The sequence below is a fragment of the Agromyces sp. GXS1127 genome, assembly GCF_050565425.1.
Classification (GTDB): Bacteria; Actinomycetota; Actinomycetes; order Actinomycetales; family Microbacteriaceae; genus Agromyces.
The window spans coordinates 56,042-113,322 of the sequence record NZ_JBOCIG010000005.1 but is presented as its reverse complement, the minus strand read 5'-3'; the positions used below and the strand labels follow the sequence as shown (position 1 = coordinate 113,322).

Here is a 57,281-nt window from a genome sequence, read left to right as displayed (position 1 = left end):
CTGCGCCGGCGCGGAACGAACACCCCCGGGCCGACGGCGAGCCGAAGCGCACCGAATCGGACCCACCCGACGAGCGGCTCGAGCGGCTCGCCCGAGATCCGACGCCGGACCAGCGACGCGAGCTCCGCGTCATCCGATGCGCTCTCCGCGAGGATCGCGGCCTCCTCCTCGGCGAACACGCTCCCCGCCGCGCGAAGCCGAGCGGCGATCCGCTCGAGCGACGCGATCCTGGTGCCCGGCATGAGGACGACCGTACCAACCCGCGCCCGGCGTGGAAACGCCGGTCGGCGGCCCGGAACGAAGGTCCGAGCCGCCGCCGACGGTGCCGAGAAGCCCCGGGCCTCAGTCGCCGCAGAGCCCGCGAGCGATCTCGTTCTTCATCTGCCCGCCGACCGCCCGGACGACCTCGCCGACGCCGTCGAAGCCGAGGGCGCCCTCGGTGTTGAGGGTCTTGTGGATGCCGCCGAAGCAGGCGGCGTCGTTCGGCGCCGCGTTCGCGGGGCCCGCGGCGAGACCGACCGCAGCGAGGCCGACGATGAACCCGGTGGCGAGAATGCGCTTCATTGGACTTCCCCTTCTGTCAGCGGGTGCCTACCACCCGATATCCACTACTTCCGGGATCAGGGCGGGATCGGATGCACCCGGTCGGAGAAGATTCCGACGGACGTCGATGAGCGATGTCGATGACGGGCGACACGGGGAATCGCCGAGGATCGGGAGTGCGATCGGGCCGGCTGGACTGTGGAGCCTAGGAGATTCGAACTCCTGACATCCTGCTTGCAAAGCAGGCGCTCTACCAACTGAGCTAAGGCCCCGTGACGGATGCCCTGGGGCACCCGGTTGTGGAGTTATCGGAGTGGGGATACGAGGACTTGAACCTCGGACCTCTTCGTTATCAGCGAAGCGCTCTAACCGCCTGAGCTATATCCCCGAATTTCGGCCGAAGGACAGACTACCCGAAGGGTTCGGGATCGTGAAATCGAGCCGAGAACGGCCTCAGTTGTTGGTGAAGCCGACCAGGATGCCGCCCGTGATCTTCACGCTGAGGTTGTACAGCACGGCGACGACCGCACCCAGCGCCGTGGTCACGACGAGGTTCAGCAGCGACGCCACGACCGCGAAGCCCATGACGTTGCCGACCGACAGGATCGACCGGAGGTCGGTGCCCGCGCCTGCGACATCCTGCACCAGGCTGTTCAGGTTCTCGAACAGGCCCGTCGACTGCACGATCGTGAACACGAGGAACGTGGCCACGATGTTCACGACCGAGAGGCACACGGCCACCAGGAACGACAGCTTCACCGCCGACCAGAAGTCGATGTACACCAGCCGCAGGCGGACCTGCTTCGCCGGGGGCTTCCGGTTCGACTTGCCGGCCAGCTTCTCAGCGACGCTGCTCATGACGGTCACTCCTCTTCCGCGGTCTCGGCCGCTTCGGGCTCTGCGGCCTCATCCACCAGGTTGCGCTCGGAATTCCTCGCGATCGCGATGATGCGATCGTCCGCGACGAACTTCGCGAACACGACGCCCATCGTGTCCCTGCCCTTGGCGGGGACCTCGGCGACGTCAGAGCGTACCACCTTGCCGCTGGCAAGAACCACGAGGACCTCGTCCTCCCGTGCGACGGTGAGCGCGCCCGCGAGGTCGCCCCGGTCGTCGCTCAGCTTGGCCACCTTGATGCCGAGGCCGCCGCGCTGCTGCTTGCGGTAGTCCTCGATCCGGGTGCGCTTGGCGTAGCCGCCCTCGGTCACCACGAAGACGTAGGTGTTCGCCGCGCTGTGCTTCTGCCCCGAGGCATCCGCCGGCGCATCGGCCCCGTCGTCGCCGTTCGAGTGGGGCACGACGGATGCCGCGAGCAGCTCGTCGCCCGGACGGAAGCCCATGCCCTTCACGCCCGACGTCGAGCGGCCCATGGGCCGGAGCGCCTCGTCGGTCGCCTCGAATCGGAGCGACATGCCCTTCTTCGAGACCAGCAGGATCTCGTCGTGCTGGTCGACCAGCATCGCCGAGACGAGCTCGTCGCCCTCGCGCAGGTTGATCGCGATGACGCCGCGCGAGCGGTTCGTGTCGTACGCGGTCAGCTCGGTCTTCTTGACCAGGCCGTCGCGCGTGGCGAGCACCAGGTAGTCGGCGACGCCGTAGTCGCGGATGTCGAGGATCTCGGCGATCTCCTCGTCGGGCTGCAGTTCGAGGAGGTTCGCGACGTGCTGGCCCTTCGCGTCGCGGCCGGCCTCCTGGATCTCGTACGTCTTCGCGCGGTACACGCGGCCCATGTTCGTGAAGAAGAGGAGCCAGTGGTGCGTCGTCGTCACGAAGAAGTGGTCGACGACGTCGTCGGCGCGCAGCTGCGCACCCTTCACGCCCTTGCCGCCGCGGTGCTGGGACCGGTAGTTGTCGCTGCGCGTGCGCTTGATGTACCCGCCGCGGGTGACGGTGACGACCATCTCCTCCTCGGGGATCAGGTCCTCGACCGACATGTCCCCGTCGAACCCGGGGACGATGTGCGTGCGGCGCTCGTCGCCGAACTTGTCGACGATCTCACGGAGCTCGTCGGCGATGATCGTGCGCTGGCGCGCCGGGGTGGCGAGGATGTCGCGGTAGTCGGCGATCTGGCGCTCGAGCTCGGCCGCCTCGTCCATGATCTTCTGGCGCTCGAGCGCGGCCAGGCGGCGCAGCTGCAGTTCGAGGATGGCGCGGGCCTGGAGCTCGTCGATGTCGAGCAGCTGGATCAGGCCGTCGCGGGCGTCCTCCGCGGTGGCGGAACGCCGGATGAGCGCGATGACCTCGTCGAGCGCGTCGAGCGCCTTCAGGTAGCCGCGCAGGATGTGCATCCGCTCCTCGGCCTTGCGCAGGCGGAACTCGGTGCGGCGGACGATCACGTCGACCTGGTGGTCGACCCAGTGCGAGATGAACCCGTCGATCGAGAGGGTGCGAGGCACGCCGTCGACGATCGCGAGCATGTTGGCGCCGAAGTTGTCCTGCAGCTGCGTGTGCTTGTACAGGTTGTTCAGCACGACCTTGGCGACCGCATCGCGCTTCAGCACGATCACCAGGCGCTGGCCCGTCCGGCCCGACGACTCGTCGCGGATGTCGGCGATGCCGGCGAGCTTGCCGTCCTTCACCAGGTCGGCGATCTTGACCGCGAGGTTGTCGGGGTTGACCTGGTACGGGAGCTCGGTGACGACGAGGCAGGTGCGGCCCTGGATCTCCTCGACGTTCACCACGGCGCGCATCGTGATCGAGCCGCGACCCGTGCGGTAGGCGTCGTGGATGCCCTTGACGCCGAGGATCTGCGCGGCGGTCGGGAAGTCCGGCCCCTTGATGCGCTGGATCAGCGCGTCCTGCAGCTCCTCGCGCGAGGCATCCGGGTTCTCGAGCGCCCACAGGGCGCCGTCGGCGACCTCGCGCAGGTTGTGCGGCGGGATGTTCGTGGCCATGCCGACCGCGATGCCGACCGAGCCGTTGACGAGCAGGTTCGGGAAGCGGCTCGGCAGGACCGTCGGCTCCTGCGTGCGGCCGTCGTAGTTGTCCTGGAAGTCGACGGTCTCTTCCTCGATGTCGCGCACCATCTCCATGGCGAGCGGCGACATCTTGGTCTCGGTGTACCGGTGCGCGGCGGCGCCGTCGTTGCCCGGCGAGCCGAAGTTGCCCTGACCGAGCGCGAGCGGGTACCGCATCGCCCACGGCTGCACGAGGCGCACCAGCGAGTCGTACACGGCGCTGTCGCCGTGCGGATGGAACTGGCCCATGACGTCGCCGATGACGCGCGTGCACTTCGAGAACGCACGGTCGGGACGGTAGCCGCCGTCGTACATCGTGTAGATGACGCGGCGGTGCACGGGCTTCAGGCCGTCGCGGACATCGGGCAGCGCGCGCCCGATGATCACGCTCATCGCGTAGTCGAGGTAGGACCGCTGCATCTCCAGGTGCAGGTCGACCTGGTCGATCCGGCCGTGGACGCCGAAGGCCTCGCCGTTGTCGATCTCGTCCGTCATTCTCGTGGATCTCGTTTCTGCCTGGGTGGGTCTCGATGCGCCGGCCGGAGGGGCCGACTACTCGACCTCGATCGAGTCGCCGCGGATGCGGCTCGTGCGATCAGATGTCGAGGAAACGCACGTCCTTCGCGTTCTTCTGGATGAATGCCCGGCGCGACTCCACGTCATCGCCCATCAGGGTCGAGAAGATCTCGTCGGCCGCCGCGGCGTCGTCCATCGTGACCTGCAGCAGCGTGCGGGTCTCGGGGTTCATCGTGGTGTCCCACAGTTCCTGGTGGTTCATCTCGCCGAGGCCCTTGTAGCGCTGGACGCCGTTCTCCTTGGGCAGGCGGCGGCCCGCGGCCTGGCCGTCGGCGATGACCGCGTCGCGCTCCCGGTCGGAGTACACGTAGTCGTGGTCGGCGTTCGACCACTTGATGCGGTACAGCGGCGGCTGCGCCAGGTAGACGTAGCCCATCTCGATGAGGGGACGCATGTACCGGAACAGCAGCGTGAGCAGCAGCGTCGTGATGTGCTGGCCGTCGACGTCGGCGTCGGCCATGAGCACGATCTTGTGGTACCGGGCCTTCTCGGGGTTGAAGTCCTCGCCGATGCCCGTGCCGAACGCCGTGATCATCGCCTGGATCTCGGCGTTGCCGAGCGCGCGGTCGAGGCGCGCCTTCTCGACGTTCAGGATCTTGCCGCGCAGCGGCAGGATGGCCTGGGTCTCGGGATTGCGGCCGGTCTTCGCCGATCCGCCGGCCGAGTCGCCCTCCACGAGGAAGATCTCGGAGACGGTCGGATCCTTGCTCGTGCAGTCCGAGAGCTTGCCCGGCATGCCGCTCGTCTCGAGGAAGCCCTTCCGTCGCGTCGCCTCGCGCGCCTTGCGCGCCGCGATGCGGGCGGTGGCCGCCTGCTGCGCCTTGCGGATGATGTCGCGCGCCTGATTCGGGTTGCGGTCGAACCAGTCGCCGAGCTGGTCGCCGACCACGCGCTGCACGAACGACTTCGCCTCGGTGTTGCCGAGCTTGGTCTTCGTCTGGCCCTCGAACTGCGGCTCGGAGAGCTTGACCGAGATGACCGCGGTGAGGCCCTCGCGGACGTCGTCGCCGGAGAGGTTGTCGTCCTTCTCCTTCAGGATCCCCTTCTCGCGCGCGTAGCGGTTGACGAGCGTCGTCAGCGCCGCCCGGAACCCCTCCTCGTGCGTGCCGCCCTCGTGCGTGTTGATCGTGTTCGCGTAGGTGTGGACCGATTCGGTGTATGCGGTCGTCCACTGCATCGCGACCTCGAGCGCGATGTGGCGCTCGGTGTCCTCCGCCTCGAACGAGATGACCTCGTCGTTGACGAGCTCGACCTTCTTCGACCGGTTGAGGTACTCGACGTAGTCGACGAGCCCGCGCTCGTAGAGGAAGGTGTCGGTGCGCTGCACCGGGATGGTGATGGCGCCGGTGGTCGGGGTGTCCTCCGGGTCGATCTCGACGTGGCCGGCGCGCATGTCGGTCAGCGTGATGCGAAGCCCCTTGTTGAGGAACGCCATCTGCTGGAAGCGCGTGCGGAGGGTCTCGTAGTCGAACTCGACGGTCTCGAAGATCTCCTCGCTCGGCCAGAATGTGATGATCGTGCCGGTCTCGGTGCTCTCCTCGTCCTGCGAGAGCGGCGCGTCGGGGACGCCGACGCGGTACGACTGCCGCCAGACGTGCCCCTGGCGCTTGACCTCCACCTCGAGCCGGCTCGACAGCGCGTTCACGACGGACGAGCCCACGCCGTGCAGGCCGCCCGACACCGCGTACCCGCCGCCGCCGAACTTGCCGCCCGCGTGCAGCACCGTGAGCACGACCTCGACCGTCGAGCGGCCCTCGGTCTTGTGGATGTCGACCGGGATGCCGCGGCCGTTGTCGACGACGCGGACCCCGCCGTCGGGCAGGATCGTCACGTCGATGTCGTCGGCGAAGCCGGCGAGCGCCTCATCGACCGAGTTGTCGACGATCTCGTACACGAGGTGGTGGAGTCCGCGCGGCCCCGTCGAGCCGATGTACATGCCGGGACGCTTCCGAACCGCTTCGAGGCCCTCGAGAACCTGGATCGCGTCGGCGCCGTATTCAGGCGCGCCCTGGGCCTTCGTCGGTTCCGCTGTCATGGGTGAATCGGGCTCCAAACCGTCGTACTGGCGACCCTTGATCCTATCAACTCCCGGTCGCCCCGAGAATCGCTCCGCGCCGATCTGCGGCGCCGAGAACAGCGAAGTGACCGATTTTGCCGTCTCAGCCGTAGGTGTCGCGCGGACCGCGCCCTGGAACCGATCTGGGACCCTTTTTCCAGGTGGGGGCATCCGGGCCTTGGAACCGGATCGTGTCGACGCCGGCCCGGGGATGCCGCTCGAGGATCGCCCGGATGAGCTCCTCGCGCATCATCCGCAACTGCGTCGCCCACGCCGTCGACTCGCAGCGCACCTGGAGCACGCCGCCCTCGATCGCGATGGGCTCGGAATGGCGGGCGATGTCCTCGCCGGCGATCTCGGGCCATGCCGAGAGGAGCTCCTGCTGGGACAGCGGTCCGGTCCAGCCGAGCTGCGCGGTCAGCGTGTCGATCGCCGACCCGAGCGGCTTCGGGTCGCGGCCCGGCGCGAACGGCTCGCTGCCCTCGACCTCCCGCGTCCGAGTCCGTGCCCGGCCCGGGCGGATGCGGGGCTCGCCGCCGAAGATCTCACGGAAGTGCTGGTACGTGCGTGCGGCCTCAGACACCGGGTGCCTCCGACGGCATTCGTCCGGCGGCGGCGGCGATGACGGATGTCGCGGCACCGGCGGCCGGTTCGTGCTCAGGCTGCTCGGGCGATCCCGGCGCCTCGACGACCTCACCCGCCGCGATCCGGATCACGCGGTGCGAGAGCGGTTCGGGCACGTCCTCGAGGACGGCGGCCGTGATCAGCACCTGCTCGTACCCGCCGACGGCGGCCGCGAGCCGCTCGCGGCGCAGGCGATCGAGCTCGGCGAAGACGTCGTCGAGCACGAGCACCGGATCGCCTGTCGAGGAGTCGCGCCGGAGCAGCTCGGCGGCGGCGAGCCGCAGGGCGAGCGCGAACGACCACGACTCGCCGTGGCTCGCATAGCCCTTCGCCGGCAGGCCGTTCAGCAGGAGCAGCACGTCGTCGCGGTGCGGGCCGGCGAGGGTGACCCCGCGTTCGAGCTCCTTGCGCCGCAGCGCGGCCAGCGCTGCGGCGAACCGCTCCGCCGTGTGGGCGCGGTCGGCGCCCGGCTCGACGGCGGTGCCGCCGTCGCCCGTCGCCGCCGCGGCATCCGTGGGGTCGTCGTCGGGATCGGCGCCGTCGATCGACAGCACGGGCTGCAACTCGGGGCGGTGGTCGTCGTCGACGATCGCGCGGTACGCGGCCGCGAGGGGATCGCGCAGCTCCGAGACGAGTTCGCTGCGACGGTCGATGAGCTCGGCTCCGAGCTCGACGAGCCGCTCGTCCCAGATGTCGAGCGTGGTCAGCTGCGACGCCGCGAGGCCGCGCGCCCGAGCGCTCTTCAGCAGCGAGTTGCGCTGCTTGAGGACGCGGTCGTAGTCGGCCATGACCCCCGCGAGGCGCGGCACGCGCTGGACGAGGAGGCCGTCGAGCATGCGGCGGCGCACCGAGGGCTCGCCCCGGACGATCGCCAGGTCTTCCGGAGCGAAGAGGACCGAGTGCGCGTACCTGGGCAGGTCGCGCGGCTTCGCCGCGCCGCGGTTCACCTGGGCCTTGTTCGCGCCGTGCCGGTTCAGCTGGAGCTCGAGGAGGACCTCGCGGCCGGCGGAGGACAGCAGCGCGCGGACGATCGCCGCGTCGGCGCCGGCACGGATGAGCGCCTGGTCGCCGGCGACGCGATGCGATCCGAGCGTCGCGAGGTAGCCGATGGCCTCGACGAGGTTGGTCTTGCCCTGCCCGTTGCGCCCGACGATCACCGTCGCCCCGGGCTCGAACGTCAGCTCGGCGGAGCGGTAATTGCGGAAATCGGTGAGCGAGAGCCTCGCGACGTGCACGGTGCGGCTCCCTTCTTGCGAACCCCCACGCTACCCGCCGCCGCCGACATCGCCGGGCGCGGCCGGATGATCAGCGCAGCAGCAGGTTCGGCTGGAGCAGGTAGCGGTAGCTGTCGGCGCCGGCCTGCTCGCGCGAGGTCTGGCTCGTGATGAGCACCGGCCCCGGCTTGTTGGGGTTCTCGGTCTTGGTGAACGAGATGCGCACGAACTCGCTCGGCACCGCCTGCAGGCCGTCGAGGAGGAACTGCGGCTTCAACGAAACGACCGTGGCGTCGCCCGTGAGGATCGCGTCGATCGACTCGGACGCCTGGGCCTGCTCGCTGCCGATCGCCTCGAGCGTCAGCCCGTCCTCCGAGAACGAGTACCGCAGCGCGGCCTCGCGCTCGAGTACGAGCGCGACGCGACGGGTCGCCTCGATGAGCTCGGCGGTGTTCATCACCGCGTAGTTCTCGACCGTGTCGGGGAAGAGCCGGCGCACGGGCGGGAAGTTGCCCTTGATGAGCAGGCTCGTGACGGTCTTGCGGTCGGCCGAGAAGGCGATGAGCTCGCGGTCGTCGCGGCTCGTGATCGCGACCGAGATCGTGCCCGAGTGCCCGAAGGTCTTGCCGACCTCCTGGAGCGTGCGCGCGGGGACGAGCGCGGTGGTCGTGGCGTCGCCGTCGCCGGCGACCCCGCCGCCGTCCCAGTCGATCTCGCGGATCGCGACGCGGTAACGGTCGGTGGCGACCAGGCTCAGGTTCGTCTCGCGGACCTCGAGCTGCACGCCGGTGATGACCGGGGTGACGTCGTCGCGGGATGCCGCGACCGCGACCTGCGCGACCGCCGACGCGAACTCCTCGGCGGGGACGACGCCGGTCTGCTCGCCGATCTCGGGGATCGAGGGGTATTCCTCGACGGGCATCGACAGGAGCGTGAAGCTCGCGGACCCGCAGGTGACCGAGATCCGCGACTCCTCGGTCGACACGCGTACGGGCGCGTTCGGCAGGCGGCCGGCGATCTCGGCGAGCAGTCGACCGGACACCAGGACGGTGCCCGGCTCCTCGACGTCGGCCTGGATCTCGGTGCGCGAGGACACCTCGTAGTCGAAGGAGGAGAGGACGAGCCCGTCGCCCTCGGCCTGGATCAGCACCCCGGAGAGGATCGGGAGGGTCGTGCGCTGCGGCAGCAGCTTGACGGCGAACGACACGGCCTCACTGAAGACGTCGCGATTGACCTGGAACTTCACGGTTCTCCCGTCGTGGAGGTGCTGGATGGCTCCCATGCTATCCGGACGCCCGTTTCCGGCGCGGTGATTTCGCGGGTCGGGACGCGGGGCGGCTCGCCTCCGGCGACGGCCGATCCCAGGTTGCCGAACGCCGTGGGTTAATCCAGATATCTCTTAACGGTGTTAACCGGTGTGGAAACTGTGGATGGTGTTCGGAGATCCGCGCGGGCAGTGGGATGCGAGCCCGTCGTGGCTGTGCACGGTGTGTGGAAAGCCGTGTGCGCGGCATCGGCCGTCGGTGATCGCCGTGCGGAGTTGTGCACAGGACGCACCGGCGTCTCAACAGTCGTGGCGCGGTTGCTCGTTAACAATCCACAGATTTTCCACACCTGTGCGGAATCGTGTCGGCGAGCTCTCAGGAACGGTCGTCGGCCGGTCGGAGGGCGCGCCGACGAGCCGCGCGAGCACGCGGCATCCGACCCCCGGACTCAGCGATAGCGGGTGGTTTGCTTGATGCGCGCGGTCAGCTCGGTGACCTGGTTGTAGATCGAGCGGCGCTCCTTCATGAGCTCCGAGATCTTCTTGTTCGCGTACATCACGGTCGTGTGGTCGCGGTTGCCGAACAGCTGGCCGATCTTGGGCAGGCTCAGGCTCGTGAGCTCCCGGCAGAGGTACATCGCGATCTGACGGGCGGTCGCGACCGCCTGCGAGCGGCTCGAGCCGTACAGGTCGTCGACCGTGAGCTTGAAGTAGTCGGCCGTCGCCGTGATGATGTCGACCGGCGCGACGACGTTGTCGGTGTCATCCGTGATGAGGTCCTTCAGGACCGTCTGCACGAGCGGCATGTCGACCGGCGTGCGGTTCAGGCTCGCGAACGCCGTCACGCGGATGAGCGTGCCCTCGAGCTCGCGGATGTTGCTCGAGACCTTCGAGGCCATGTACTCGAGGATGTCGTCGGGCACCTGCAGGTGCTCGTTCTGCGCCTTCTTGCGGAGGATCGCGATGCGCGTCTCGAGGTCGGGCGCCTGGACGTCGGTGATCAGGCCCCACTCGAAGCGGCTGCGCATCCGGTCCTCGAAGCCCGTGAGGTGCTTCGGCGGCACGTCGCTCGTGATCACGACCTGCTTGTTGTGATCGTGCAGCGTGTTGAAGGTGTGGAAGAACGCCTCCTGCGTCTCCGCCTTGCCCTGCAGGAACTGGATGTCGTCGATCAGCAGGATGTCGATGTTGCGGTAGCGCTGCTGGAAGAGCGAGCCGCGGTTGTTCGCGATGGAGTTGATGAAGTCGTTCGTGAACTCCTCGCTCGAGACGTACCGCACGCGGATGCCGGGGTACAGGCTCATCGCGTAGTGGCCGATCGCGTGCAGGAGGTGCGTCTTGCCGAGGCCCGAGTCGCCGTAGATGAAGAGCGGGTTGTACGCCTTCGCCGGCGCCTCGGCCACGGCCACCGCCGCCGCGTGCGCGAACCGGTTGGACTGGCCGATGACGAAGCTGTCGAAGGAGTACTTCGGGTTCAGGCGCGCGTCGCGCGGGCGATCGACGCTGCCGCTGCCGCTGTCGAAGATGGGCTGCGGGCCGACCGGCACGTCGTCGGCTGCGGCGTCGAGGCCCATCGGTCCGCCGGGCACGCCGGTGCCGATCGGCCCCGGGCCGCCGGCCCCGACGGACGGGCCGACGCCCATGGCGCCGTTCGGGACGGGTTCGGCCGGCCGGAGCTCCTCGAGCTCCGGGTTCACCACCACGTAGAACGAGGTGACCGGGGCGGGAGCGTCGATCGCGCTCATCGCCGTCAGGAGCGATACGCGCATCCGCTGGTTCAGCATGCTCGCGGTGAAGTCGTTCGGCACCTCGAGGTAGAAGGTGCCCGCCGCGATGCCCTTCGGCTCGACGAGGTTGAGGAACCCCTGGAGCATCGGCGTGATCGCCTCGTCGTCGGAGAGTCGCCCGAGGACCGTCGCCCACGTCTCGCTGATGGGCTGTTCCGTCATCGCTCCCCGCAATCTGTCGCACCGTTCGGCGGCCGCTCGTCGCTCCCCCGAGCGATTCGGCGGAGCGGCCCGAAGGCGTCTGTTCACAACGTTTCCACCACCTGTGAGCAGACTTGCGAGAACCGCGTGATTCCGCCGCACAGGCTGGGGATAACTGGTGTCACACGCTAGCGAATCGGGCCTGCTCGGACAAATGCCGATTCGAGGATCCGACGCGCCGTCGGCGTGTCGCTCCGCTCGGCAACCTGTGGATCGCGGGAGAATGTCCGTTCCGACGTGCGCTCGGTTTGACCGCGGCATCCGCAGGCCGTAGTTTTAATCAGTTGACCGCAGCCCTTTCGGGCACCGAGTTCTCCCCGCCGGCGCACCTGTGACGCGTCCGTGCGCGGAATTTCCCAGCCGGAGAAGAAGATGAGCAAGCGTACGTTCCAGCCCAACAACCGTCGTCGCGCCAAGAAGCACGGCTTCCGCGCCCGCATGCGCACGCGTGCCGGCCGCGCGATCCTCTCGGCCCGCCGCTCCAAGGGCCGCACCGAGCTCTCCGCGTAAGTTCCTCGGTGCTCGCCAAAGCCAACCGCATCACGAGCGCCGATGACTACCGGTTCATCGTGCGCCGTGGTGCGAAGGTCGCCGGTGCCCACACCGTGAGCTACGTTCGCTCACGTGAGGCGGGTTCCGACGCGCGCTTCGGCTTCATCGTGTCCAAGAAGGTCGGCAGCGCCGTCCGCCGCAACCTGGTTCGCCGGCGGTTGAAGGCGGCCGGCCGCGAATTCGTCGACGGCGGGGTCTCCGCCGTCGACGTCGTCGTACGTGCCCTGCCCACGGCGGCCGGCGCGGGCTATGCCGAGCTCCGCGGCGACCTCGCCGCCGCGCTCGCCGCCCGCGGCAGGCGACGGGGTGGTCCGTCGCGATCGGCTCGATCGGCGGCGGATGTCGCGGAGTCGGACGCCCCGGGGCCGTCGCCGGCCCGAGTGGAAGAACGCTGACGTGAAGAACCTCGCCTGGTTCGTCTGGCTCCTGCCCCGCAATGCGGGCGTCGTGCTCATCCGTGCGTACCGGGCCGTGGTCTCGCCGCTCTACGGCGACGTCTGCCGGTACTACCCCTCGTGCTCGGCCTACGGCCTCGGCGCCGTCCAGCATCGCGGTCTCGTCATCGGCTCGGCGCTGACCGGATGGCGCATCCTGCGATGCAACCCCTGGTCCGCCGGCGGCGTCGACGACGTGCCGCTCCCCCGCGTCCGGCGGTTCCACGTGACGCGCTTCGGCTTCGTCATCCCGGCCGACTGGGCCGGTGCCGGCAGTGGGAGTCGCCGTCCCGAGCAGCGGAGCGGTCGCCGGCGTGTCGGCGTGCCGATCGCCGCGGCCGACGCGCATCCGACGCATGTGCATTCGGCTCACGATCACGCGCAGAACCACGACCATTCCCCGGCCGGCGAGCACACGGCATCCGTTTCGCGCCGCGTCCCGGAACCCGACCTCTCTCCCATCACGTCCCGGAAGGACTGACCCACCCCCATGGACATCTTCAGCATCATCCTGTGGCCCATCAAATGGGCCATCGAGCTGATCCTCGTCGCGTTCCACTCGCTGTTCACGTTCTTCGGGATGGACCCGAACGCGGGCCTCACCTGGGTGCTCGCCATCGTCGGCCTCGTCGTGGTGGTGCGGGCCGCGCTCATCCCGATCTTCGTGCGGCAGATCAAGAGCCAGCGCCGCATGCTCGAGGTCGCGCCGCAGCTCAAGAAGATCCAGGACAAGTACAAGGGCAAGAAGGACCAGTTCTCTCGCGAGGCGATGTCGCGCGAGACCATGGAGCTCTACAAGCGCACGGGCACCAACCCGCTCTCGTCGTGCCTGCCGCTGCTGCTCCAGATGCCGATCTTCTTCGGCCTGTTCTCGGTGCTGAACGACGCGTCGATCCACGCCGAGCGCGGCGGTGTCGGCGCGCTCACGCCCACCCTCGCGGAGTCGTTCTCGAATGCGGAGTTCCTCGGCGCCCCGCTGAATTCGACCTTCATCGGCGAGTGGAACGCGATGATCGCGGGCGACCCGTTCAGCGCCTCCACCATGTTCGTCGCGGTCACGATGATCATCCTGATGACGGCGTCGCAGTTCATCACGCAGCTGCAGATCGTCTCCAAGAACATGTCGCCCGAGACCAAGGCGAGCCCCATGTTCCGCCAGCAGCGCATCCTGCTGTACCTGCTCCCGCTCGTCTTCGCGTTCTCGGGCGTCGCCTTCCCCCTCGGCGTCATGTTCTACTGGCTGGTCTCGAACTTCTGGACCATGGGCCAGCAGTTCATCGTCATCCGCAACATGCCCACGCCGGGCAGCGACGCGGCGAAGGCCCGTGAGGCTCGGCTTGCGCGCAAGGGCAAGCTCGTCGTCGAGACCAAGTCGGAGGGTGAGGATGCCGAGCCGCAGAAGCCCACCACGAAGCAGCGCCAGCAGCCGGTGAGCAAGAACCGCGCGAAGAAGCAGAACAGGAAGTGACCACGATGACCGACGTCCAGCATGACGCCGCCACCCGCTCCCTCGAGCAGCTCGAGGAGGAGGGCGACATCGCGGCCGACTACATCGAGGAGCTCCTCGACATCTGCGACCTCGACGGCGACATCGACATCGATGCCCGGAACGGCCGCGCCTACCTCTCGGTGCACGCCGCTGAGGCGTCGTCCCTGGCAGTGCTCGCTCGCCCGGAGACCGTGACCGCCCTCCAGGAACTCACCCGCCTCGCCGTGCAGACGAAGACCGGCGTGTTCTCACGCCTGATCCTCGACGTCGGGGGTTCCCGCGATGCACGTCGCGACGAGCTCGGCCGCCTCGTGGCGCGTGCCGCGGAGCGCATCGAGGGTGGTGCATCCGAGGCTGCCCTTCCGCCGATGTCCTCGTACGAGCGCAAGCTCGTGCACGACCTCGTGGCCGAGCGTGGTCTGCATTCGGAGTCGCGGGGCGAGGGCTCCGAGCGCCACACCGTCATCACGCGGGTCGGCTGAGCGCAGGCCCGCGTCGCGCCGCTACCGTTTCACGTGAAACATGACTGAGCACACTCCCGAGCACCCGGCCGTGCTGGAACCGGAGCCGGCGGCAGCGACCGTGGTCTTCGGCGACCGTCTCGAGCTCGCGCGTGCGTTCACCCGGAATCTGGCCCGTCACGGCGAAGAGCTGGGCCTGATCGGACCTCTCGAGCTGCCGCGCCTCTGGTCGCGCCACGTCATCAACTCCGGGCTGGTCGCACCGCTGCTGCGCCCCGGTCGCGTGGGAGACGTCGGCTCGGGCGCCGGGCTTCCCGGCCTGGTGCTCGCGATCGCACGACCCGACGTCCGGTTCACCCTCATCGAGCCGATGGAGCGCCGTGTGGCGTGGCTCGAGCGGCAGGTCTCCGAGTTGGCGCTGGAGAACGTGGACGTCGTCCGTGGGAGGGCGGAGGAGGTCAAGCTCACCGGGCGTCTCGACCAGGTGACGGCGCGCGCGGTGAGCGCGCTCCGGACGCTGATCCCGATCACCGCTCCCCTGCTCCGCCCGGGCGGTGAGCTCGTGCTCATGAAGGGCAGCGGGGTCGACGCCGAGATCCGGGCCGCCGAGAAGGCGATCCGTCGGTTCAATCTGGTCGACGTCGAAGTCGTCCTCCTGGGCGAGGGCATCGTCGACGACGTCACGCGAGTCTTCCGGGCGCGCGTGCCGGCGGAGTAGTCGGCCGCTCCTCACCGCGGCGGCGGTGCGTCGAACGGGCGCTGCCCAGCTGCAGCGCGGTCGACCGGACATGCGCCCTGCCGTCTCTCCGGTATCGAGCGTCACGGAGTCCCGGGGTCGCCGTGCTCCCTGCCGCTCTAACGCCCTGCATCATTGCCGATGGGCTCGGGCGGCTGCACTGTCCGTGAAGCGCCCTCAACGGCCTAGTGCCGTGCCGGCGGCCTCGGCTTGTCGAGCGAATGCCACGTCCTCGAGGCGTGCGTACTCGTGGGCCGGCGTCGGTGCAGCCGCGATGGGCACGACCTGGACGGGGCGAACTGGATGGGTGACTCGCGGTGATCGCCCCGTCGGCGATCGAGTCGTCCACGTGGGACTCGCGGTGGACTGGTGCTGCTGCTCGAGGCGAGCGAGTTGCTCCGAACGGGTCGGGCGAGCGCTCGCGCCGGCCCGATCGGCGGGAGAGGCCGTTTCACGTGAAACGGTGCGTTTCCCCGCCACAACCGGCAACTCGGTCGCGAGCGGCGGATGCCGTCCTCCACGGCGATCTCCGCACCACGTCCTTGCCCGGTTGTCGCGCACGACGTCGTCGGAAACAGGTTCCCGTGGCGTGCCGCTTGCGTGTCGGGGTCACCGCTCAGCCTCGCTCAGTAGCGCCTGCACGACTCTGAGCGCCGCCGCCGGCTCTGTGTGCGGACGGTCGCAGTCGAGATGCGGGCTGCGGGGTGCAGACCACACGAGGGTCTGCGCGATGCGGGTTTCACCGGCCGGGGCACTGGGGGCGGACTGCGAAAGACGGTCCGTGTCCCTTCGACCCGATCGGTCCGTGGAAGTGTGGTCTGCGAACCGGTCTCTCGCGTGTCCGTGGTCCCGCGAGCCTGTTCGGGCGACGTCTGGCCAGCGATCGAGGGCCCGAGCGTGCGGGATGCCGGATGGCGCGCGTCCGCAGTGTCCGCCGAGCCGCACGACGCGCTGGGGTGGCCCGCCCCCGACGATGTACTCCCCGTCATGCTGCGACGGGATCATTGGGGGGGGGGGGGGATCGTCTCCCAGCTCAGCCGATGGGATATCGACGAGTCGGACGCCACCCTCGACGAGACTCGTCGTTTCGTGGCCGAGATGATCTCGTGAGCCTGACGGACGGGCGCGCCACCGGGTCGCCGTGGGCGGCGCCGTCGCATCCGGGCCGCCGTCGAGTACGAGCGCCCTGGTCTCCCGCGCCGGGTCTCGGTGTGGCCCCGGCATCGGCCGCCGAACGACCCCACCGACGTTTCACGTGAAACGGCGGCAGCCTTCGACACGCTCAGCCCTCGACGTTTCACGTGAAACACCGGGGCATGCCCGCGCTCGTCTGCGATGCCGGGATCGCTTGCAGCGGACTCCCGGATCGCCGGCGACACCGGAGCCGCGCATCGGATGCGGCGATTAGGCTTGGGTCTCGAAGACGATCGCGGGGTGACCTGGGCGGTCTCGAGCGGGGTAGGGGTGCGCAGATGGCGAATGGCCGGGGCTGGTTCCAACGCAGGAAGCCCCCCGCCGATGCCCCGTCGCCGAAGCCGCCGGAGGCGGAGCCGGAGCTCACGCGCCTCGAGGCGTACGAGGCGCAACGGCGTGAGGGAACGGGCTCCGCGCCGTTCGCGCCATCCGATCGTCCGGACTTCGATTCGCTGCTTCGGCCGTCGGAGCGGACCCCGCGCGCACCGGGGCCCGCGGAACCGACGGCCGAGTCGACGGCCACGCCGGCGGAGCCGCGGCCGTCCCGTGACGTCGCCGACCGTCAGTGGGCGCCGCCCGAAGCGGCGGGGCGAACCCAGCAAACCGAGGCTGTTCCGTCGGCACGTCCGCAGGCAGGACCGGAGCCCGACAGGTCGACCCGGTCCGGCCTCCGCTCCCCCGCCGCGAGCGAGCCGCCGCCTCCGGCCCAGCGCTCCTCGGCCCCAGGCGACCCGGCGGGTGCCGTCGAATCGGCCACTCGCGACCGGACGGGGTCTCCGGCCGCGTCATCCTCGAGGTACGACTGGGACGCGGCGACCGCAGCGGCGCTCTCGGGCGAGACGGCCCCCGATGCGTCTCCGGCCGGCCGGACGCTGCCGCACAGCGATCCCGACAAGCTGCTCGAGGACATCATCCGCGAGATCGTCGGTGACGCGACCGCCGAGACCGTGTCGAGTCTTCATCAGCCTCGCCCGGTGCGGGAGGCCGCACCGCAACCCGCACCGGACGCCACAGGATCCCCGGCTCCGGCCCGAAATCGCGCGAGCCATGAAGAGGAGCGCCACGAGTCGGAGCCCGTGGAGTCCGTGCCGACCACACCCGGAACCGGGACCGGGGTTCCGACATCCGGCGGCGACGATCGCACACCCTCGGCGACCGCGTCCGAACCCGGGCCTCCGAGGGCCCCCGAGGCGGCATCCGCGGCGCCGGAGCCGTATGCTGTCGAGGCGGACGATGCACCGGCGACCGAACCTCGCGTCGATCAGCCCGAGGACGCCGTATCGGCATCCCACCCCTACGCCGCAGCGACGCACACCGTCGCGGCCGACCCGAGCGCGTCGGTTTCACGTGAAACATCGGAATCACACGGAGGAACTCCCCTGGCCGATCAGCTTGCCGACGAGACCCGGCGCCGTCTCGCCCTCGACCAGGCCGTCCTGCCGCTGCCGGAACGCACGCGCGTCTTCACGATCTCGAACCAGAAGGGCGGCGTCGGCAAGACCACCTCGGCCGTCAACCTCGCCGCGGCGCTCGCCCGGGCCGGCGCGCACGTGCTGGTCGTCGACCTGGACCCGCAGGGCAACGCCTCCACCGCGCTCGGGGTCGACCATCGATCCGACCTGCAGAGCGTGTACGAGGTGCTCGTGTCCGATCTCCCCATCGCCGACGTGGTCCAGCCGTCGACCGAGCACGAGAACCTCGACTGCGTTCCCGCGACCATTCACCTCGCGGGCGCCGAGATCGAACTCGTCTCGCTCGTGGCCCGCGAGCAGCGGCTGCGCCGCGCACTCGACGCGCACCTCGCGGCGATGGAGCGTCCGTACGACTACGTGTTCATCGACTGCCCGCCGTCACTCGGCCTGCTGACGATCAATGCCTTCGTCGCGGCGCGCGAGGTGCTCATCCCGATCCAGTGCGAGTACTACGCCCTGGAGGGGCTCTCGCAGCTGCTCAGCAATATCGAGCTCATCGAGCGTCATCTCAACCCCGAGCTGCGCCTCACGACGATCCTCCTCACCATGTACGACTCGCGGACGAACCTCGCGCAGCAGGTCGCGCAGGAGGTCCGCGACCACTTCCCGACCCAGACCCTCGACACGATCATCCCCCGGTCGGTCCGAGTCTCCGAGGCGCCGAGCTACGGGCAGAGCGTCATCAGCTACGACTTCGCCTCCACCGGCTCGCTCTCGTATCGCGAGGCGGCCGCGGAGATCGCGTGGCGCGGAGCGCACGACGCGACCGACACGAAGGAGTCCGACTGATGGCGACCAAGCGGACCGGCCTCGGCCGCGGCATCGGCGCACTCATCCCGACCACCGAGGACTCGACGCCGCGCGCGACCCGCCCGGTCGACGTGTTCTTCCCCGAGAGCGAGGCGCCGAAGGCGGCCGTCACCGCGGTGGAGGATGCCGTCGAGGCGAATCTCGTGACGGTTCCGGGTGCCCACCTCGCCCGCCTCAACCCCGACGACATCGTCCCGAACGCCCAGCAGCCGCGTTCGGTCTTCGACCCGGAGGACCTCGAGGAGCTCGTGCACTCGGTGCGGGAGTTCGGCGTCCTCCAGCCGATCGTCGTCCGCCCCCACCCCGACGAACCGGGGAAGTACGAGCTCGTCATGGGCGAGCGACGTCTGCGGGCGACGAAGGCGGCCGGCCTCGATTCCATTCCGGCGGTCGTCAAGGACACCGCGAACGAGGCGATGCTCCGCGACGCCCTGCTGGAGAACCTGCACCGCTCCCAGCTGAACCCCCTCGAGGAGGCGTCCGCCTACCAGCAGCTGCTCGCGGACTTCGGCATCACCCAGGAGGAGCTCGCCGCGCGGATCGGTCGGTCGCGACCGCAGATCTCGAACACCCTCCGGCTGTTGAAGCTGCCCGAGCCGGTGCAGATGCGCGTCGCGGCCGGGGTGCTGAGCGCGGGGCACGCCCGTGCCATCCTCGCGGCCGGCGACCCGGAGGCCATGCAGCGGCTGGCGGACAAGATCGTGAACGAGGACCTCTCGGTGCGCGCCGCCGAGGCGATCGTGTCGGCGGCGCCGAAGCCGGCGCGCGTGAAGCCCGCGGCAGGCAAGCGCCAGGAGTTCCTCGACGACCTCTCGACTCGACTCGGGGATCGTCTCGACACGCGCGTGAAGATCTCGCTGGGGGCCAGGAAAGGCCAGATCAACATCGATTTCGCGACGGTCCAGGATCTTCGTCGGATCCTGTCGGAACTCGGGGAGAACCTCGAGGGCCTCTGACCCGCACGGGTCGGCATCCGATTCGTGCGGACTGCCCCGGGAGGGATCAGGCGCCGCGGCGAGCGGCCGTGCGGACGAGCCCGTCGTAGACCTCCGCGGCATCCGTGCCCGAGGCCTCGATCGCCAGGGGAACGAGCGAGGTCTCGGTGAGTCCCGGGAGCACGTTCGCCTCGAGGAACCACGGTGTGCCCTCGTCGTCGACGATCAGGTCGACGCGAGAGAGGTCGCGGAGTCCGAGCACGCGGTGGGCGGCGAGTGCCGCCGCGTGCGCGCGTTCCACGTGCTCCTCCGAGAGCCGGCACGGCGAGAAGAACGTCGTCTCCCCCGCGTTGTAGCGCGCCTGGAACGAGTACACGCCGTCGGACGGCACGATCTCGACCGCGGGCAGGGCGCGGGGCGCGCCATCCGTCTCGAGGATCGCGATCGCGAGCTCCGTCCCGAGCAGCCGACGTTCGACGACGGCGACGTCGGCGTACGTGAACGCATCCACCATCGCGCGCGGCAGGTCGGCCGGTGCCTCGACGATCGTGACGCCCTGGGCCGAGCCGCCCGAGCCGGGCTTCACGACGAGGTCGCCGGGCAGCGCCTCGCGTACGACCCGTAGCACGCTCGCGGCACCGAGTTCGCGGAACGCCTCGTGCGAGAGCACGATCGACTCGGGCACCGCTCCCCCGGCCGCGGCGACCAGCGAGTTCGCGACCGGCTTCGACCACGCCCGACGCGCGGCGGCGCCCGTCGATCCGACGGTCGGGATGCCGAGCGCCGCGAGCAGCTCGAGCAGGGTGCCGTCCTCGCCGCTCGAGCCGTGCAGCGCCGGGAACACCACGTCGGGGCGGTGCTCGGAGAGGTACGGGAGGAGCGTGGCATCCGGATCGCGCAGTTCGACGCGGTGACCAGCCTGGGCGAGCGCGTCCGCGACGCGCCGCCCGGAACGCAGCGAGACATCCCGCTCATGCGAGATGCCGCCCGCGAGCACGACGACGGATAGCCCGTTGGAATCGCTCATGATCAGGGGTTCTCCACTACTTCAGGTCGGTGGGCGGGGCCGGCTCGATGCCGGGGCGATCGGGGAGCTGGAGCGTGCCGGTGCCCGCGAACGTGTCGAGCAGGTCGAGCTCGCCGTTGACCACCGTCGCCAGGCGGCGGATGCCGAGGCGGATGGCCTCCGGTGTGGGGTAGCAGAACGACAGTCGCATGGCGTGGCGCCCGCGTCCGTCGGCGAAGAAGGCCGTGCCCGGCGTGTACGCGACGAGCTCGCGCACCGCGCGCGGGAGCATCTGCTTCGAGTCGAGCCGGTCGGGCAGGGTCACCCAGACGTAGAACCCGCCGTTCGGGTTCGTCCACGAGAGCTGCGGCAGGTACTCCCCCAGCGCCTCGATCATCGCGTCCTTGCGTTCGCGGTAGACGCCGCGGAAGGCGTCGATCTGTCCACGCCAGTCGGCCTGCGACAGGTACTCCGAGACGACGAGCTGGCTGAACGACGACGGCGACAGGATCGCCGACTCGGCGGCGAGGATGAGCTTCTCGCGGATGGCGTGCGGCGCGAGCGCCCAGCCGACGCGGAAGCCGGGCGCCAACGTCTTGGAGAACGACCCGAGGTAGACGACCCCCTCCGGGTCCATCGACCTGAGCGCGTCCGGTGCGGGCTCGTCGAAGTGCAGCAGGCCGTACGGGTTGTCCTCGAGCACGAGGATCTCATTGGTGCGGCAGATCTCGAGGATCTCGGGTCGGCGGGCGGCCGAGAGCGTCACGCCGGCGGGGTTGTGGAAGTTCGGGATCGTGTAGAGGAACTTGATCCGGCGACCCTGCCCGCGGAGGTGGGCGATGGTCTCGCGCAGCGCCTCGGGGATGAGACCCTCGTCGTCCATGGCGACGTGCACGACCGACGCCTGGTACGACCGGAACACGCCCATCGCGCCGACGTACGACGGCGCCTCGGCGAGGACCACGTCACCGGGATCGAGGAAGAGCTTGGCGACGAAGTCGAGCGCCTGCTGCGAGCCCGTCGAGGTCACGACGTTGTCGACCGAGGCCCGGATGCCCTCGAGCGACATGACCTCGAGGATGTGCTCCCGCAGCGCGGGGATGCCCTGGCCGGAGCCGTACTGCAGGGCCACCGGCCCCTGCTCGCGCATCGTGCGCTCGAAGGCCGAGGTGATGAGTTCCTGCGGCAGGGCGGAGACGAACGGCATGCCGCCGGCGAGCGAGACCACCTCGGGCCGGGATGCCACGGCGAACAGGGCGCGAACCTCGGAGGCGGCGAAGCCGGCGGCTCGTTCGGCGTAGTTCGCGTACCACGGATCGAGGTTGTTGCCGGCCCGCTGGGGCACTCCGTCAGAGGTCACTGCTGGATTCCGTTCTGCTGAGGCTCTCCATGCTAGCCAGCCGTCAGGGGGCGTCCGAACCGCATGCCGCCTCGTGACGCCGGGCACGACGAAGGCCCGCAACCGCGTGGTGCGGTTACGGGCCCCCTGGATTGCGGCGTTGCGCCGGCGCGCCTGCCGACTCAGCCGATGAACTCGGCGAGGTCCTGCTCGAGGATCGGCTTGGGCTTCGCACCGATCACGGTGCGCACGACCTCGCCGCCCTTGAAGACCTTCATCGCCGGGATGGCGGTGATCTGGTACTTCATCGCGAGCCCGGGGTTCTCGTCGACGTTCAGCTTGACGATGTCGAGCTTGTCGGAGTGCTCGGTCGCGATCTGGTCGAGGATCGGGCTCACGGCGCGACACGGGCCGCACCACTCGGCCCAGAAGTCGACGAGGACGGCCTTGTCGTTCTGGAGGACCTCCTGCTCGAAGGTGGCCTCGGACACTGCACGTGCGGTCATGGAACTCTCCTTAGGTGGAAGCGGTGTTCAGGGGCGCCGCCGACGCGGGTCGCGGTCGGCATCCGCTCCGGATGGATCAGCGCGACGCGTCCGCCAGGTCGACGGCCACGAGGTGGTCGACCTCGGCGGCCTCGGCGGACGCTTCGACGGGCTCGTCGCCCGTGTCCTCGAGCGCGGCGAGGTAGTGCTCGGCGTCGAGGGCGGCGACCGTGCCGGAACCGGCGGCGGTCACGGCCTGGCGGTAGGTGGGGTCGATGACGTCGCCCGCGGCGAACACGCCCGGCACCGACGTGCGCGAGGAGCGGCCGTCGACGGAGATCGTGCCCTCGGCGGTGAGCTCGAGCTTGCCGTGCACGAGGTGCGTGCGCGGGTCGTTGCCGATCGCGACGAACAGGCCGTCGAGGTCGAGCGCGCGGACGTCGCCCGAGACGGTGTCGGTCAGCGTGACACCGGACACGGCGGTGTCGCCGTGGATGGCGGACACCTCGGCATTCCAGACGAACTCGATCTTCGGGTTGTCGAAGGCGCGCTGCTGCATGATCTTCGACGCCTTGAGCTGGTCGCGACGGTGGATGACGTACACCTTGTCGGCGAAGCGCGTGAGGAAGGTGGCCTCCTCCATCGCGGAGTCGCCACCGCCGACCACCGCGATGGTCTTCTCGCGGAAGAAGAACCCGTCGCACGTGGCGCACCACGACAGCCCGTGGCCGGAGAGGCGCTCCTCCTCGGGCAGGCCGAGCTTGCGGTAGGCCGAGCCCGTCGCGAAGATGATCGCCTTCGCCTCGTGCTCACCTCCGTTGCCGAGCTTCACGCGCTTGACCGGGCCCTCGACGTCGAGCTCCACGACGTCGTCGTAGACGACCTCGGTGCCGAATCGCTCGGCCTGGGCCTGCATCTTGCCCATGAGGTCGGGACCCATGATGCCCTCGGGGAAGCCCGGGAAGTTCTCGACCTCGGTCGTGTTCATCAGCTCGCCGCCGATCTCGACCGAGCTGGCGATGAGCAGCGGCTTCAGCTCGGCGCGGGCCGCATAGATCGCGGCGGTGAATCCCGCCGGCCCAGACCCGATGATGATGATGTCGCGCAAACCCGCTCCTGTCGTTCCGTGCGATGCCCGCGGCCTCCTACTCACCGGATGCCACGACATGGTGAACACAGTCTAGGCGGCGCCTATTCCGCGGCTCCGGGCGCTCGCAGGCGGGTCACAGGGTCGCAGAAGGCAGAGCGGATGCCGCGGGCTCGCGCCCCGCGGCATCCGTCGTCATCGGCGTCGGAGCCTGGGCAGCACGGGGCCGGCGAAGCCGCGGAGCTCCGGCGAGCGCAGGAGCCACAGCATGCCGAAGTACAGGACCGCCATGACGACGCCGGTGACGGCCATGACGAGGATCGCTCCCCAGCGGTCGGCGATCGCGAACCCGCCCGGCTCGAACGCCCCGAGCGACCAGACGATCGTGAAGCCCGCGGCCACCGGGACGATGACGGCGGCGATGTCGCGAGCGAGGCTCGCGAGCACGCGCTTCGCGTCGAGGCGCCCGAGCTTCGGGCGGAGCAGCAGCACCGCGAGGCCGAGCTGGACGGCCCCGGAGATCGTGGTCGAGAGGGCGACGCCCACCGCGGTCCACTCGACCGGGAGGAGGAGTGCCGTGAGCGCGAGCGCCGTGAAGACGACGACCTGCACGAGCGTGAACATGAACGGGGTGCGCGTGTCGCCGAGCGCGTAGAAGGTGCGCTGGACGACGAACAGGATGCTGAAGCCGACCAGCCCGATCGCGAACGCGACGATGACGTTGCCGAGCGCCGAGGCGTTGGCCAGGTTGCCCGGCTGGAACACGGCCGCGAACGGGTACGCGACCACGACGAGCACGGCCGCCGCGAGCACGAGGATGAGGGCCACGGCGCGCACCGCGCCCGACAGGTCGTCGCGGACGCGATCGAGGAACCCGTCGCGCGCGTGCTCGCTCATGCGCGTGAAGTACGCGGTCGCGATGGAGACCGTGATGACCGAGTGCGGCAGCATGAAGATCAGCCACGCGCTCTCGATCGCCGCGACCGACGCGCCCTGCTCGGAGGCCGTGGCGGCGACCCGGGTCTGCACGATGCCCGCGAACGTCGTGAGCAGCAGCATCCCGAACGTCCACGCCGCCATCCGGCCGGCCGAACGCAGCCCGACGCCGCGCCAGCGGAAGTCGGGGCGGTAGCGCAGGCCGATGCGGCGCCAGAACCAGAACAGGACGATCGCCTGGGCGGCGATGCCGAGGGTCGCCGAGCCGGCGAGGAGGACGATCATGCCAGGGGTCCAGTCCGACGCGGACCGCGTGCCGTCGGGATCGAAGCCGAAGGCGAGCCCGAACACCACGAGGCCGATGAGCGCGACGACGTTGTTCAGGACCGGGACCCAGGTGAACGGGCCGAAGCTGCGACGGGCGTTGAGCACCTCGCCGAGCAGCGTGTAGAGGCCGTAGAAGAAGATCTGCGGCAGGCACCAGAACGCGAACGCGGTCGCGAGCGCGAGCGTGTCCGGCGGGAAGCTCCCGCCGTAGATCCACGCCAGCACGGGAGCCAGGGCCGTCGCGACGACGGTCGCCGCGAAGATCACGACGAGCGCCAGCGTGACGAGCTTGTTGATGTAGGCGCTCCCGCCGTCGGCGTGCGCGCTCGCCCGCACGATCTGCGGCACGAGCACCGCGGACAGCACGCCGCCGGCGACGATGACGTAGACCGTGTTCGGCAGGCCGTTCGCCACGGCGAACGCGTCGGCGCTGGCCGAGCCGACGACGCCGATCGTGGCGGCGAGCACGATCGCCTTCAGGAACCCGAGGAGGCGCGAGACGATCGTGCCCGAGGCGAGGAAGAGGCTCGCCCGGGCGATGCGGTCGTCAGCCATGCGGGGGGTCCTCCGGTCGGGTGGTGGTGGGCGAGGACGCCGCGTCGGTGATGTCCGTGGAGTCGGTGGCGTCCGTCTCGGGCGTGGCATCCGCCGCATCCGCCGCGTCGGTCGCATCCGTCGGATCCCCGGCATCAGCCCGGCCGCGCCGCCGGCGCAGGACCGTGCGCACGATGCCGGCGCCGAAGACGAGCACGGCGAGCACGGCGAGGATCGTGGCGCCCACGCCCTCCCAGTCGGCGTGCACGTTCGCGGGGATCTCGACGATCGAGCCGAGCGGTGTGCCGTCGGGGGATGCGATCGAGACCTCGAGGTCGACCTCGCCGCTGCCGACGCCCGCCGCGACCGGGACCTGGATCGTGCGCCGGCTCTCGCCCTCGACCGTCGCCTCGACGGGCTCCTCAACGAGCAGGCGGCCGTTCGAGGGGTCGACCGTGAGGACCACGTTCACCGGGTAGGGCAGGTCGTTCTCGACCGTGATCGGGATGCCCGTCTCGCTCGCGACCACGAGGACGCTGCTCGTCGGGACGACGACGACCGAGTCGGTGATCGCGCGCTGGTCGATGAGCCAGCGGCCGATCGCGTCGGTCCACTCGGTGGGCAGGTCGAGCCAGCCGACCGCCAGCAGGCCGAGCAGGTCCCGGCGAGTGGGCGCGGTGAGGAGGGCGGGGTCGTCGAGCACGTCCGAGAACTCCTCGACGGCCGCCTCGGCGCCGAGCAGCCGTTGCACGTTCTCGATGCGCTGGTCGTCCTCGGGGAGCGAGACCAGCTCCCGCGACGCGGGCGGTGCGCCGACGGCCTCGGCCAGCGTCGCGGTGCGCGACCACCGCGAGCCGGCGAGGGCGTCCAGCGTGTCCGCGATCCGCTCGGCCTCGGCGCCGGCCGATCGGGCGAACGTGCCGAGCAGCACCGTGGAGGCGCCGGCGCCGGCACCCGACCCGATCGCGAGCTCGGCGACCAGTCGCGAGGCGGCGCTCCGCCAGGTGGCGTCGGTCTGGGCGGCGGCGGCGAGCCGCAGCGGGGTCTGCAGCCGCGGATCGGCCACGACCCCACCGCGGCCCTCGATCGTCGCGGCCGCGTTGGCGCCGGCCCGCGCCGGCTCGACGTTGCCGGGCGCGAGGATCGCGGTCGTCAGGCCGCCGGCCGCGAAATGGTCGAGGTCGCCGGATGCCACGGTGCCGTCGGCAGGCCAGGCGAGGTCGGTCCGCGTGAAGTCCCACGCGAGCAGCTCCTCGTCGGTCGGCGCCTGGCCGGGAACGGTGGTCGCGCCGGCGGTCCCCTGCGCCTCCGCGAAGTCGGCGGGATCGACGAGGTCGGCGAAGCCGAGCGGCTCGAGCGGTGCGTCGAGTCCGGCCTGGGACTGCGCGGCCAGGTCGGCGTCGGCGTACGCGAGCGGGAACACCTCGTTCGGCATGAGCGCGAGCGCCTCGAGCCACGCGACGGCCGACTCGGGCGCCGAGGATCCCAGCACGCGGATCGACAGCGGGATGCGCAGATCGAGCCCGACCGCGACATCCTTCCCCGAGACGGCCTCGAGCTGGCGGGTGAGCAGGCCGGTCGGTCCGGTCCACGACTCCAGGCGCTCGGCGGGGATGAGCCCACCCTCGTCCGCGGGCACGGTCAGCGGGTAGGCGAGCGCGAATCCGGGGCGGTCGTCGTCGGCGACGAGCGTGTTCGCGACGGCCGTGGCGGCGCCCGCGACATCCGCCCCGCCCGATTCGAGGGAGGCGGCCAGGCCGATGGCGGGGTCGGTCGCGTCGGTCGCGCTCGCGGGCAGGGTGAACCGGAGCGTCGTCACCGAACCCACGGGCAGGGCTGCGGTGTCGCGTTCGAAGACGGTGCGGGCGGATGGCGGCAGGCCGCCGTCGCTCGTCCAGTCATCGAGGCCGTCCTCGTCGTCGAGTCCGGATGCGGCGATGCCGAGCGAGAGCGTGCCGGCCTCGACCGCGGTCTCGCCGCCGTTGACGATCTCGACGACCACGTCGACGGGTGCGCCGGCCGTCACGGCGGTGCCGTCGGCGGGGGCGACGCTCACGCGGACTCCGCCGTCCGGCTCGGCCGCGAATGCGGGTGCCGGGCCGGTCGGGCCGCCGAAGGGCGCGACCGCGCCGGCGAGCCCGAGGGCCGCGGTGGCGGTCCCGGCTGAGAGGTTGGCGAGGAGTCGGCGCAGGCGTCGAGGAGTGGTCGACTCGGCCGGCATGAGGGCGATTCTACGGTGAGCGGCCCGGGAGGATGCGGGGCGCCGCCGGGGGCGTCGTCGCGAGCGCCGCCGGGGCGTCGGGAGCTTCGTCGCCTGGGTGAGCGGGCTCGACGCCGCTCCGCCGAGCCCGCCGTGCCTAACATGGAGCAATGCAGAGTGTCGCGGAGGCCCTCGACCGGCTCGCGGGTCTGGCGGCCTCGCCGACGGTCGCCACGCTCGCCGACGCCTTCGAGGCGGCCGGCTTCGAGTTCGCCCTCGTCGGCGGCCCCGTGCGAGACGCCTTCCTCGGCCGGTCGACGAACGACCTCGACTTCACGACGGATGCCACGCCCGACGAGATCCTCGCCGTGGTCAAGCCGATCGCCGAGGCGCACTGGGACATCGGCCGAGCGTTCGGCACCATCGGGGCGCTCGTGCACGGCCACACCGTCGAGATCACGACGTACCGCGCCGACGCGTACGACGGCACGTCGCGCAAACCCGAGGTGGTCTTCGGCACGTCGCTCGAGGACGACCTGGTCCGCCGCGACTTCACGGTCAATGCCCTCGCCCTGCGACTCCCGCAGCGCACGCTCGTCGACCCGTCGGGCGGCGTCGAGGACCTCATCGGCCAGGTGCTGCGGACGCCCGCGGCGCCCGAGGTCTCGTTCGGCGACGACCCGCTGCGGATGATGCGCGCCGCCCGCTTCGCGGCGCAGCTCGGGTTCGAGGTCGAGCCGGGCACGCGCGCCGCCATGTCCGCCCTCGCCCCGGAGATCGACCGCATCTCCGCCGAGCGCGTGCGCGACGAGCTGTCGAAGCTGCTCTGCACGGGCGCGGCGAGCCGCGGCATCCGCCTGCTCGTCGACAGCGGTATCGCGGCGCGCGTGCTGCCCGAGGTGCCGGCGCTGCGCCTCGAGATCGACGAGCACCACCACCACAAGGACGTCTACGAGCACAGCCTGACCGTGCTCGACCAGGCCATCGACTACGAGGTCTCGCGCGGGGTGCTCGACTCCCCCGATCTCGTGGTGCGCCTCGCCGCGTTGCTGCACGACATCGGCAAGCCCGCGACGCGGCGGCTCGAGTCCGGCGGAGCGGTGTCGTTCCACCACCACGACCTGGTCGGCGCGAAGCTCGCCCGCAAGCGGCTGCGCGCGCTGCGGTTCGACAACGACACGGTCAAGGCGGTGTCGCGCCTCATCGAGCTGCACCTGCGCTTCTTCGGGTACACGGATGGCGCGTGGACCGACTCGGCCGTGCGCCGCTACGTGCGCGATGCCGGCGACCAGCTCGAGCGGCTGCACATCCTCACCCGGGCGGATGTCACGACCCGCAACCGCCGCAAGGCCGACCGCCTCGGCTTCGCCTACGACGACCTCGAGGAGCGCATCGCGCGGCTCGCCGAGGAGGAGGAGCTCGCCGCGGTGCGCCCCGAGCTCGACGGGCAGCAGATCATGGCGATCCTCGGCATCCGCCCCGGCCCGGTCGTCGGCGAGGCGTACAAGTACCTGCTCGACGTGCGGCTCGACGAGGGCCCGATCGGGCCGGATGCCGCGCGCGAGCGCCTGCTCGCCTGGTGGGCCGGCCGCGGCGACGCCTGACGCCGCGCCCGCCCCGTCCGCCCATCCCATCCCGGGGTGTGATACACCTGCCGCCGAGTGATACCGGTGGGCCGGTATCACTCGGCGGGATCGGTATCACTCGGCACTGGCCGCGCGGATCCCCGTCCGGTTCGGCTTCGGCGGCGGGTGCAACAGACGACTGGTCCTCCACATGGCGGCGTAGTGGCCGGGCTCCGGATGGCTCGGGGAAACCGGACCGCGGGGTGTACGCACGGGGCAGGGTCGGCCCATGGACGAATACGCCCCGCGCAGGGCCGACCTCCGGTCGGCGGCGACACTCCGAACTCAGGGGGTCCACCGGCCCGAGCGTTCCGCCGAGCTGGTCAGGGTGCGTCGTGGGCTCTACGTCGCGGAGGACGCCTGGCCCGGCACGGAACGGGAGGCACGGCACTTCGTGAGGATGCAGGCCGTCGCGGCCGCGACATCCGACCCCGTCTTCTCGCACGAGTCGGCTGCGCTGCTCTGGGGCATTCCGATCGTCGGGCGCCTGGGCGGCGTGCATCTGATGGCGGGGGCGAAGATCGGACGCCGCACTCGCGGAGACGTCGTCTGGCACAACCATCGACTGGGTGATCGCGACATCGTCGAGATCGACGGGTTCGCCGCGACGAGCCTCGAGCGCACGGCGTTCGACCTCGCGGCGAGCCGATCCCCGCAGACGGGGGTGTCGGCGGTCGACGCCGTGCTCCGGGCTCGTCTCGTCTCGGCGCTCGGGACGCAGGTGGCCGGACTCGCGAAGGACGAGCTCATCGAGGCGTTCCGCGCCCGACCTCGCGCCCGCGGCATCCGCGGCGCCCTGATGTGCGCGGCATTCGCCGATGCTCGCTCCGGCTCGGCGGGCGAGTCGGTGAGCCGTTGGCACCTGCACCGGCTCGGGTTCCCGGCGCCCGAGCTCCAGGTGCCGTTCGCCCGGCTCGACGGCGGGGTCGACGTGGTCGACTTCGACTGGCCCGAGTACGAGCGCTTCGGCGAGTTCGACGGCTTCGGCAAGTACGTGCGGGAGCCGCTGACCGGGGGCCGGACGATCGAGCAGGTGGTCTGGGCGGAGAAGCAGCGCGAGGATCGCGTGCGGCGCCATCGCCCCCGCGGGTCGAGGTGGGAGTGGGCCGATGTCATGGATCCGCGTCGGCTCGAGCGACTGCTGCTCGCCGACGGGCTGCCGAAGGTGCGATGAGCCGCATCCCGACTGCCCATCGCGAGTGATACAGGCCGCGCCGAGTGATACGGGTGGGCCGGTATCACTCGGCGGCAGATGTAACACTCGGCGGAATGGAGATGCGGGCGGGAGCGTGCTGAGGCGGCCCCGGCCCGATGTGCGCGGGGGCGGGGCATCCGTTACACTTGACAGGTTGTCTGCGTGCCCGAATCCGGGCCTCCGCACGATGACGCATGTACACCCTCCTGTCACAGACCGTCTGTGACCGCTGAGTCCGAAGGAGGTGGGTCTGTCATGCACCAGTACGAGCTGATGGTCATCCTCGATCCGTCGATCGACGAGCGTACCGTTGCTCCCAGCCTCGACAAGTTCCTCAACGTCATCCGCAAGGACGGCGGCACCGTCGACAACGTCGACATCTGGGGCAAGCGTCGCCTGGCGTACGAGATCAACAAGAAGTCCGAGGGCATCTACGCCGTCGTCGACTTCACCGCCGAGTCCGCGACCACCAACGAGCTCGACCGCCAGCTGAACCTCAGCGAGGCCGTCATGCGCACCAAGGTGCTCCGTGCCGAGGAGGCGATCGCCCAGGTCGCCGCCGTGAAGAAGGCCGAGGAGGCGAAGGCCGCGAAGAAGGCCGCCGCCGCCGCGAAGGCCCCCGCCAAGAAGGACGCCTAGTCCCCATGGCCGGCGAGACCATCATCACCGTGGTGGGCAACCTCACTGCCGACCCCGAGCTGCGGTACACGCAGTCGGGGCTCGCGGTCGCGAACTTCACGATCGCGTCGACCCCCCGCACGTTCGACCGTCAGGCGAACGAGTGGAAGGACGGCGAGGCCCTCTTCCTGCGCGCGAGCTGCTGGCGCGAGTTCGCCGAGCACGTCGCGGGATCGCTCACCAAGGGAACCCGGGTCATCGCTTCCGGGCGTCTCAAGCAGCGTTCCTACGAGACGAAGGAAGGCGAGAAGCGCACGAGCATCGAGCTCGAGATCGACGAGATCGGCCCGAGCCTGCGCTACGCCACCGCGTCCGTGACGCGCGCCCAGTCCAACCGCGGCGTCGGCGGAGGCGGCTCCTTCGGGGGCGGCCAGCAGTCCGACGACGCGTGGGCGCCGAGCGCCCCCGCCCAGTCCTCGGGCGGCGGCGGCGACGTCTGGAACACCCCGGGCACCAACTACGGCGACGAGACGCCCTTCTAGGCCGTCAGGCCGGCGACGGATGCCACGCGGCATCCGCTCGCAACCAGAACTCACACACGACAGGAAAGATCAATGGCTGGAAAGAGCAGCGGCGACCGCCGCAAGCCTCGCGGCGGCAAGGGCGCGAAGAACGCCGCCCCCGCGAAGTCCGTCAAGGTCGGCGTCATCGACTACAAGGATGTCGCGACCCTTCGGAAGTTCATCTCGGAGCGCGGCAAGATCCGCGCCCGTCGCATCACCGGTGTCTCCGTGCAGGAGCAGCGCCTCATCGCCCGCGCCGTGAAGAACGCGCGCGAGATGGCGCTCCTGCCCTACTCGGGCTCCGGCCGCTAAGGAGCACGGAAATGGCAAAGATCATCCTCACGCACGAGGTCTCCGGTCTCGGCGAGGCCGGAGACGTGGTCGAGGTCAAGAACGGGTACGCCCGCAACTACCTCGTCCCCCAGGGCTTCGCGACCCCGTGGACCCGTGGCGGCCAGAAGCAGGTCGACCAGATCAAGGCCGCGCGCGCCGCGCGCGAGCTGCACTCCCTCGAGGACGCGCAGGCCCTCAAGGCCAAGCTCGAGTCGGCCAAGGTCAAGCTGGCCGTCAAGGCCGGCCTCGGCGGCCGCCTCTTCGGCTCGGTCAAGCCGGCGGATGTCGCGGCGGCCGTCGCCGACGCCGGTCTCGGCGAGATCGACAAGCGCAAGGTCGAGTTCACCGCTCCGGTGAAGTCGGTCGGCGACCACGAGGTCACCGTCAAGCTGCGCGACGAGGTCACCGCGACGATCACCCTCCAGGTGGTCGCGGCGAAGTAATCGCTTCCGACGCGAACGACGCGGCGGTGGGCTGAGGCCCCCGCCGCGTCGTCGTTTCCGCGCCGGTCGAGGGTGCGCAATACACCCCTCGAGACGGTGCCCGCAAGTCCGCTTTTCGGGGTGCTGTCCTCAGGTTTGTACACAGGACGGGACGGGCCGCAGTACGAAAACGGAAGAATTTTCCCCCAACAGGTGTGGATTGAAGAATGGCCAGGTCAGACCGGAATTCACTGGGTGCCATTCACAAGATTTCCACAGTTCTCCACAGCCCCTGTGCACATGTCCGGCGGCGTTTCGCCCACCTCTTCCACAGAGTTATCCACAGGCTGGCTTGTGCTGTGGGAAGCCCTTCCTTATGGTGAGTCAGTCTCCTTCGGAATGACGCCGTGAACGGGCCCCGCCAGAGCCGTTCGACGAGGTGTCGGGGGGTCCGAGCAGACTGGTCGCGGGGCGATGGAACATGCCCGTCGGGCGAGCGGAGGTAGCAGTGTCGATCGCGCACATCGGGATCGCGGAACCCGTCGACGACCCCGACGCCCGGCGCGGCGAGCGAACCCCGCCCCACGACCTCCTGGCGGAGCAGAGTGCGCTCGGCGGCATGATGCTCTCGAAGGACGCGGTCGCCGACGTCATCGAGACGCTGCGCGGCATCGACTTCTACGTGCCCAAGCACGAGGTCGTCTTCAACGCGATCCTCGCGCTGTACTCGCACGGCGAGCCGACCGACGTCATCGCGGTCACCGACGAGCTCACGAAGAACGGCGAACTGCAGCGCGCGGGCGGCGTCGAGTACCTGCACACGCTCACGAGCCTCGTGCCGACGGCCGCGAACGCCGGCTACTACGCGTCCATCGTGGCGGAGCGGGCGCTCCTCCGCCGCCTCGTGGAGGCGGGCACCCGCATCGTGCAGATGGGCTACGCGGGCGAGGGCGAGGTCGTCGAGCTCGTCAACAACGCCCAGGCCGAGATCTACTCGGTCACGGGGTCCGTCGAGAGCGAGGACTACGTCCCCCTGACGGATGCGATCGGCACCGCGATCGACGAGATCGAGGCGGCGAAGCACACCGACGGCAAGATGACCGGCGTGCCGACCGGGTTCGCCGACCTCGACGACCTCACCAACGGGTTCCACCCCGGGCAGATGATCATCGTCGCCGCCCGCCCCGCCATGGGAAAGTCGACGCTCGCGCTCGACTTCGCCCGCTCCGCGGCGATCACGCATGACCTGCCCACGATCTTCTTCTCGCTCGAGATGGGGCGCAGCGAGATCGCGATGCGACTGCTCTCGGCCGAGGCATCCGTGCCCCTGCAGAACATGCGCAAGGGCACCGTCGACTCCCGCGACTGGACCACCATCGCCTCCACGCGCGGCCGCATCAACGACGCGCCGCTCTACATCGACGACTCCCCCAACATGACCCTCGTCGAGATCCGCGCGAAGTGCCGCCGGCTCAAGCAGCGCGTCGGCCTCAAGATGGTCGTCATCGACTACCTGCAGCTCATGACGAGCGGCAAGCGCGTCGAGAGCCGCCAGCAGGAGGTGTCCGAGTTCTCGCGTGCGCTGAAGCTGCTCGCGAAGGAGCTCCAGGTGCCGGTGCTCGCGCTGTCGCAGCTGAACCGCGGCCCCGAGCAGCGTGCCGACAAGATGCCCGCGCTCTCCGACCTCCGCGAGTCGGGCTCGATCGAGCAGGACGCCGACATGGTGATCCTGCTCCACCGCGAGTCGGCCTACGAGCGCGACAGCCCGCGCGCGGGCGAGGCCGACCTCATCGTCGCCAAGCACCGCAACGGCCCGACCCGGACCGTGACCGTGGCGTTCCACGGGCACTTCTCGCGGTTCGCCGACATGGTGCAGGTGTAGCCGAGCTGCCCCCACAGCGCGCGGCCCGTCCCCGACGGGCCGCGCGCGGCGGTGGTCGCCGTCAGTTCCCGGCGGCCCTGCGGATGGCCTCGGCGACCCGGGCCTCGACCTCGGGCGTGAGCTTCAGCAGCGCGAACGAGGTGACCCAGAGGTCGCCGTCGTCGAGCTGGGCGGCCTCCTCGAAGCCGAGGGTGGCGTAGCGAGTCGTGAACTTCGACGCGGCCTTGAAGAAGACGACGACCTTGCCGGCGGCGTCGGTGTAGGCCGGGAATCCGTACCAGGTCTTCGGCACGAGGTGCGGCGCGACCTCCTTCACGATGCGGTCGATGCCCTCGGCGAGGGCGCGGTCGTCGTCGGGCAGCGCGTCGATCGCCTCGCGCACCGCCTTCTCGCCCGCCTCACGGGTCTTGCCGGCCTTCGCCTGCGCTCGCAGTTCGGCGGCCCGGTGGTTGACGGCGTCACGTTCCTCGGCGGAGAGTCCGTCGGTCCTGGCAGCCATGCTGTGCTCCTTCTCGAGTGATGGCGCGGTGTCGACTCTCACGTTACGGAGATCGGCCCGTGCGCGCTTCTCGATTCCTGATCGACTTCGCCGGCGCGTGCGATGGGCGTCGCCCGCGACATCCGGCAGGGCGTAGCGGATCGATTCCAAGTGGGGCTGGTGGGCGAACCTCGCACGTCGGGCGGGCCCGGCACCCTTCATCCGCTCCGGACGATCTCCGAGTCGGGAGCCGCCTCGGTTCCGCGCCGGCAGGCGACGCCGAGCGCGCTCAGCGGATGCCGCGGAACCGCGCTGCGCCGACGATCAGCGCGAGCGCCCCGCCGATCGCGGAGACCAGCGGCACGGCCGCGACCGCGAGGGCGATCGTGTTCGGCCGGAAGCGCAGCCCGTCGGGCCCGGTGATGTAGGCGCCGATGGGCACGGAGACGCCTCCGCCGCCCCCTCCGCTGCCCTCGCCGTGGCCCGCGAAGCTCTTGCCGGCTTCGGGCATGTCGCCTGACCCCTCGCCGGCCCCGAAGCCGAACACGACGAACGCGACGGGCACCGCCTCCTGTCCGTCGATCGTGGTCTTCTCGCCGTACGCCACGCGTGCGCCCCACGAAGGGACGGATTCCGCCAGGTTCTCGATGAGCTTGCCCATGGCGCAGACGCTACGCGCCATTCGGCGTGGCGGCCAGGGTCGGGGGGTGAACGGGTCATTGACGGGGCGGGCGGTGGTTGGGATGCTGGCACCGACCCGTGACGTGCGAGCCGAGAGGCGGTCGACATGGTCCTGTCAACGCGGGCGACCGAGGCGAGGGATTCGGTCGCGACGGTGACGTCGTTCTTCGCGAGCATCCAGGGGGCGGATGATCCGGACGCCCTCGACTTCACGTTCGGCAATCCGCACGAGATGGCGCTGTCCGGGCTGACCGATGCGATGCGCGCGCAGCTCGAGCCGAGGTCGGTCGACTGGTTCGCGTACAAGACGAGCGAGGCAGCGGCGCAGGAGGCCGTGGCATCCGGTCTTCGAAGGGAACTCGGCCTCGACGTGGAGCCCGCCGACATCGCGATGACGCAGGGTGCGTTCGGCGCCATCCGGCTGGCACTGGCGATGCTGACGGATGCCGGCGACGAGGTCGTCATCCCCGTCCCCGGCTGGTTCTGCTACGCCCCGATGCTGCACGCGGCGAACCTGGTGCCGGTCGGAGCGCCGCTGGCACCGGTCGACTTCAGCCTCGACGTCGACGAGATCGCCCGATCCATCACGCCGCGCACCCGCATGGTGATCGTGAACTCGCCGGCGAACCCGACCGGCCGGGTGTACCCGAAGGAGACGTGGGATGCCCTCGCGGAGGTCCTCGACGAGGCATCCCGCCGCCACGGCCGCCGGATCTGGCTGCTATCGGACGAGCCCTACCGCCGCATCCGCTTCGACGGCATCGGCTTCGCGAGCCCGGCGGGCTCGTACCCATGGACGCTCATCGACTACAGCTACGGCAAGGTGCTGCTGGCGCCCGGTCAGCGCCTCGGCTACCTCGCGATCTCGCCGCTGCTCGAGCCGGCGGATCGCCGCGCGCTGCGCGAGGCGTGCATGCCGATCCAGCTCGCGATCGGGTGGGGCTTCCCCGACGCGCTGATGCAGTACTCGGTGCCCGACCTCGAGCGCGTGTCGATCGACCTCGCCGAGCTCACCCGCAAGCGCGACCGCATGTACGGTGCCCTCCACGAGGCCGGCCACACGCTGACGAAGCCGGAGGGCACCTTCTACCTGTGGGGGCGCGCGCCGGGCGGCGACGGGGCGGCGTTCTGCACGGCCCTGGCCGAGCGTGGCGTGTTCCTCATGCCGGGTACGCTGTTCGACCAGCCGGCGCACTTCCGCATCTCGCTCACCGCGACCATGGAGATGATCGAGCGGGCACTGCCCGTGATCGTCGACGCGGTGCCCTGAGCACACACGAGGTCGGGCCGCGCAGGGCGGAGCGCGCTCTCCTACGCCCCGTCGACGCCGAAGAGCCCGCACACGAGGTCGTTGCTCGCCTCGACGTCCGCCGAATCCGACACCGAGGGCCCCTTGTGGAGCAGCACCTCGTCGGTCGCCATGTCGTAGACCGAGATGCCGGCGTAGTTCAGGACGGCGCCATGCCCGGCCAGGGTGAGCGTGCGGTACGCGCCCGAGTCGGTGATCGTCCCCTCCGCGAACTCGAGGAGCAGTCGCCGGGTGCCGTGCGGGTACACCGACTCGCCGGTCGTCGAGAGGGTCCACGTCATCTTGTACTCCATGGCGATGGCGAGGGAGACGACGTTCCCGTCCCGGTCCACGCGCTCATGGAACGACGCGTATCCCTCGAGCGGGCCGGAGACGATGCCGCCGTCGGCACAGGTCGCGACGACGATGCCCTCGTGATCGCCGATGTCGACGCGGTTGCCGTTGCCGTTGCCGTTGCCCGGTGCGGCATGCGCGACCGGCGCCGACAGCAGGGCGAGGGCGCCCGATGCGGCCAGGGCGATGGCCGCGGCACCGCCCCGGCGCAACCGCGCGCTCGGTGATCGCGCCGAGCGGGCAGCCGCATCCGATTCCGTCCGCGTGGTCGTGGCGCGCCGATGCGTCGGCCCCCAGGTCGGCTCGTTCATGGTCGTCCCCCTTGGTTCCCTTCGGATGTCGCGCACTGCGCGTGCGCGACAGCCACATGCTGCACGCGCCGGGCCGGTCAGGGCAATGGAACGCGGGTCACCGGCCATCACCGTTCGTGATGGATGGCGCCCGCTCCCGTGCCGGCTCCGGCGTCCGCTCCGCGGAACGACCTTCGACCGGCGACGCAGACGCCGACGCCGTCGCGGCCTGCAGCAGGACCTGCCCTGCCGCGGAGAGCGGCGGACGCCAGGCCAGCACATGCTCACACTGCGGCCCGCCGACGGGTTCGAGGTAGCGCAGGCCGAGCGCCTCGGCGACCCGTCCGACCTGACGCGGTACGAAGGCGACGGAATCGCTCGTCAACGCGGAAAGGAACGTGTCGCTCATCGAATCGACCGGCGGTCCGCCGCGCCGCATCCGTTCGCCGTTCATCAACGACCGGTAGGACCACTCGTCGGTCCAGGCGACGGGGGTGTCGATGGGGTCGATCGTCGCATGCCGAGACAGCTCCTCGAAGGTCAGTTCTCCGACGTCGGCCGCGAAGAGGTCGCTGCGGGGCCCGACGAGGATGCCCCGACCGTCGGTCGCGAGCGTGGCCGTCCGGACCCGGCCGTCGAGGATCGGTGCCGTCACGACCGCGAGGTCGACCTCGCGGCGGAGTACGCCCGCCACCTCCCACGGGCGGTGGCGTCCGACGACCAGCCGGACGTGCGCCCCGGCCAGGCGGGCCGCGGCGACCGCGGGCGCCACGAGGGGGAGCAGGCTCGGGTCCGCGATCGCGAGGCGGACCTCGGCGAGGTCGCCCGCGCTCTCGGCGGCCGCCCGCGCTGCGATCCCGACGAGTTCGGCGTCGTCGACCATCCGGCGGGCGATGCCCAGGACGGCGGCTCCGGCGGGCGTGGTCCGCACGCCGTCCCGGCCGCGCTCGAGCAGCCGCGCGCCGAGATCCCGCTCGAGCTGGGCGATCATCATGCTGAGCGCCGGCTGGGTGATATGGCCCTCGCGCGCGGCGGCGGAGAGCGACCCCGCCTCGACGACGGCGGTGAACCAACGCAGGTGACGCAGCTCCACTCGGACCTCCTCGAACCCAGCTGAGCCAATCATCCATTCGTGGTCGGGGTCGCGGAAGAGGGCTGACCCGGAGGCGTGCACCGTTTGCGTCGCGGCCGATCGGGGCCTACCATGACCTCGCACGATATCCGAATGAGCCATTCGATTATCGAACGCGACGACTTGCACCACAACGACGTGAGGAGCACCACGTGCAGTTCCACCACCACGGCTACGTGTCCGGCGATCCCCGGGTGCAGCCCGCTGCCGGCGTCGGCGTCGACCGCCCCGAGGAACTGCCCGACGAGGTCGACGTGCTCGTCGTCGGCTCGGGCCCCGCCGGCATGCTGCTCGGCGCGCAGCTCTCGCAGTACCCCGACGTCGTCGCCCGCGTCATCGAACGCCGCGACGGTCGGCTCGTGCTCGGCCAGGCCGACGGCATCCAGCCGCGCAGCGTCGAGACGTTCCAGGCGTTCGGCTTCGCCGAGCGCATCACCGCCGAGGCCTACAACATCGGCTACATGAACTTCTGGGGCCCCGACCCGGCCGACCCGACGAAGATCATCCGAACCTCCCGCACCGAGGACTACGGATACAAGATCAGCGAATTCCCGCACCTCATCGTCAACCAGGCGCGCGTGCTCGACTACTTCGCCGAGGCCGCCGCCAACGGGCCGGGCCGGATCAGGCCCGACTACGGCATCGAGTTCATCGGACTCGCCGTGCACGAGGAGGGCGCCGACGCCGCGGGCGAGTACCCCGTCGAGGTGCGCGTGCGCCACACCGCCGGGGAGCGCGAGGGCGAGGAGCGCACGGTGCGCGCCAAGTACGTCGTGGGCAGCGACGGTGCCCGCAGTCGAGTCCGCGAGGCGATCGGCCGCAAGCACGTCGGCGGCATCTCGGCGCACGCCTGGGGCGTCATGGACGTGGTCGTGAACACCGACTTCCCCGACTGGCGCACGAAGTGCGCGATCAACTCGGCCGCGGGCAACATCCTGCACATCCCCCGCGAGGGCGGGTACCTCTCCCGCATGTACATCGACCTCGGAGAGGTGGCCGACGACAGTCACGAGGTGCGCAGGACGCCGATCGAGACGATCATCGCCAAGGCGAACGACATCCTCCACCCGTACACGCTCGACGTGCGCGACGTCGCCTGGTTCAGCGTCTACGAGGTCGGCCATCGGGTCACCGACCACTTCGACGACCGCGCTGTGTCCGACACCAGTGGGCGGGCGGATGCCGCGCCGCGGGTGTTCCTCACCGGCGACGCGTGCCACACGCACAGCGCGAAGGCCGGCCAGGGCATGAACGTCTCGATGCAGGACGGCTTCAACCTGGGGTGGAAGCTCGGCTCGGTCGTCACCGGCCGGGCGCCCGCAGAACTCCTCGCGACCTACTCGTCGGAGCGACAGCCGGTCGCGCAGCAGCTGATCGACTTCGACCGCGAATGGTCCTCGCTCATGGCACGCAAGCCGGAGGAGATCTCGGACCCGCAGGAACTGGCCAAGCACTACCTCGGCACCGCCGAGTTCCCGTCGGGGTTCATGACCCACTACGGGCCGTCCATGATCACCGGCGACGCGTCGCACCAGGCGCTCGCCACGGGGTTCCCGCTCGGCATGCGCTTCAAGTCCTCTCCGGTCTCGCTCGTGTGCGATGGGAACGTCGTGCACCTGGGCCACCACGCCAAGGCCGACGGCCGGTGGCGGATCTACGCGTTCGCCGACGCGCCCGCCGCCGGCGAGGCATCCGCCCTCGAGGACTGGGCCGAGTGGATGGCGTCGCCCGACGCTCCGCTGACCCGGTACACGCCGGAGGGCGGCGACATCGACGCCGTGTTCGACGTCAAGGTGATCTACCAGCAGGCGCACGAGGACGTCGACATCATGGCCGCGCCCGAGGTGTTCCGGCCGAGGACCGGACCGCTCGGGCTCATGGACTGGGAGAAGGTGTTCGCGGCCGGGCCGAGCGCGTGGTGCCCGACCGACATCTTCGAGGAGCGGGGAATCTCCCGCGACGGCGTCGTCGTCGTGGTGCGCCCCGACCAGTACGTCGCCCACGTCCTGCCGCTCACGGCCACCGACGGGCTCGCGGCGTTCTTCGCGCAGCACCTGCTGCCGCAGCGCGCGGCGGCGGCTCGCGTTCAGGCCCCGTAGCTGCGCGAGATCGCGCGCGCGGCGGCGGTGAGCCGCGCCGCGATCTCGCCCTCGGGCCGTGGCAGCGACACGTGGATCACGGCGATCGCGGCCGGCGGCTGCCCGGGCAGCGTGAGCGGCACCGCGACCGACCGGAGCGACGGCACGACCTCGTCGTGGCTCAGCGCATAGCCGCGCGCGCGGCTCTCGGCGATCTCGGCGCGCAGCGCATCCGGCACGGAGCCGGGCCAGGAGCTCTCGGGCATCGCGAGCAGGATCGCCTTGCCCGGTCCGCCGCGCGTGATCGGGTGCCGGTGGCCGGGGCGGTACGAGACCACCGTCATCGTCTGGCGCGGGGCGGCGCTCAGCAGCGTGACCGCCTCCTCGTTGTCGGCGAGCACCGCGATGAGGCACGTCATGCCGAGCTCGTTCGCGACCTCGGTCAGCTCGGGCAGGGCGACCTGCTGCAGGTCGCGCGCGACCCCCGCGGCGAGGGCGGCGAGCCCGGTGCCGAGCGCGAGGCGGCCCGAGGCGTCGCGCGTGACGAGCGTGTGCTCCTCGAGGGTGCGGACGAGGCGGTAGGCCACCGACCGGTGCACGCCGAGGGCCGCGGCGACCTCGTCGATCGTCAGGTTGCGATCGGCGTCGGCGAGCACCTCGAGCACCCGGATGCCGCGGCTGAGCGTCTGCGATCCCGCCGCCGCTGCCGGCCTCGCTGGGTCCACGGCGGTCCTCCGTCACCTGCAGGGCCCGAGCGGATGCCGCGGGCACTCGGTCGATAGTAGAACGCGTCGCACGGAATCCGAACAGCCGCTCGCGGCGGCGCGGCAAGATCGCCGGCGGCCCTCTCCGCAGCGACCGGCAGCTCCCCCAGCACTTTCCGATCGGCGAAAGAATGCCCGGTCTTTCGATGTCATCGAGCGTGAAACATGGAGTCGCACGCATCCGTGGACCTAAAGTGATCGCGTGCAGCACCGTCGCCGCTCCGGCCCCCACCGGACGACGGGCTCGCACGGACCCGTCCCCGAGGTGCCGCATCGCCTCGACTGACCAGGGTCGAGCGATGAGAGGGAGTACGCATGACGCGCATCGGCGTCGTCGCCGAGCAGGGCTCGGAGACCCGGGTCGCCGCCACGCCGGCGACCGTGAAGCAGTTGATCGGCCTGGGGTACGAGGTCGTCGTCGAGACTGGCGCGGGCGCGGGCTCGTCGTTCCCGGATGAGGCGTACGACCTCGCGGGCGCGGGCCTCGTGACGCGCGAGGCCGCGTTCGCGAGCGACATCGTGCTGAAGGTGAACCAGCCGGCGCCGGACGAGATCGCGGCGCTCGCGCCGGGCACGACGCTCATCGGCCTGTTGAGCCCGGCGCTGCGGCCCGACCTGCTCGAGTCGCTGTCGGCGCAGGGCGTCACCGCGCTGGCCCTCGACGCGGTGCCGCGCATCTCGCGCGCGCAGTCGATGGACGTGCTGAGCTCGATGGCGAACATCTCGGGCTACCGCGCCGTCGTCGAGGCGGCCCACGAGTTCGGCCGGTTCTTCACGGGCCAGGTCACCGCGGCGGGCAAGGTGCCGCCGGCGAAGGTGCTCGTGGCCGGTGCCGGCGTCGCCGGACTCGCGGCGATCGGCGCGGCATCCAGCCTCGGCGCCATCGTGCGGGCGACCGACCCGCGACCCGAGGTCGCCGACCAGGTCAAGTCGATCGGCGGCGAGTACCTGAAGGTCGAGGTCGCGGTCGAGCAGTCCACCGACGGGTACGCGAAGGCGACGAGCGAGGCGTACGACCGGCGCGCGGCCGAGATCTACTCCGAGCAGGCCCGCGACGTCGACATCATCATCACGACGGCGCTGATCCCGGGCCGGCCCGCACCTCGCCTGATCACCGCGGCGGATGTCGCGGCGATGAAGCCCGGCAGCGTCATCGTCGACATGGCCGCCGGCCAGGGCGGCAACGTCGAGGGCTCGGTCGCGGGCGAACGGACGGTCACCCCCAACGGCGTGATCATCCTCGGCTACACCGACCTCGCCTCGCGCCTGCCCGCGCAGGCGTCGCAGCTCTACGGCACGAACCTCGTCAACCTCGTCAAGCTCCTCACGCCCGGCAAGGACGGCGAGCTCGTCATCGACTTCGACGACGTCGTGCAGCGCGCGGTGACGGTCGTGCGCGACGGCGAGACGACGTGGCCGCCGCCGCCCGTGCAGGTCTCGGCGGCTCCGGCGCCCGCGGCTCAGGGTGGGGCGGATGCCGCGGCATCCGCCGCAGGCCCGAAGCCGAAGCGCACGCTCTCGAAGGGCGGCCGCGCGGCGCTCATCGCCGTGGGCATCGCGGCGCTGTTCCTCGTGAACGCGATCGCGCCCGCGCCGCTGCCGCAGCACTTCACGGTGCTCGCCCTGTCGATCGTGGTCGGGTTCTACGTGATCGGGAAGGTCGCGCACGCGCTGCACACGCCGCTCATGAGCGTGACGAACGCGATCTCGGGCATCATCATCGTCGGCGCGATCCTGCAGGTCACGAGCGACGTGCCGATCGTCCAGGTGCTCTCGGCGATCGCGATCCTGATCGCGAGCATCAACATCTTCGGCGGGTTCGCGGTGACCCGGCGCATGCTCGGCATGTTCGCCAAGGACGACCGGACGACGACGTGACCGCGCCAGCCCCCTCCGGCGCCGTCGCCCCCGCGACCGCCGCCGCCACCGCGACCCTGACGACGACGTTCCCGAGGAGCCCCGAGCGTGCCTGAGACCCTGATCACCCCCGAATCCATCGCGGGCGCCGCCTACCTCGTCGCGGCCTTGCTGTTCATCCTGTCCCTCGCCGGACTGTCCAAGCACGAAACCGCCCGGGCCGGTGTCGGCTACGGCATCGCCGGCATGGCGATCGCCCTGGTCGCGACCGTCTGGCTCACCTTCCAGGGCGCCTGGGGCGAGCCCGCCGCGATGACGGGCCTCGGCCTGCTCGTCGTCACCGTCCTCGTGGGCGGTGCGATCGGGCTGTGGCGCGCGCGGGTGGTGCAGATGACCGGCATGCCGCAGCTCATCGCCCTGCTGCACAGCTTCGTCGGCCTCGCGGCCGTGCTCGTCGGCTGGAACGGCGCGCTCGCCGAGCCGCACCTCGAGGGGGCGCTCCTCGACATCCACCACGCCGAGGTCTTCATCGGCGTCTTCATCGGCGCGGTGACCTTCACCGGGTCGATCGTCGCGTTCCTGAAGCTCTCGGCCCGCATGAAGTCGGCGCCGCTCGTGCTGCCGGGCAAGAACGCCCTCAACCTCGGCGCGCTGGTCGCGTTCGTCGGGCTCACCGTCTGGTACGTGATCACGCCGGAGCTGTGGCTGCTGGTCGTCGTGACCGCGCTCGCGCTCGCGCTCGGCTGGCACCTCGTCGCCTCGATCGGCGGCGGCGACATGCCCGTCGTCGTGTCGATGCTGAACAGCTACTCGGGCTGGGCGGCCGCGGCCGCGGGCTTCCTGCTGAACAACGACCTGCTCATCGTGACCGGCGCGCTCGTCGGCTCCTCCGGTGCCTACCTGTCGTACATCATGTGCCGCGCCATGAACCGCTCGTTCATCTCGGTCATCGCGGGCGGGTTCGGCATCGAGGCACCCAAGAAGGGCGAGGACGACCTCGGCGAGCACCGCGAGATCGTGGCCGAGGATGCGGCGGAGCTGCTGAAGAACGCCTCGAGCGTGGTCATCACGCCCGGGTACGGGATGGCGGTCGCCCAGGCGCAGTATCCCGTCGCCGAGTTGACGGCGAAGCTGCGCGAGCGCGGCATCGACGTGCGCTTCGGCATCCACCCCGTCGCCGGACGCCTGCCCGGGCACATGAACGTGCTGCTCGCCGAGGCGAAGGTGCCCTACGACATCGTCGAGGAGATGGACGAGATCAACGACGACCTGGGCTCCACGTCGGTCGTGCTCGTCATCGGCGCGAACGACACCGTGAACCCCGCCGCGGCCGAGGACCCCGGCAGCCCGATCGCCGGCATGCCGGTGCTGCGGGTCTGGGAGGCCGACAACGTGATCGTCTTCAAGCGGTCCATGGCCTCCGGCTACGCCGGCGTGCAGAACCCGCTCTTCTTCCGCGACAACGCGCAGATGCTCTTCGGCGACGCCAAGGAGCGGGTGGAGGACATCCTGAAGGCGCTCTGACGCCCAGCAACCTCTCGATGACGGCCCGCGTAGGATTGAACGGTTCCCCAGTCGAAAGAGGTCGCCGTGGCCGATGCCCGCGATGCCGCGCCCGAACACGCAGGCGCCTGGCTGCTCCCGGTGACCCGTGGAGCGCTCGCCATCGTCCCGTCCGTGGTCATCACGTTCTCACAGGACCATTCGGCGGCGTTCGGCCTCGCGGTGTTCGGCTGGTGGGCGCTCGTGGCCGGCGTCGTGGTGGGCGCGCTGTCGGCGCGGCTCGTCGCCGACCGCCTCGCGCGGTGGACCTTCGTCGCGAACGGCGTGATCACCGCGACCGCCGGGCTCGTCGCGCTCTGGCTCGCGGGAACCCCCTCGGCCGGTGTCGGCGCGTTCACCTTCACGGTGGCCGTCTGGGCGGCGATCACCGGCGTCCTCGAGCTCTTCGCCGGCATCCGCGCGCGCGGCCGCATCGCCGCCGCGCGCGACTGGCTGGCCGTGGGCGGGCTCACCGCCCTCCTGGCCCTCGTGTTCGTCATCCTCCCGCTCGATCCCGTCACCGCGGTCGGCCTCCTCGGCGCGTACCTCGTCGTGGCCGGCGTGCTGCTCGTGATCGGCGGGTTGTCGTTGAAGTGGGCCGCGTCCCAGCCGGCCGGCTCCGGCGACGCGGCATCCGGATCGGAGCGATCGTGACCAACTCCCCCGACGGCGGCTACCGTCCGAGCCGGCGCGACGTGCTGCGCCCCGTCGAGTACGTCGGCGGCGCCGCGATCGCGGCGGTCTTCACCGCGTTCATCGTGCTGTTCGGCACGCGCGACTGGACCATCACGCTCATCACGCTCGGCGGCGTCTTCATCATCGTGCTGATGGTGCTCGCGCTCCTCTCGATGACCGTGAAGCCGAACCCCGGCGAGCACGGCGACGGCTCGGGCGGCGACCCCGAGCGGCGTGCGGGCGGCGACTCGCCGCACTGATCGCCTCGTGCCTCGGTGATCGAGTAGCACCGGCGCGCAGCGACGGAGCGTATCGAGATCTCGCGGGGGTCTCGATACGCTCGCCTCGCGTGCTCCTCGACCACCGGTGACGGGCTTCGCGTGCTACTCGACCACCGGGAGGCGGTCGACCAGCTCGTCGGCGATGCCCGTGTACGTCGCCGGCGTCAGCGCGAGCAGGCGCTGCTTCGCGTCATCCGAGATGTCGAGCGCGCCGACGAACTCGGCGAGCTCGGCCGCGCCGACGCGCTTGCCGCGCGTGAGCTCCTTGAGCAGCGCGTAGGGGTCCTCGATCGACGAGCGGCCGGCGGCGACCTCGGCGCGGATCACCGTCTGGATCGCCTCGCCGAGCACCTCCCAGTTGCCGTCGAGGTCGGCCAGGAGCAGGGCGCGGTCGAGGTCGATCTCGCCGAGGCCGCGCAGGATGTTGTCGAGCGCGAGCACCGAGTGGCCGAAGCCGACGCCGATGTTGCGCTGCGAGCTCGAGTCGGTGAGGTCGCGCTGCAGCCGCGAGGTGACGAGCGTCGCGGCGAGCGAGTCGAGGATCGCCGACGAGAGCTCGAGGTTGGCCTCGGCGTTCTCGAAGCGGATCGGGTTGACCTTGTGCGGCATGGTCGACGAGCCGGTGGCACCGGCGGCCGGGATCTGGCGGAAGTAGCCGAGCGAGATGTACGTCCAGATGTCGGTCGCGAGGTTGTGCAGCACGCGGTTGGCGTGCGAGATGCGGCCGTAGAGCTCGGCCTGCCAGTCGTGCGACTCGATCTGCGTCGTGAGCGGGTTCCAGGTGAGGCCGAGGCCCTCGACGAACTCCCGCGAGACGGTGGGCCAGTCGACGGATGGCGCGGCCACGACGTGCGCCGAGAACGTGCCCGTCGCTCCCGAGAACTTGCCGAGGTACTCGGTCGCCTCGACCTGGCGGAGGATCCGCTGGAGGCGGTACGCCACGACCGCGAGCTCCTTGCCCATCGTGGTCGGCGTGGCCGGCTGGCCGTGCGTGCGCGAGAGCATCGCGGCGTCGCGGTGCTCCTCGGCGAGGCCGATGAGCTTGGCGATGACGGCGCGGAACTTCGGCAGCCACACCTGGGCGACGGCGTCGCGCACCGTGAGCGCGTAGGAGAGGTTGTTGATGTCCTCGCTGGTGCACGCGAAGTGCGTGAGCTCGGCGAGGTTCGACAGGCCGAGCTCGTCGAGCTTGCCGCGCACGAAGTACTCGACGGCCTTCACGTCGTGGCGCGTCGTCGCCTCGACGCGCGCGAGCTCGTCGATGTCGGCCTGGCCGAAGTCGGTGACGACCGCGCGGAGCGCCTGCTTCGCGTCATCCGTCAACAGGCCCGTACCGAAGAAGCCGCGATCGGTCTGCGCGATGAGCCACTCGATCTCGACGTGCACGCGCGCGCGGTTCAGGCCGGCCTCGGACAGGTGCTCGCCGAGTTCGCCGACGGCGGCGCGGTAGCGCCCGTCGAGCGGGCTGAGCGGCTGGGGAGGCAGCGAAGTCATCGGATTCCTTGTCTGAGAGCCGGCGCGAGTTGCCGGAAGAGCGCCTGAGTCGACCGCTCTATCATCCCAAGAACGCGGTCGAAGGTCGCATCGTCGCTGTAGTACGGGTCCGGGACGTCCTGCATGGCGGCGAGTTCGGGGTCGAACTCGAGCAGCAGCCGCACCTTGTGCGCGTCGACCGTCGTGCGGGCCCAGTTGCGCAGCACGCGCGACTGACCGCGGTCGAACGCGACCACGAGGTCGAGCGTCGGGAAGTCCTCGGGGTCGAACTGGCGCGCCCGATGCCGGCTGCCGTCGTACCCCGCGCGCTCGAGCGCCTCGAGGGTGCGGTGGTCTGCCTGCTCCCCCACGTGCCAGTCGCCGGTCGCCGCGGACTCGATCTCGAGGCGGTCGCCGATCCCCGCGCGTTCGGCGAGGGCGCGCAGCACGACCTCCGCCATCGGCGACCGGCAGATGTTGCCGGTGCACACGAACGAGACACGGAAGCGCTGCGCGGAGTCCCCGGCCGGGTCCGCAGGCGTCATGGAACCCTATTCTGGACCGAATCCGGGTGTCGGGAACAGAGCGGGATCGGGTGCGGGTATTCCGCGAGGTCCGGGGTGAGAGGGGGCGGCCGTGGCGGATGCGCCCGACGCCGACGTCGAGGTCTCCGCCCCGCTCGTCTCGAGGCTCGTCGCAGCGCAGCATCCGTCGTTCCTCGGACCGATCCAGGCGGTCGCCGTCGGGTGGGACAATGCGATCTTCCGGCTCGGCGAGGCGTGGGCGGTGCGGATGCCGCGGCGAGCGCTCGGCGATCGGAACGTGCGGCACGAGCAGCGGTGGCTCGCCGAGGTCGCGGCCGCCCTGCCGCCCGGGATCGCGGCGCCGGTGCCGGTCGCGTCCGGCGTGCCCGGTGAGGGCTACCCGTACGCGTGGAGCATCACGCCGTGGTTCGAGGGCGACGCCGCGGCATCGGTCGACCCGGTCGACCGGGCCGGCATCGCCGAGCCGCTGGCCGAGGCGATCGTCGCGCTCGGCCGCCCCGCACCGCCGGATGCGCCCGCCAACCCGTACCGCGGCGTGCCGCTCGCCGCGCGCGACGACGTCGTCGCCGAGCGCCTCGCGTCCGGCCGCCTCGGGCGGGTCGTGCCGACGGATGCGGCGGCGCTCGCCGAGGTGTGGCGGGATGCGCTCGCGGCTCCCGCGTGGTCCGGCCCGGCACGGTGGGTGCACGGCGACCCGCACCCGGGCAACCTGCTCGTCGCTCGGGGCGCCGGCGGCGGGCTGCGACTGGCGGCGCTGCTCGACTTCGGCGACCTGACGTCGGGCGATCCGGCGACGGACCTCGCCGCGGCCTGGCTCGTGTTCGACGCAGACGGCCGGGCGCGGTTCCGTCGGCGGGTCGAGGAACTTCGGTCGACGGATGCCGCGGACTGGGCGCGTGCGCGCGGCTGGGCGCTCGCGATGGGCTCGGCCATCGTCGACACCGTGGGCGTCGGAGGGCCGATCGGCCGCGTGGGCGCGCACGCGCTGCGCGAGGTGCCGGCGGACTGAGGTCGGACCCGTCCGCCCCGCGTCGCAGCCGTCCTCCCCACCCGTCGAAGCCGAGGCCGTCACCGCCTGAGCCGACGACGCCGCCCGTCGCCGGCTCCGGCGCGCGCATCATCGTCGGGTGATCCGGTCCACCTCCTCCCCCGCAGCCAGGCTCGATGCGCTCGAGCGGGCGCTCGTCGCGCTCCGTCGGCTCCGCGTCGAGGTCGAGCACGTCCGGCCCGGTCTGGTGCTCGAGCGCATCGAGGGCTGGCACGCCGAGGCCGCCGACCGCTACGCCGGACGAGCCGGGGAGCTTCGGCTCGCGCTCGCGGGCGCCGAGCGCTCGCTGCTCGATGCGGAGGGCCGGCTCGAGGTCGAGCGGGAGCGTACGCGCGACGCCGTCACGGCTGCGGCCCTGGCCGCAGCGACACCCGATCGACCGGTGTCCGCGGCGGGAGCGGGCCGATGAGCGACCTCACGGTCCGGAGCGGCGGGCGGTACTCCGTCGAGACCGACGCGCTCATCGCCGAGGCCGTGCGGCTGTCGGCCGCGGCGCACGTCATCGACGGATGGACCACCCGCGCGGCGATGCTGCGCGCCGAGGCCGAGCAGCTCGGCCACGCCGACGCCGGCTGGAGCGCGGCGATCGACCTCGACACCGCCCACACCGGTTTCGCCGCCGCGAACGCCGCCGCGACCGACCTGTCCTCCAGCCTCGGGCTGTCCGCCGCGCGCTACGCGGTCACCGAGGACCTGGTGGCGGGCCTCGCGGACGCAAGCCGACGAGTCGCCGCCGGCCTCATGGGCCTGGTGCTCCCCGGGCTCGCGCTGCCGATGCTGTCGGCCGGCGCGATCTCGGTCGGCGTCATCGCGAGTGCGAACGTCATCCCCCTGCTCATCGACCACGAGCGCCACCTCGACGACGTCGGCGCGGCGCTCGACGAGTTCGGGCGGTCGATCCTCTCCGATCCGGCGTTCGTCGGCCTGGTGCGCGCCGCGGCCGACCAGGCCGACGAGTTCCTCGCCGGGCTCTTCAGGATCCCGGGACTGTTCGCCGTCGGCGCCGGGCTCGACGCGCCCGAGAACGCCGGCCTGCTGCTCGCGGCCGCCGGGGCGGTCGGACTCGTCACCGGCTCGCGCACGCTCCGCGAGACGGCGATCGGCGATCCGGTGCGGGTGGATCCCCCACCGGGCCGCGGGGCGCGCGGTGCGGAGCCGGGAGCGCCGCCCGCCGGCATCGGCGCCGACGGGGCCCCGATCCCGGCCGGCGGCATCCAGGACCTCGCCGAGCGCATCCCGCCCTCCGACGCGGGCGGACCGCAGGTGCGCATCGAGCGCTACGAGACCGACGACGGTCCGCGCTGGATCGTGTACTCGGCGGGCACGGCCGACTTCGGCCTGACGCCCGATGAAGAGCCGTACGACATGACGGCCAACCTGCACGGCGTCGCCGCGGCATCCGCCCTGCACGACCTCGTCGGCCTGCCGACCGAGGCCGCGGCCTCCGAGCGCGCGGTCCGCGCGGCCATGCGGGAGGCGGGTATCGCGGACGGCGACCCCGTCATGGTCGTCGGCCACTCGGCGGGCGGGATGGTCGCCGCCAACCTGGCGGCGGATCCCGACCTCGGCGTGGTCGCCGCCGTGAACTTCGGCGGTCCGGCCGCCCAGGTGGCGACGGGCGCCACTCCTCTGCTCTCCGTCGGGCATGACGAGGACTTCGTGCACGCCACCGCCGGATCGGGCGTGCCCGCCACCGGGCGCATCGAGGTGGGGCTGAGCGCCGGACCCCTGGACCCCGATGCGGACGGGATCGTGCCCGCGCACGCGATGGACCGCTACGTCGCCTCCGCGCGCCAGGTCGACGCCTCGGCGGACCGGCGACTCGTCGAGTTCCGCGGGCTCGTGACCGGGTTCACGACGGGAGCGACCTCGGCCGAGGTCACGTACTGGCGCGCGGAGCGGAAGGCCGGATGACCCTCAGTCCGCCGGCCGCACCACCAGCCCGATCAGCCAGCTGATGAGCCCGAGCACGAGCGCACCGAGCACGCCCCACCAGAACCCGTCGACCTCGAGCCCGAAGCCCATGAGGCCGCTGATCCAGTCCACGAGGAGCAGCAGCAGCCCGTTGACGATGAACGAGATGAGCCCGAGCGTGAGCACGTAGAGGGGGAACCCGACGATCCGGATGAACGTGCCGATCGTCGCGTTCACGATCCCGAAGATGGCGGCGATGAGCAGGTACGTGAGCACCGTCGCGATGTCGGTGTCCTCGTACGGCACGACCCTGACGCCGGACACGATGAGCGTCGTGAGCCACAGGGCGAACGCCACGACGATGACCTTCAGGAGGAAGCGCATGCCTCAACTATGGCAGCGGGCCGCCGCCGGGCGAAGGGGTACGGTGGATGCCGTGACCGCATCGGAGCCCACGACCGCGCAGGTGCGCCTGCGTCACGAGATCGCCGCCCTCCCCCCGTACCGCCAGGGCCGTCCCGCTCCCGCGGACGGGTTCAAGCTGTCGAGCAACGAGAACCCGTGGCCGCCGATCGAAGCCGTCGAGGCGGCCATCGCGCAGGCGGCGACCGAGGTGAACCGCTACCCGGATGCCACGGCGCTCGAGCTCCGCCAGCGACTCGCCGAGCGCTACGGCGTCACGCCCGACGAGGTGCTGGTCGGTGCCGGGTCGGTGTCGCTCCTCGCCCAGTTCGTGCTCGCTGCGGCGGCGCCCGGGGACGAGGTCGTCTACTCGTGGCGTTCGTTCGAGGCCTATCCCGGGCTCGTGACCGTCGCCGGGGCGACGAGCGTGCAGGTGCCGAACCGCGCCGACCACGGCCACGACCTCGACGCCATGGCGGCGGCGGTCACCGACCGCACGCGCGTCCTCATCGTCTGCTCGCCGAACAACCCGACCGGCGTGCCGGTCACGGCCGACGAGTTCGAGCGGTTCATGGCCGCCGTGCCGGCCGACCGGCTCGTGCTGCTCGACGAGGCGTACGCGGAGTTCGTGCGGGACGCGGCATCCGTCGACGGCAGCTCGCTCATCGGGCGCCACCCCAACCTCGTCGTGCTCCGCACCTTCTCGAAGGCCTACGGGCTCGCGGGCGTGCGCGTCGGCTACGCGATCGGGCCCGTGCCGATCCTCGACGCCGCCCGGTCGACCGCGATCCCCCTCGGCGTCACCGCGGTCGCGACCGCCGGCGCGCTCGCCGCGCTCGAGCCGGCGAACGAGGCCGAGCTGCTCGGCCGCGTCGACCAGCTCGCCGAGCGGCGCGACGCGCTGCGCGACGCCCTCATCGAGCAGGGCTGGGCCATCCCGGCCGCGCAGGGCAACTTCGTCTGGCTGCCGACCGGCGAGCGCACGGTCGAGGTCGCCGAGGCGCTGTTCGAGGGCGGCATCGTCGCCCGCGCCTTCCCGGGCGACGGCATCAGGGTCTCGGTCGGTGAACCGGAGTCTGTGGAGGTGCTCCTAAGGCTTCTGAAGGAGCTTGTCTGACCTCCACAAGAAGGGGCCCTGACCCAGCAGGTACCGTGGAACGGTGGCAGCCCCCTCACGCGACTTCACCGCTCCGACGGTCCAGCTCCTGACGCCCGAGGGCGACCTGCGTCCGTCGCCCGAGGCGGAGGAGTACCTGTCCCTCGTCGAGGCGCTGCCGGATGCCGCGCTCGAGCAGTTCTACCGCGACATGGTGATCTCGAGGCGGATCGACGTGACCGGCGCGAACCTCCAGCGCCAGGGCCAGCTCGCCCTCTGGGTGCCGAGCCACGGCCAGGAGGCGGCGCAGGTCGGATCCGCGCGCGCCGCGCGCCCGCAGGACCACATCTTCCCCTCGTACCGCGAGCACGTCGTCGGCATGATCCGCGGCCTCGACCCCGTCGCCATCCTGAAGCTCCTCCGAGGCGCGACGCTCGGCGGATGGAAGCCCGAGGAGAACGGCAACTTCCACCTCTACACGCTCGTGCTCGCGTCGCAGACCCTCCACGCGACGGGGTACGCCATGGGCCTCCAGTTCGACGGGGCGACCGCGACCGGCGACCCCGAGGCGGATGCCGCGGTGCTCGTCTACTACGGCGACGGCTCGACCTCGCAGGGCGATGCGAACGAGGCGCTGGTGTTCGCCTCGAGCTACCGCACCCCGCAGGTCTTCTTCGTGCAGAACAACCAGTGGGCGATCTCGGTCCCCGTCTCGCGCCAGTCGCGCAGCCCGCTGTCGCTCCGCGGCGGCGGCTTCGGCATGCCCGGCATCCGCATCGACGGCAACGACGTGCTCGCCAGCTACGCGGTGACGCGCCGGGCGCTGGAGGAGGCGCGAGCGGGCGAGGGTCCGTCGTTCATCGAGGCGGTGACCTACCGGATGGGCGCGCACACGACGGCCGACGACCCGACGAAGTACCGCACCGACGACGAGGTCGCGTACTGGACCGCGCGCGACCCGATCACGCGCTTCCGCACGTGGCTCGAGGGACGCGGGGCATCCGCCGAGTTCTTCGCCCGCGTCGACGAGGAGGCGGCCGAGGTCGCCGCCGGCGTGCGCGCGCGAGCCCTCGAGCTCACCGCTCCCCCGCGAAGCGACATCTTCGCCCACGTCTACAGCGAGCCGCACCCCCTCATGGAGGCCCAGTCGGCCTGGCTCGAGGAGTACGAGAACTCGTTCGAAGGAGGCCGGGAATGACGGTCGAGACGATCGCCGGCACCGCCGAGGAGACGAGCGGGCTCCGCGGCGTGCACACGATGTCGATGGCGAAGGCCATCAACGCGGGGCTGGCCGAGGCCCTCCGCAACGATCCGAAGGTCCTGCTCATGGGCGAGGACATCGGCGCGCTCGGCGGCGTGTTCCGGGTCACCGAGGGCCTCATCGCCGAGTTCGGCGACCGCCGCGTGCTCGACAGCCCGCTCGCGGAGTCGGGCATCGTGGGCACCGCGATCGGCATGGCGATGCGCGGGTACCGGCCGGTCCTCGAGATCCAGTTCGACGGCTTCATCTTCCCGGCGTTCGACCAGATCACGACGCAGCTCTCGCGGATGAACCTGCGCCACGACGGCGGGATGCCCATGCCGGTCGTGATCCGGGTGCCGTACGGCGGTCACATCGGCTCGATCGAGCACCACCAGGAGAGTCCCGAGGCGTACTTCGCACACACCCCGGGCCTGCGCGTGGTCAGCCCCTCGTCCCCGCACGACGCGTACTGGATGATCCAGGAGGCGATCGCGTCGAACGACCCGGTGCTGTTCTTCGAGCCGAAGAGCCGCTACTGGCCCAAGGGGCCGGTCGACCTCGACCACTCGGGCCTTCCGCTGCACGCGAGCCGCGTCGTCCGTCGTGGTGACGACGTGACCGTCGTGGGCCACGGCGCGATGGTCGCGACCCTGCTGCAGGCGGCCGACATCGCCGCCGAGGAGGGACGGAGCCTCGAGGTCGTCGACCTGCGCTCGCTCTCCCCGATCGACTTCGGACCGATCGTCGACTCGGTGCACCGCACCGGCCGCCTCGTGGTGTCCCAGGAGGCCTACGGCTTCGTGAGCGTGGGCTCCGAGATCGCCGCGACGGTCGCGGAGCGCGCGTTCTACTCGCTCGAGGCGCCGGTGCTGCGCGTCTCGAGCTTCGACACGCCCTTCCCGCCCGCGGCGCTCGAGACGGAGTACCTGCCGAGCGCCGACCGCGTGCTCGAGGCCGTCGACCGTTCACTGTCCTACTGACCAGCGCGGTCCCACCGATCACGCACCCGACGAACCTGAGGAGCACGATGAGCGAGATCCGATTCCCGCTTCCGGACGTGGGCGAGGGCCTCACCGAGGCCGAGATCGTGCAGTGGCGCGTCGCGCCCGGCGACCGCATCTCGCTCGACCAGGTGTTCGTCGAGATCGAGACCGCGAAGTCGCTCGTCGAGCTCCCGAGCGCATTCGAGGGCACCGTGTCCGAGCTGCTGGTCGAGGAGGGGCGGACGGTGGACGTCGGCACGCCCATCCTGGTGATCCAGACGGATGCCGCGTCCGGCATGTCTTCGCCCGATGCGATGCCGATCCAGGCCGATGCGCCCGTCGCGGCGCCCGCCATCCCGGCCGAGCCCGCGCCCCCCGCCTCGAAGGGCGACGAGGGCGGCGCCGTCCTCGTCGGGCACGGCAGCAGCGGCCCGGTCCGGAGCCGTCGCCGTCGGCATCCGGCGCCGGGCGGGGCGCACGAGCACCTCGCTCCCCCGCCGCCGCGCCCCGCTCCCGCCCCGGAGGCCGCGCCGAGCGCACCCCGGCCTGCGGTGGTCGCCGCGGCGGCGGAGATCGCCGCGCGCCCCGCCGAGCGGCACGACGACGGCGTTCCCGTGATCGCGAAGCCGCCGATCCGCAAGCTCGCGAAGGACCTCGGCGTCGACCTCTCCCGCGTCGCGCCGACCGGTCCGATCGGCGACATCACACGCGACGACGTGATCCGCGAGGCGAGCCAGGCGAGCGTCTTCCGCAACATCCAGACGCCCGAGGCGCCGTCCGACCGCGAGACCCGGATCCCCGTCAAGGGCGTGCGGAAGGCGATCGCGGCGGCCATGGTGCAGAGTGCATACTCGGCGCCGCATGTTTCGGTGTTCGTCGACGTCGACGCCACGCGCACGATGGAGTACCTCAAGCGGCTGAAGGCGTCGCCCGACTACGCCGGCATCAGGATCTCACCGCTGCTCATCATGGCGAAGGCCATGCTCTGGGCCGTGCGCCGCAACCCCACCGTGAACGCGCAGTGGACCGACGACGAGATCATCGTGAAGCACTACGTCAACCTCGGCATCGCGGCGGCGACGCCGCGCGGGCTCATCGTTCCGAACGTCAAGGACGCGCAGGACATGTCGATGGTCGAGCTCGCCACGGCGCTCGAGCAGCTGACCCTCACCGCCCGCGAGGGCAAGACGCAGCCCGCCGAGATGCAGGGCGGCACCATCACGATCACGAACATCGGCGTCTTCGGCATGGACACCGGCACCCCGATCCTGAACCCCGGCGAGGTCGGCATCGTGGCCCTCGGCACGATCAAGCAGAAGCCGTGGGTGGTCGACGGCGAGGTGCGTCCGCGTTTCGTCACGACGATCGGCGGCTCGTTCGACCACCGTGTGGTCGACGGCGACGTCGTGTCGCGGTTCGTCGCCGACGTGGCCTCGATCATCGAGGAGCCGGCGCTCCTGCTCGAGTAGGGCTCGCGCCCGGCGTCGCTCAGAGGCGGATCTCGTACGCCACCTGGTCGTCGGTCCGGCCGACCTCCACGAGGCCGGCCTGCTCGAGCACGCGCCGCGCCGGGAGGTTGGCGATCTCGCACTCCGCGCGCGCGATCAGGGCACCGGCGTCGCGGAGCACCGCGACGGCCGCGTCGACGACGTGATGCGACAGGCCCTCGCCGCGCACGGCCGGGACCAGGCCGAAGGCGAACTCGACGGCGCCGCGCACGTCGGGCGGGCCGAACAGGTTGACGCCGCCCACGGCGACGCCCTCCTCGCCGTCGAGGCCGACGCGGCGTACCAGGTACGGGCCGAAGGGCGCCGGGTCGCCGTCGCGCTGCGCTGCGCGGACGTACTCGGCGAGCAGTTCGGGCTCATCGGTGAACGAGTAGCCGCCCTCCCAGCCGTCGATCGGGTCGACGTGGCCGTCGAGGAGGCGTTCGGCGTCGGCGGGGGTGAACGGGTGCAGGGTAACGGGGCTCGTGGCGGTTTCCACGGCTGACACTCTCGCACGGACGACCGACGCGCGACACCCCCACTCCACAGAACGTCATGCGAACGGAACCCCGCACATGGTTTTGACAATCATTATCAATAAGCCCTACGCTCGAGGCATGCCACTCGCATCACCCCGCACCGCCCGCCTGTCCGCCCTCGCCCTCGGCGCGGCGTCCGTCTCCCTGCTCGCGGGCTGCGCGACGCCCGGCGGAACGCAGGACGCCGACGTGCAGGTGGTCGCGACGACCACACAGGTCGCCGACTTCGCCCGCGAGGTCGCGGGGGAGTCGGCGGCGGTGACCGGCCTCCTCGAGCCCGGGCAGAGCGCCCACTCGTTCGATCCGTCCGCCGCCCAGCTGCTCGCGCTGGGCACGGCCGACGCGCTCGTCGTGAACGGCGCCGGCCTGGAGTCATGGGTCGACGACGCGATCGCGGCCTCCGGGTTCGACGGCGTGCTCATCGACGCGAGCACCGGCATCGACCTGGAGTCCACCGACGACGACCATGCGCACGACCACGAGGAGACGAGCGACGACCACGCCGAGGACGCGCACCCCGACGACGCGACCGAGGACGACCACGAGGACGGCAACCCGCATATCTGGACGGATCCCGTGCTCGCCGAGCGGATGGTCGAGAACATCGCCGCCGGACTCGCCGACGTGCCGGGCATCGACGTCGACGCCGTGCGCGACGGGGCCGATGCCTACGTCGCGCAGCTCGACGCGCTCGACGCGTGGATCGATGAGAACGTCGGAGCGGTGCCGGTGGAGGAGCGACTGCTGGTGACGAACCACGACGCGTTCACCTACTTCCTGCACGCCTACGACATCACCTTCGTCGGCAGCGTGATCCCGAGCTTCGACGACAACGCCGAACCGAGCGCCGCGGAGATCGACGAGCTCGTCGCCCGCATCGAGGAGACCGGCGTGCGGGCGGTGTTCTCGGAGGCCTCGATCTCGCCCAAGACCGCGCAGACCATCGCGGACGAGGCCGGCGTCGCCGTGTACTCGGGGGAGGACGCGCTGTACGGCGACTCGCTCGGTCAGCCGGGCTCCGACGGCGAGTCCTACCTCGGCAGCCAGGTGCACAACGTGCGCCTCATCCTCGAGTCGTGGGGCGTCGACCCTTCCGCGCTGCCCGCCGCACTGGGAGGATGACGACATGACCGACGCGTCCCCCGTCCTCGTCCTCCGGGACGCCGCGTTCCGGCACCCGGGCGGCGCGGGCGTCAGCGGGCTGCGGCTCTCCGTCGCTCCCGGTGAGGCGGTCGCGGTCATCGGTCCGAACGGCGCCGGCAAGTCGACGCTGC

At 71.0% G+C, this 57,281-nt stretch carries 54 protein-coding genes and 2 tRNA genes (2 of these 56 running past the window's edge); 30 read left to right on the top strand and 26 right to left on the bottom strand.

From position 1 onward, the window contains the following. From ACQ393_RS10755 to dnaA, 11 genes are all read right to left on the bottom strand, one after another. On the bottom strand, positions 1-242 hold the 5' end (the start) of the coding sequence (locus ACQ393_RS10755) for a hypothetical protein (RefSeq protein ID WP_430646821.1). 556 nt of this gene lie to the left of the window's left edge; the window shows 242 of its 798 coding nt (coding positions 1-242); the start codon lies at positions 240-242; the stop codon falls past the left edge of the window. 100 nt (positions 243-342) lie between these two features. After that, positions 343-564 (bottom strand): hypothetical protein, encoded by a 222-nt coding sequence (locus ACQ393_RS10750; protein WP_430646820.1) that lies wholly within the window; start codon positions 562-564, stop codon positions 343-345. A gap of 178 nt (positions 565-742) precedes the next feature. Then, positions 743-815: transfer RNA gene (locus ACQ393_RS10745), tRNA-Ala, on the bottom strand. Positions 816-857: 42 nt separating this feature from the next. After that, positions 858-931 (bottom strand) — tRNA-Ile (locus ACQ393_RS10740). A gap of 65 nt (positions 932-996) precedes the next feature. Continuing rightward, positions 997-1,401 carry a DUF3566 domain-containing protein gene (locus ACQ393_RS10735; RefSeq protein ID WP_129233062.1) on the bottom strand — a complete coding sequence of 135 codons (405 nt, stop codon included), beginning with the start codon at positions 1,399-1,401 and terminating at the stop codon, positions 997-999. A 5-nt stretch (positions 1,402-1,406) separates the two neighbouring features. Then, the gene (gene gyrA / locus ACQ393_RS10730; protein WP_430646819.1) at positions 1,407-3,995 is read right to left on the bottom strand and encodes a DNA gyrase subunit A; all 2,589 of its coding nucleotides are present in this window, start codon (positions 3,993-3,995) and stop codon (positions 1,407-1,409) included. 100 nt (positions 3,996-4,095) lie between these two features. Next, the gene (gene gyrB / locus ACQ393_RS10725; RefSeq protein ID WP_430646818.1) at positions 4,096-6,111 is read right to left on the bottom strand and encodes a DNA topoisomerase (ATP-hydrolyzing) subunit B; all 2,016 of its coding nucleotides are present in this window, start codon (positions 6,109-6,111) and stop codon (positions 4,096-4,098) included. 124 nt (positions 6,112-6,235) lie between these two features. Continuing rightward, the gene (locus ACQ393_RS10720; protein WP_430646817.1) at positions 6,236-6,715 is read right to left on the bottom strand and encodes a DUF721 domain-containing protein; all 480 of its coding nucleotides are present in this window, start codon (positions 6,713-6,715) and stop codon (positions 6,236-6,238) included. Continuing rightward, a complete protein-coding gene (gene recF / locus ACQ393_RS10715) occupies positions 6,708-7,991 on the bottom strand; it encodes a DNA replication/repair protein RecF (protein WP_430646816.1) in 1,284 nt (427 codons plus the stop codon). The genes ACQ393_RS10720 and recF overlap by 8 nt, the downstream gene beginning before the upstream one ends. 70 nt (positions 7,992-8,061) lie before the next feature. After that, positions 8,062-9,216: a DNA polymerase III subunit beta gene (dnaN, locus tag ACQ393_RS10710; protein ID WP_430646815.1), complete on the bottom strand. Its 1,155-nt coding sequence runs from the start codon at positions 9,214-9,216 to the stop codon at positions 8,062-8,064. A 467-nt stretch (positions 9,217-9,683) separates the two neighbouring features. Next, positions 9,684-11,108 carry a chromosomal replication initiator protein DnaA gene (dnaA, locus tag ACQ393_RS10705; protein WP_430647019.1) on the bottom strand — a complete coding sequence of 475 codons (1,425 nt, stop codon included), beginning with the start codon at positions 11,106-11,108 and terminating at the stop codon, positions 9,684-9,686. Between the two features lie 486 nt (positions 11,109-11,594). Here dnaA and rpmH point away from each other — a divergent pair, with 486 nt between their 5' ends. The 8 genes from rpmH to ACQ393_RS10665 all read left to right on the top strand — a co-directional run bounded on the left by rpmH (position 11,595) and on the right by ACQ393_RS10665 (position 19,326). Beyond that, complete coding sequence (rpmH, locus tag ACQ393_RS10700; protein WP_064002918.1) at positions 11,595-11,732, top strand: 50S ribosomal protein L34; 138 nt, start codon at positions 11,595-11,597, stop codon at positions 11,730-11,732. A gap of 8 nt (positions 11,733-11,740) precedes the next feature. Beyond that, positions 11,741-12,169, top strand: a complete 429-nt coding sequence (rnpA, locus tag ACQ393_RS10695; protein ID WP_430646814.1) for a ribonuclease P protein component — start codon at positions 11,741-11,743, stop codon at positions 12,167-12,169. 1 nt (position 12,170) lies between these two features. Further along, the gene (gene yidD, locus ACQ393_RS10690) at positions 12,171-12,689 is read left to right on the top strand and encodes a membrane protein insertion efficiency factor YidD (RefSeq protein ID WP_430646813.1); all 519 of its coding nucleotides are present in this window, start codon (positions 12,171-12,173) and stop codon (positions 12,687-12,689) included. Positions 12,690-12,698: 9 nt separating this feature from the next. Next, on the top strand, positions 12,699-13,676 hold the full coding sequence (gene yidC / locus ACQ393_RS10685) for a membrane protein insertase YidC (RefSeq protein WP_430646812.1): 978 nt from the start codon (positions 12,699-12,701) through the stop codon (positions 13,674-13,676). A 5-nt stretch (positions 13,677-13,681) separates the two neighbouring features. Next, a complete protein-coding gene (locus tag ACQ393_RS10680; protein WP_430647018.1) occupies positions 13,682-14,179 on the top strand; it encodes a protein jag in 498 nt (165 codons plus the stop codon). Between the two features lie 40 nt (positions 14,180-14,219). Further along, complete coding sequence (gene rsmG / locus ACQ393_RS10675; RefSeq protein ID WP_430646811.1) at positions 14,220-14,876, top strand: 16S rRNA (guanine(527)-N(7))-methyltransferase RsmG; 657 nt, start codon at positions 14,220-14,222, stop codon at positions 14,874-14,876. 2,591 nt (positions 14,877-17,467) lie between these two features. Next, positions 17,468-18,349, top strand: a complete 882-nt coding sequence (locus ACQ393_RS10670; protein WP_430647017.1) for a ParA family protein — start codon at positions 17,468-17,470, stop codon at positions 18,347-18,349. Then, positions 18,349-19,326: a ParB/RepB/Spo0J family partition protein gene (locus ACQ393_RS10665; RefSeq protein ID WP_430646810.1), complete on the top strand. Its 978-nt coding sequence runs from the start codon at positions 18,349-18,351 to the stop codon at positions 19,324-19,326. Before ACQ393_RS10670 ends, ACQ393_RS10665 begins: the two co-directional genes overlap by 1 nt. A gap of 46 nt (positions 19,327-19,372) precedes the next feature. Here ACQ393_RS10665 and ACQ393_RS10660 read toward each other — a convergent pair whose 3' ends face one another. The 6 genes from ACQ393_RS10660 to ACQ393_RS10635 all read right to left on the bottom strand — a co-directional run bounded on the left by ACQ393_RS10660 (position 19,373) and on the right by ACQ393_RS10635 (position 27,240). Continuing rightward, positions 19,373-20,332: a D-alanine--D-alanine ligase family protein gene (locus tag ACQ393_RS10660; RefSeq protein ID WP_430646809.1), complete on the bottom strand. Its 960-nt coding sequence runs from the start codon at positions 20,330-20,332 to the stop codon at positions 19,373-19,375. A gap of 16 nt (positions 20,333-20,348) precedes the next feature. After that, positions 20,349-21,671: a PLP-dependent aminotransferase family protein gene (locus ACQ393_RS10655; RefSeq protein ID WP_430646808.1), complete on the bottom strand. Its 1,323-nt coding sequence runs from the start codon at positions 21,669-21,671 to the stop codon at positions 20,349-20,351. Between the two features lie 161 nt (positions 21,672-21,832). Then, a complete protein-coding gene (trxA, locus tag ACQ393_RS10650; RefSeq protein ID WP_401000532.1) occupies positions 21,833-22,156 on the bottom strand; it encodes a thioredoxin in 324 nt (107 codons plus the stop codon). A gap of 76 nt (positions 22,157-22,232) precedes the next feature. Then, positions 22,233-23,243 carry a thioredoxin-disulfide reductase gene (gene trxB, locus ACQ393_RS10645; protein WP_430646807.1) on the bottom strand — a complete coding sequence of 337 codons (1,011 nt, stop codon included), beginning with the start codon at positions 23,241-23,243 and terminating at the stop codon, positions 22,233-22,235. A 174-nt stretch (positions 23,244-23,417) separates the two neighbouring features. Further along, a complete protein-coding gene (murJ, locus tag ACQ393_RS10640; protein WP_430646806.1) occupies positions 23,418-25,040 on the bottom strand; it encodes a murein biosynthesis integral membrane protein MurJ in 1,623 nt (540 codons plus the stop codon). Continuing rightward, on the bottom strand, positions 25,033-27,240 hold the full coding sequence (locus ACQ393_RS10635) for a DUF6049 family protein (RefSeq protein ID WP_430646805.1): 2,208 nt from the start codon (positions 27,238-27,240) through the stop codon (positions 25,033-25,035). Before ACQ393_RS10635 ends, murJ begins: the two co-directional genes overlap by 8 nt. Positions 27,241-27,389: 149 nt before the next feature. Here ACQ393_RS10635 and ACQ393_RS10630 point away from each other — a divergent pair, with 149 nt between their 5' ends. From ACQ393_RS10630 to dnaB, 7 genes are all read left to right on the top strand, one after another. Continuing rightward, complete coding sequence (locus ACQ393_RS10630) at positions 27,390-28,823, top strand: CCA tRNA nucleotidyltransferase (protein ID WP_430646804.1); 1,434 nt, start codon at positions 27,390-27,392, stop codon at positions 28,821-28,823. Positions 28,824-29,073: 250 nt separating this feature from the next. Next, positions 29,074-30,018: a hypothetical protein gene (locus ACQ393_RS10625; protein ID WP_430646803.1), complete on the top strand. Its 945-nt coding sequence runs from the start codon at positions 29,074-29,076 to the stop codon at positions 30,016-30,018. A 276-nt stretch (positions 30,019-30,294) separates the two neighbouring features. Next, positions 30,295-30,678, top strand: coding sequence for a 30S ribosomal protein S6 (gene rpsF, locus ACQ393_RS10620; RefSeq protein WP_430646802.1), 384 nt, complete (start codon positions 30,295-30,297; stop codon positions 30,676-30,678). A gap of 5 nt (positions 30,679-30,683) precedes the next feature. Beyond that, a complete protein-coding gene (locus ACQ393_RS10615; RefSeq protein ID WP_430646801.1) occupies positions 30,684-31,199 on the top strand; it encodes a single-stranded DNA-binding protein in 516 nt (171 codons plus the stop codon). Between the two features lie 72 nt (positions 31,200-31,271). Then, positions 31,272-31,532, top strand: a complete 261-nt coding sequence (gene rpsR, locus ACQ393_RS10610) for a 30S ribosomal protein S18 (RefSeq protein WP_067947514.1) — start codon at positions 31,272-31,274, stop codon at positions 31,530-31,532. Between the two features lie 11 nt (positions 31,533-31,543). Continuing rightward, the gene (rplI, locus tag ACQ393_RS10605) at positions 31,544-31,996 is read left to right on the top strand and encodes a 50S ribosomal protein L9 (RefSeq protein ID WP_430646800.1); all 453 of its coding nucleotides are present in this window, start codon (positions 31,544-31,546) and stop codon (positions 31,994-31,996) included. 487 nt (positions 31,997-32,483) lie between these two features. After that, the gene (gene dnaB, locus ACQ393_RS10600) at positions 32,484-33,857 is read left to right on the top strand and encodes a replicative DNA helicase (protein ID WP_430646799.1); all 1,374 of its coding nucleotides are present in this window, start codon (positions 32,484-32,486) and stop codon (positions 33,855-33,857) included. A gap of 61 nt (positions 33,858-33,918) precedes the next feature. On the opposite strand, the gene ACQ393_RS10595 is transcribed toward dnaB, so the two are convergent. Further along, on the bottom strand, positions 33,919-34,356 hold the full coding sequence (locus tag ACQ393_RS10595; RefSeq protein ID WP_430646798.1) for an iron chaperone: 438 nt from the start codon (positions 34,354-34,356) through the stop codon (positions 33,919-33,921). Between the two features lie 268 nt (positions 34,357-34,624). Next, positions 34,625-34,996, bottom strand: coding sequence for a hypothetical protein (locus ACQ393_RS10590; protein WP_430646797.1), 372 nt, complete (start codon positions 34,994-34,996; stop codon positions 34,625-34,627). Positions 34,997-35,122: 126 nt separating this feature from the next. Between ACQ393_RS10590 and ACQ393_RS10585 the strand changes: the two genes are divergently transcribed. Then, complete coding sequence (locus ACQ393_RS10585; protein ID WP_430646796.1) at positions 35,123-36,286, top strand: aminotransferase class I/II-fold pyridoxal phosphate-dependent enzyme; 1,164 nt, start codon at positions 35,123-35,125, stop codon at positions 36,284-36,286. Between the two features lie 41 nt (positions 36,287-36,327). On the opposite strand, the gene ACQ393_RS10580 is transcribed toward ACQ393_RS10585, so the two are convergent. Continuing rightward, complete coding sequence (locus ACQ393_RS10580) at positions 36,328-36,969, bottom strand: hypothetical protein (RefSeq protein WP_430646795.1); 642 nt, start codon at positions 36,967-36,969, stop codon at positions 36,328-36,330. A gap of 97 nt (positions 36,970-37,066) precedes the next feature. Next, a complete protein-coding gene (locus tag ACQ393_RS10575) occupies positions 37,067-38,041 on the bottom strand; it encodes a LysR family transcriptional regulator (protein ID WP_430646794.1) in 975 nt (324 codons plus the stop codon). 191 nt (positions 38,042-38,232) lie between these two features. On the opposite strand from ACQ393_RS10575, the gene ACQ393_RS10570 reads away from it, so the two are divergent. Then, positions 38,233-40,179, top strand: coding sequence for an FAD-dependent monooxygenase (locus tag ACQ393_RS10570; protein WP_430646793.1), 1,947 nt, complete (start codon positions 38,233-38,235; stop codon positions 40,177-40,179). On the opposite strand, the gene ACQ393_RS10565 is transcribed toward ACQ393_RS10570, so the two are convergent. Further along, a complete protein-coding gene (locus ACQ393_RS10565; protein WP_430646792.1) occupies positions 40,167-40,883 on the bottom strand; it encodes an IclR family transcriptional regulator in 717 nt (238 codons plus the stop codon). The genes ACQ393_RS10570 and ACQ393_RS10565 overlap by 13 nt on opposite strands. A gap of 354 nt (positions 40,884-41,237) precedes the next feature. Between ACQ393_RS10565 and ACQ393_RS10560 the strand changes: the two genes are divergently transcribed. From ACQ393_RS10560 to ACQ393_RS10545, 4 genes are all read left to right on the top strand, one after another. Then, entirely contained in the window at positions 41,238-42,800 is a 1,563-nt protein-coding gene (locus ACQ393_RS10560; RefSeq protein WP_430646791.1) for a Re/Si-specific NAD(P)(+) transhydrogenase subunit alpha, read from the top strand. A gap of 87 nt (positions 42,801-42,887) precedes the next feature. Next, positions 42,888-44,303 (top strand): Re/Si-specific NAD(P)(+) transhydrogenase subunit beta, encoded by a 1,416-nt coding sequence (gene pntB, locus ACQ393_RS10555; RefSeq protein WP_430646790.1) that lies wholly within the window; start codon positions 42,888-42,890, stop codon positions 44,301-44,303. A 66-nt stretch (positions 44,304-44,369) separates the two neighbouring features. Then, positions 44,370-44,975, top strand: a complete 606-nt coding sequence (locus ACQ393_RS10550; RefSeq protein WP_430646789.1) for a DUF308 domain-containing protein — start codon at positions 44,370-44,372, stop codon at positions 44,973-44,975. Beyond that, positions 44,972-45,256, top strand: coding sequence for a hypothetical protein (locus ACQ393_RS10545; RefSeq protein ID WP_430646788.1), 285 nt, complete (start codon positions 44,972-44,974; stop codon positions 45,254-45,256). The genes ACQ393_RS10550 and ACQ393_RS10545 overlap by 4 nt, the downstream gene beginning before the upstream one ends. Positions 45,257-45,379: 123 nt before the next feature. Here ACQ393_RS10545 and purB read toward each other — a convergent pair whose 3' ends face one another. Then, complete coding sequence (gene purB, locus ACQ393_RS10540; protein ID WP_430646787.1) at positions 45,380-46,771, bottom strand: adenylosuccinate lyase; 1,392 nt, start codon at positions 46,769-46,771, stop codon at positions 45,380-45,382. Then, complete coding sequence (locus ACQ393_RS10535) at positions 46,768-47,295, bottom strand: low molecular weight protein-tyrosine-phosphatase (protein ID WP_430646786.1); 528 nt, start codon at positions 47,293-47,295, stop codon at positions 46,768-46,770. The genes purB and ACQ393_RS10535 overlap by 4 nt, the downstream gene beginning before the upstream one ends. A 91-nt stretch (positions 47,296-47,386) precedes the next feature. On the opposite strand from ACQ393_RS10535, the gene ACQ393_RS10530 reads away from it, so the two are divergent. From ACQ393_RS10530 to ACQ393_RS10520, 3 genes are all read left to right on the top strand, one after another. Beyond that, the gene (locus ACQ393_RS10530; RefSeq protein ID WP_430646785.1) at positions 47,387-48,304 is read left to right on the top strand and encodes an aminoglycoside phosphotransferase family protein; all 918 of its coding nucleotides are present in this window, start codon (positions 47,387-47,389) and stop codon (positions 48,302-48,304) included. 118 nt (positions 48,305-48,422) lie between these two features. Further along, positions 48,423-48,752 carry a hypothetical protein gene (locus ACQ393_RS10525; RefSeq protein ID WP_430646784.1) on the top strand — a complete coding sequence of 110 codons (330 nt, stop codon included), beginning with the start codon at positions 48,423-48,425 and terminating at the stop codon, positions 48,750-48,752. Continuing rightward, positions 48,749-50,257 carry an alpha/beta hydrolase family protein gene (locus ACQ393_RS10520; protein ID WP_430646783.1) on the top strand — a complete coding sequence of 503 codons (1,509 nt, stop codon included), beginning with the start codon at positions 48,749-48,751 and terminating at the stop codon, positions 50,255-50,257. Before ACQ393_RS10525 ends, ACQ393_RS10520 begins: the two co-directional genes overlap by 4 nt. Before the next feature lie 3 nt (positions 50,258-50,260). Here the strand turns inward: ACQ393_RS10520 and ACQ393_RS10515 are convergent, their stop codons facing one another. Beyond that, positions 50,261-50,641: a phage holin family protein gene (locus ACQ393_RS10515; RefSeq protein WP_353815029.1), complete on the bottom strand. Its 381-nt coding sequence runs from the start codon at positions 50,639-50,641 to the stop codon at positions 50,261-50,263. 52 nt (positions 50,642-50,693) lie between these two features. On the opposite strand from ACQ393_RS10515, the gene ACQ393_RS10510 reads away from it, so the two are divergent. The 4 genes from ACQ393_RS10510 to ACQ393_RS10495 are packed head-to-tail and all read left to right on the top strand — an operon-like array spanning position 50,694 to position 55,450. Further along, positions 50,694-51,776 (top strand): histidinol-phosphate transaminase, encoded by a 1,083-nt coding sequence (locus ACQ393_RS10510; RefSeq protein WP_430646782.1) that lies wholly within the window; start codon positions 50,694-50,696, stop codon positions 51,774-51,776. Positions 51,777-51,819: 43 nt separating this feature from the next. After that, positions 51,820-52,953 carry a thiamine pyrophosphate-dependent dehydrogenase E1 component subunit alpha gene (locus ACQ393_RS10505; protein WP_430646781.1) on the top strand — a complete coding sequence of 378 codons (1,134 nt, stop codon included), beginning with the start codon at positions 51,820-51,822 and terminating at the stop codon, positions 52,951-52,953. A 59-nt stretch (positions 52,954-53,012) separates the two neighbouring features. Beyond that, complete coding sequence (locus tag ACQ393_RS10500) at positions 53,013-53,978, top strand: alpha-ketoacid dehydrogenase subunit beta (protein ID WP_430647016.1); 966 nt, start codon at positions 53,013-53,015, stop codon at positions 53,976-53,978. A gap of 47 nt (positions 53,979-54,025) precedes the next feature. Next, a complete protein-coding gene (locus ACQ393_RS10495; RefSeq protein WP_430646780.1) occupies positions 54,026-55,450 on the top strand; it encodes a dihydrolipoamide acetyltransferase family protein in 1,425 nt (474 codons plus the stop codon). A gap of 19 nt (positions 55,451-55,469) precedes the next feature. On the opposite strand, the gene ACQ393_RS10490 is transcribed toward ACQ393_RS10495, so the two are convergent. Then, positions 55,470-55,967: a GNAT family N-acetyltransferase gene (locus ACQ393_RS10490; RefSeq protein ID WP_430646779.1), complete on the bottom strand. Its 498-nt coding sequence runs from the start codon at positions 55,965-55,967 to the stop codon at positions 55,470-55,472. 118 nt (positions 55,968-56,085) lie between these two features. Between ACQ393_RS10490 and ACQ393_RS10485 the strand changes: the two genes are divergently transcribed. Next, entirely contained in the window at positions 56,086-57,129 is a 1,044-nt protein-coding gene (locus ACQ393_RS10485) for a metal ABC transporter substrate-binding protein (protein ID WP_430646778.1), read from the top strand. 4 nt (positions 57,130-57,133) lie between these two features. Beyond that, positions 57,134-57,281: the 5' end (the start) of a metal ABC transporter ATP-binding protein gene (locus ACQ393_RS10480; RefSeq protein ID WP_430646777.1), read on the top strand. It continues 620 nt past the right edge of the window; 148 of the gene's 768 nt are visible here — the first part of the coding sequence; the start codon lies at positions 57,134-57,136; the stop codon falls past the right edge of the window.

Coding starts and splice junctions, on each gene's coding strand:
- trxA (WP_401000532.1), bottom strand. CDS start 22,156: ATGACCGCACGTGCAGTGTCCGAGGCCACCTTCGAGCAGGAGGTCCTC.
- ACQ393_RS10595 (WP_430646798.1), bottom strand. CDS start 34,356: ATGGCTGCCAGGACCGACGGACTCTCCGCCGAGGAACGTGACGCCGTC.
- ACQ393_RS10735 (WP_129233062.1), bottom strand. CDS start 1,401: ATGAGCAGCGTCGCTGAGAAGCTGGCCGGCAAGTCGAACCGGAAGCCC.
- ACQ393_RS10635 (WP_430646805.1), bottom strand. CDS start 27,240: ATGCCGGCCGAGTCGACCACTCCTCGACGCCTGCGCCGACTCCTCGCC.
- ACQ393_RS10495 (WP_430646780.1), top strand. CDS start 54,026: ATGAGCGAGATCCGATTCCCGCTTCCGGACGTGGGCGAGGGCCTCACC.
- ACQ393_RS10660 (WP_430646809.1), bottom strand. CDS start 20,332: ATGAGCGATTCCAACGGGCTATCCGTCGTCGTGCTCGCGGGCGGCATC.
- ACQ393_RS10500 (WP_430647016.1), top strand. CDS start 53,013: ATGTCGATGGCGAAGGCCATCAACGCGGGGCTGGCCGAGGCCCTCCGC.
- ACQ393_RS10625 (WP_430646803.1), top strand. CDS start 29,074: ATGGACGAATACGCCCCGCGCAGGGCCGACCTCCGGTCGGCGGCGACA.
- ACQ393_RS10615 (WP_430646801.1), top strand. CDS start 30,684: ATGGCCGGCGAGACCATCATCACCGTGGTGGGCAACCTCACTGCCGAC.
- ACQ393_RS10590 (WP_430646797.1), bottom strand. CDS start 34,996: ATGGGCAAGCTCATCGAGAACCTGGCGGAATCCGTCCCTTCGTGGGGC.
- rpmH (WP_064002918.1), top strand. CDS start 11,595: ATGAGCAAGCGTACGTTCCAGCCCAACAACCGTCGTCGCGCCAAGAAG.
- rplI (WP_430646800.1), top strand. CDS start 31,544: ATGGCAAAGATCATCCTCACGCACGAGGTCTCCGGTCTCGGCGAGGCC.
- ACQ393_RS10750 (WP_430646820.1), bottom strand. CDS start 564: ATGAAGCGCATTCTCGCCACCGGGTTCATCGTCGGCCTCGCTGCGGTC.
- ACQ393_RS10515 (WP_353815029.1), bottom strand. CDS start 50,641: ATGCGCTTCCTCCTGAAGGTCATCGTCGTGGCGTTCGCCCTGTGGCTC.
- dnaA (WP_430647019.1), bottom strand. CDS start 11,108: ATGCTCCAGGGGTTCCTCAACCTCGTCGAGCCGAAGGGCATCGCGGCG.
- ACQ393_RS10585 (WP_430646796.1), top strand. CDS start 35,123: ATGGTCCTGTCAACGCGGGCGACCGAGGCGAGGGATTCGGTCGCGACG.
- ACQ393_RS10680 (WP_430647018.1), top strand. CDS start 13,682: ATGACCGACGTCCAGCATGACGCCGCCACCCGCTCCCTCGAGCAGCTC.
- ACQ393_RS10665 (WP_430646810.1), top strand. CDS start 18,349: ATGGCGACCAAGCGGACCGGCCTCGGCCGCGGCATCGGCGCACTCATC.
- ACQ393_RS10520 (WP_430646783.1), top strand. CDS start 48,749: ATGAGCGACCTCACGGTCCGGAGCGGCGGGCGGTACTCCGTCGAGACC.
- ACQ393_RS10485 (WP_430646778.1), top strand. CDS start 56,086: ATGCCACTCGCATCACCCCGCACCGCCCGCCTGTCCGCCCTCGCCCTC.
- rpsF (WP_430646802.1), top strand. CDS start 30,295: ATGCACCAGTACGAGCTGATGGTCATCCTCGATCCGTCGATCGACGAG.
- purB (WP_430646787.1), bottom strand. CDS start 46,771: ATGACTTCGCTGCCTCCCCAGCCGCTCAGCCCGCTCGACGGGCGCTAC.
- ACQ393_RS10580 (WP_430646795.1), bottom strand. CDS start 36,969: ATGAACGAGCCGACCTGGGGGCCGACGCATCGGCGCGCCACGACCACG.
- gyrA (WP_430646819.1), bottom strand. CDS start 3,995: ATGACGGACGAGATCGACAACGGCGAGGCCTTCGGCGTCCACGGCCGG.
- ACQ393_RS10535 (WP_430646786.1), bottom strand. CDS start 47,295: ATGACGCCTGCGGACCCGGCCGGGGACTCCGCGCAGCGCTTCCGTGTC.
- gyrB (WP_430646818.1), bottom strand. CDS start 6,111: ATGACAGCGGAACCGACGAAGGCCCAGGGCGCGCCTGAATACGGCGCC.
- ACQ393_RS10630 (WP_430646804.1), top strand. CDS start 27,390: ATGCAGAGTGTCGCGGAGGCCCTCGACCGGCTCGCGGGTCTGGCGGCC.
- rsmG (WP_430646811.1), top strand. CDS start 14,220: ATGACTGAGCACACTCCCGAGCACCCGGCCGTGCTGGAACCGGAGCCG.
- rpsR (WP_067947514.1), top strand. CDS start 31,272: ATGGCTGGAAAGAGCAGCGGCGACCGCCGCAAGCCTCGCGGCGGCAAG.
- ACQ393_RS10560 (WP_430646791.1), top strand. CDS start 41,238: ATGACGCGCATCGGCGTCGTCGCCGAGCAGGGCTCGGAGACCCGGGTC.
- yidC (WP_430646812.1), top strand. CDS start 12,699: ATGGACATCTTCAGCATCATCCTGTGGCCCATCAAATGGGCCATCGAG.
- murJ (WP_430646806.1), bottom strand. CDS start 25,040: ATGGCTGACGACCGCATCGCCCGGGCGAGCCTCTTCCTCGCCTCGGGC.